Below are 57,671 nucleotides of genomic sequence, written 5' to 3' on the forward strand. Positions count from 1 at the left end.
ACAGGGACACGACCATACTTATAGCCGCGGACAAAATCTTCCTTTTGGCACATCGGGAAAGGTAGGCGGACCGATGTATGTGGTTTCAGTTGCCGGACCAAAAATGTACAAGGTTGATGTAAACCCCAAATGGATGGATGTTTTTGCTGAGGATACACAATTATTCCAGATCATTTCTGTTGATGGTGAAGACCTGAAGTATACGGCTTACAAAGCATCGGGAGAAGTTTTCGACGAGTTTAAACTCAAAAAGAAATCAAAAAACCAGGCGGCAGAATTTACCGATTTAAGAAAAAAGAAATAAATTAATTACGCTCCCGGGGCATCTGATACGGCTGGTTGGATGACCAATGTTTAGGGTGCCCCTTTTTTTTACTGCAGCAACATAAACTTAACATATAAATTTCCGTTTACGCTCTGCTAATTTTTATATTAGCAGGATATGTATTGGTACGAAGATGAGGTTAAGCAACTTGAAAACAGGCAACGTGGAAATAAGGCTGATCCGGGTATTATATTTTATGGCAGTTCTTCCATCCGCATGTGGGACAGCCTGAAATCTGATTTTCCCGATCGCAGGGTTACAAACTTTGGTTTCGGAGGTTCTACCCTCGCGGCCTGCGTGTGGTTTTTCGATCGCATATTCACGGAGTTCAATCCGCAGGCATTTGTATTTTATGCCGGCGACAATGACCTGGGTGATGGCCGTCATCCCGAAGAAGTCTTTATTTTCTTTAAACAGCTGATGGTAATGGCCACATTAAAATTCGGAGACATCCCCTGCTTTTTTGTTTCACTGAAACCCAGCCTGAGCCGCTGGCATCAGGCCGATCAGTTTCGGTATGCCAATAACCTGATTGAGAGCGAGATTATTAAACTGCAAAACAACTGGACCTTTATTGATGTGTTTACGAAAATGCTCAACAAGGCTGGAAACCCCGAACCCTCTTTTTTTGAGGACGACGGGCTTCACCTTACGCCATCCGGATATCAGTTGTGGAAAGAAATCATTACGCAGAAACTAAATAATTCATTACCAATTTATTAACACGCAGGTAATAAGTTGTCACTAATTTTCCCTCAAAAGCAATAGGCAAACATGAACAGGGAATACCATAAATGGTTCAGCCAAAATCTCCAACGCGATATGGAGCTCCTGATTTTTGGTCATGGAGGTAGCCCTGTATTACTTTTCCCTACCCGTATGGCCCGCTTTTACGATTATGAAAATTGGGGAATCATAGCTGCTTTAAGTCCAAAAATTGAAAGCGGGACTATTCAGGTATTCTGCGTAGACAGCATTGACCGCGAAAGTTTTTACAACGATGATGTTTTCCCCTCGGTAAGAATTGAGCGCCACCTGCAATATGAACAATACCTGCTCGGAGAAGTTATTCCACTTATTCAGCAGAAAAACAGCAATGCCGAAATGGCTACAGCGGGTTTCAGCATGGGCGCTTATCATGCGGTTAACCTGGCGCTTAAATACCCTGCCCTGTTTAATAAAACGGTAGGCATCAGCGGCCGCTACGACCTTACCCATACCCCCGGACATTATAAGGATTTGCTTAATGGTTTTCACAACGAGAAGGTATATTTCAATATGCCCACACAATATCTCGCCAATCTAAACGACAGCCTCCTGCTCAATCAGCTTAAACAAATGGAGATTATTCTGGCTGTTGGCGAAACAGATCCGTTTTTACCGGAAAATCATCAGCTGAGCGCGCTGCTTTGGGAAAAGGGAATCAGAAACGAGTGCCACACCGGGGAGAGTGATGCACACCGCCCTTATTTCTGGCGCAAAATGGCACCCGTTTACATCTGAGTTATTTTTGCCGCAGATCCTCAAATGTTATCAATTAAATCCGGGAATCTGCGGCATATCACTAAATCTTTTGATCAAAAATCTTTAGCGCTTCCTGATCGTCAAATTCGACAATCAGTTTTTTAAGTCTTGCTTTCAGATCAGCCGTTAACTTCTCCTGTCCTTTTTGTCCGTAGATATTGTTGACTTGTTTTGGATCTGATTGATTGTCAAACAACTCCCAGCTGTTTACCTCACCATAAAAACGTGCAATGGTATAACGGTCGCTGCGGATTCCAAAGTGCGGATGTACATGGTGAGGCTGTGGAAATTCATAGTAATGGTAATATGCATCTTTTCTCCAGTTAGTAACTGCCTTTTCATTTTTTAGCAAAGGAAGTAAAGATTTACCTTGCATATCGGCAGGCACTTTAATACCCGCTGCATCTAAAATGGTTGGAGCCCAGTCGTTATTCAGCACAATTTTATCAGTGGTGATACCTGCCTTGGTAAGTTTCGGGTAACGAATAATCATGGGTACATGGATGGATTCTTCATAAACGAAACGTTTGTCGAACCAGCCATGCTCTCCTATATAAAAACCATTATCAGAAGCATAAATCACAATCGTATTTTCACTTAATCCACTCTCATCCAAATAATCCAGAATCTTACCGATATTGCGGTCGAGCGAATTGGCTGTGGCAAGATAGTCTTTCATATACCGCTGAAACTTCCATTCTACCAAAGCTTTTCCCTCCAGTTGCAATGAATCAAACTCCCGTGTAACCTTGTCATAATAAGCTGCGTAAGCTTGACGCTGTTCATCGTTCAACCTGCCAAACTGCCTCGATCCGAATTGCTTCTGCAGTGCAGCTTTTTCTTCCGGTGTTTTGGCTGCCTGGAAAAGCTTATTCAATTCCTTTTGCGATGGCGCATTCGCTGCGGGTTTGTCGAAACTTGCATGGACTTTCAGATCACTGGTCAGGTTCATGGTTTTATCAATCGTCATATCCTGATCTTTTGCCGCTAAACGGGTTTCATAGCGATCATAAAAAGTAGAAGGTAGCGGAAACTTAATTTTATCATAGGCACCCAGATCCTGAAGATCAGGCTCCCACGAACGGTGAGTCGCTTTTTCACCAACCACCAAAAAGCGCCAACGGTTTGATAAGCATGATCATCAGAAAGGATAAAAATAATATTAGGCCTGTTCGGGATTTGCTGAGCCTTTAGTTGCTGAGCAGATCCACATACACTGATGAACCCAATCAGGGTGCTTAGAAAATTACGATAGTTTTCCATATTCCAAATGCCGCTATCATTATGCGCCAAATATATAAAAGAATTTTAAAAACTACCAAAATAGTAGACTTAACGTTAAAGATCTAGGATGAATATCCGTTGCTACAGATATTCATCCATTTATTGTCGACTGATCTGTAATTTACAGGTAGGTAACTTTTCCAGAATCCATCGCATATACTGCTCCCTTAATAATGATCTCCTTATTCTTTTCCATTTCGGCAAGCACAGGGCTCAGCTTCCGTATATGTGCTGTAATTTGCTTCACGTTTTCGATGCACACAGCATGTACATAGGCTTCATTTTTTGATGTCCTGTCACCTTCAGCCTTCGCCGCAACCACTGCAGGCTTTATTTTTGCCAGCAAACTGGTAATGTTTCCAAGTTTAACATCATCTATAGCCGATTTAACTGCACCACAATGTTCATGTCCTAAAACAAGAACCAGCTTTGATCCGGATACTTTACAGCTATATTCCATACTGGCCAGCTGATCGGTATTGAGCACATTTCCCGCAACCCGGCCAACAAAAACATCACCTATACCGCGGTGAAAAACATCCTCAACCGGCACCCTTGAATCAATACAGGAAAGGATAACAGCTTTTGGGTATTGCCCTAACGCAGCCTGACGAACACGCTCTGAAGTATTCCTCACCGTAAGCCGGTCTTCCACAAAATCCTCATTCCCCTCTTTCAATAAAGCAAGTACATCTTCCGGTTTAAGCATGGCCTGCTGCTCTTTACTAAGTACCTTATTTTCCAATACATCGCTACTATCGATCTCTATCGAATCATCTGAAGAAATTTCTTTTGCTGTTGCCTGAGACTTCTGATCAGGGGTATTATTACAGGCCCCAAATAAGAAAACCAGCATAATAAACACTGGAAAAGTGGAAAAAATCTTTTTCATGGTGATATTGATTAAGTTTATTAAACTAAAAATATAAAAAAATCTCCGTCAATTAAAACATAAACATATGGACTATAGACACATGCAATAAAGTTAATCCGTTATTTCTGATATTGAAGGTCCTCAAATGCCCGGGCAAGTATATCTACTGCCTGAGCAAGCTCCAGTGCATTCATACTTCCAAAGCCCAGCCTGGTAGCAGTAATATTTCTGGATTGATATAAAATAGTTTTAGGCATAAATAATCCCTGCTCCGCACATTTGTTTCGCAACTTAATCAGATTGACCCCATCAACCCACTGCACCCAGAGCGCCAGGCCCCGTGATGGCACTGTAAAATCAATATATTTACCGAGTTTATCACTCAGTAGTGCAGCTAAATGATCCCTCCGTATTCTGTATAAACGCTTATTTTTCTTCAAAAGCCGGTAAACGTCCCCTTCCTTAATCCAATCGATTAATGCGAGCATTTTAATGGTATCCAACTTTGGCTCCAGTAATCGCTGGTGCTTTTCAAGTTCGGAGATAAAGGTAGCAGGTCCGGACACAAAGCCACAGCCAAAACCAGCCGGTAGCGATCTGTCGAATGAACCAATATAAATTACCCGGGCTCCCGCATCCATAGTTGCCAAAGGCAGGATGGGATTGTTATCGAAATGAAAATCAAAATCATAATCATCTTCCACGATGACAAAACCATACAGGCTGGAAAGCTCCAGTATTTCGATACGCCTTTTGGCACTCAGCGATACAGTAGTTGGATAATGATAAACTGAGTTCAGGTAAACGACCCGCACCTTCTGGTTATCACAAATTTTTCGAAGATAGGTAGTATCAATCCCCTCCTCGTCAACAGGTATAGAAATGACGTCTGCTCCGCTGTCTGTTATGGTCATATTTGCCGAATAGTAGCCAGGCGAAGCCACGACCACAACATCTCCCGGAACAATCAGCAGTTTCATCACCAGAAAAAGACTGGTTGCATGATTGCTTGTGTGGATTAACTGTAAGCCGGAAATCCTTAATCCACGCGTAAGATTCAGGTAATTTGATACTTGCTTTTTAAGTGCCAGCTGAACTTCAGTTTCAACATAGCCCATCTGCAATTTTCTGTTATGGCTTTTAAGCTTCGAAACATAAAGCCGCGCAACAGCCCCATGATCGATTAGGCGCTGGTCGGGCCACCCATCATTAAACTGGAGAGGTAATTCACTGATTTCGATGGGGCTCTCCAGAATGGATGAGTGTGTGAATATAAAACCGGTTTCAGGTGTATTTCCATTCCCGGGCGTTCCTGAATGTTCTGGTTTAGGTAGCGCTTGTTTCTGATTCGATAGAATGAATGTCCCTTTATTGGGCAGAATTTCAATAAATCCCTGCGATTCTAAATCTCCGAAGGCTTTGATCAGCGTATTCCGGTTAACGGCTAATAACTTGCACAGTACTCTGGTTCCCGGCAGTTTCGTGCCCTCGGGCAATTGTCCCAGCTGGATGGCTTTAATGAAGCCAAAAACGATTTGTAGATAAATCGCAGTAGCGTCGTCTGCATTAAGTCGAATGAAACTTTTAAAAGGAATTTGAACCGGACTATCCATTTTATTGAAACTGGCATACTTTAGTGGTACGGCAAGGTAGTACTTTTGCAAAAAAATAACGAAATGAAAAAAATTTACCTGATTATAATTTTGAGTTGGGCCATCAGTGTTTACGCACAACAAAAGCGCGACACTGTAATCAATATGAACGATGTAGTGATTAATGAGAATGGATTTAAAACCCCCGTTTCCAAGCAAAACAGAAATGTTTATATCATCGATCAGGCTATGATTGCGAAATTACCGGCCCGTACATTGCAAGAGCTTCTACAATATGCAAACGGGATCGATTTAAGACAGCGCGGACCCTTCGGAGGACAGGCCGACATCAGTGTGGATGGTGGAAGTTTTGAGCAAACCGTTGTGTTGCTCAACGGCACTAAAATTATCGATTCGCAAACCGCACACAATATGCTCAATTTGCCTATCCCCGTTGAGGCCATCGAACGTATCGAAGTAGTGAGAGGTCCGGCAGCAAGAATCTATGGCATTAACAGCCTCACAGGAGCCATCAACATCATCACTAAAAAGCCCATAAAATCAGGTGTTCTGGTCGATACGCATGTCGGAACCAACTTTGAAAAAGATACAGAAGGAACAGGCAAAACCTTTTACAATGCCGGAATACAGCTTGGGGCGGTACTCAGCAAAAAGCAGCAACAACACTCTTTTTACGGGTCGCAGGATAAAAGCAACGGCTACCGTTTCAATACGCAATTCGACAATACCCGGTTATTTTATCAGGGAAACTTTCAGATAGATAGCCTGAATGAAATCAATGCATCATTTGGCTACACAAAAAATGAATTCGGAGCAAATGCTTTTTACGCTGCGCCAAGCGATAAAAATGCCCTTGAAACCGTACAAACTACTTTGGCAGCAATACAATCTTCACACCTCTTGTCTGCACGGTGGTCACTAAATTCACGTTTAAGTTATCGTTACAACTTCGACGATTATCGCTATTTTGGAAAAATAGATCCTGATGCAGGCGTGAGCAAACATAGCACCAATACCTTTGCGGCCGAAGTATCCAGCGCATACAAAACCAATACCGGTGAACTGGCCTTTGGAACAGAATTCAGGAATGAAGATATTAATTCCTCGAACATTGGTAAACACCGCCGCGAGAACCTGGGTTTTTACGCACAGTATAAAACCAATCTGCTGCAAAAACTAAATGTAAATGCAGGTACTTATATCAATTACAATTCTTCTTACAAATGGCAGGTATATCCGGGATTGGACGCAAGCTATGAACTAAGCAATATTTTGAAAATTGTGGGCGCCATCGGAACCAGTCAGCGGCTACCTTCCTTTACCGACCTTTACTTAAGCCAGCGCCCCGGAAATATCGGAAACCCCGATGTGAGGCCAGAAAATGCTTTTCAAAGTGAAATAGGATTCAAAATCCTGGAGAAAAAACTCACCATCAATTCCAACTTCTTTTACAGAAGAATAGATCAGTTTATCGACTGGATTCGCAGTACCGCCAGCGAACCATGGCAAGCGAACAACGTGGGCCTTATGGTTACAAAAGGCATAAACATCCGGACCAATTATGCCGAAGAAATCGGCGGCAGTTCGAGACTTAATATCGGATTGGCCTACTCCTACCTGGAATCGGAGTTTAAAGATATGCAGGCCGGTCAGGCCTATAAATATCAGCTGTCATCTTTAAAACACCAGCTTACCAATACGGTTGATTTTAAACACAAAGGCTCATCGGTTTTATTTGCCACCAGATTAAACCAGCGACTGTCGGGTGCATCCTACTGGATTAATGATTTCAGAATTAGTCAGGCAATAGATAAGTTTACCGTTTACGTAGATGCACAAAACATTTTCAACACCCGGTATTTCGAAATCGGAACTATACCCCTGCCATCGCGCTGGTGGAGTTTGGGTGTTAAGTTTAGTACTTTATAATTTAAGCCTTGCTTCCATGCCCGTTGTGATGAAGTAAAGTCATTAGTTGATGCAAAAAAAACATTTTTACGCATCAGGAATAAAAGTATCTTTGGAGCTGGATGTAATTATTACATCCGGCTTTTTTTAATACAAAATTAACCCTAAATGAGTTACCAGAATATTTTCAAGGCTTTCGAAGCACTGAGCGTAAATGAACTTTATCAGATTTTACGTTTAAGAAATGAGGTATTTGTAGTAGAACAAAACTGCAACTATCAGGATGCAGATGGTAAGGATCAGCATTGCCACCATTTGATGATGTTTAAAGATGAGATGCTGGTAGCATACGCACGTCTTGTACCTGCTGGCTTGTCTTTCGATGAAGTATCTATCGGCCGGGTAATTACCCACTCATCGGTAAGGGGAACTGGCGCAGGAAAACTGCTGATGCAGGCTGCGATGGATAAAAGTCGGGAAATTTATGGTGATGAAGTCATCAGAATAGGCGCTCAAACCTATGCAAAGGATTTTTACGCCCGCCTGGGCTTTGAAGAAACTGATATTGAGTTTATGGAAGATGAAATCCCCCATCTGGAAATGGTTTTCAGGCCTGCGCACTAATTTTAATCTACCAAGATACCTGCTTATTAAATTTTAACATTCCCAGACAGGCAGAGCCTGTTCAGGGGGTATATTTTTCTGCCATCCTTTAGCCTTGCGTCACTGTTCGGTCGGGCTTTAGTCGGGGATTGGTCGGGCTTGTGACAATTGTACCCGACCAAAGTGTGACCAAATCCGGAGCCAGCCCTGTACCGACATTGAGCAACTGATCAGGAATACCTGGCCCTCTTTGAGGCATCGATAGTTTCCAGTATGGTGAGAAAAAGCAAAGCCAGGGATATTGCGTCAACATGCTGACCGCAATAACCCTGGCTTCGTTCTTAAAATCTTAAATATGAATTATTTATTCCGAAGTGCTGCTGTAGACTGTCTGATGTTAAGTTTTGTACCTAGTTTAACCATTTGAGGTTCAGGCTTCCTGTCGGTAGACTGAATATTCATTTTTTTAATGAGCAGCTTAATAATATATTCAGCAATATCCTGAATAGGCTGTTCAACGGCAGTTATAGATGGACTTACGTACTCCAGTAACTCAAAATCATCAAATGAAAGGATAGCTTTATTATTCAACGGATTTCCCTCTTCATTTTTCGATAACTTCAATCCATCCATGGTGAGGTAGTTAGCCGCGAAAAGTAATGCCTTTAAATCGGGATTTTCTGCAATAAAGTTTTTGATCTGTTGTTGTGAAGATGCTGAGTTTTCATATTTCACCTTCAATACCCTGGGCTCATGGAAAGGCGCAATCATTTCTTCATAACCTGCCAATCGATCGAGCATCTGGCGCTGATCGGTATCGATGGTAATAAAGCCAATCTGATCAAATTTATTGTCCAGCAGATGCCTGGTCGCATTTTGGGTTGAGCTGAAATTATCCGTAAGCACATAGTCTACATTTAATTCAGGCAGATAGCGGTCAAAAAGTACCACAGGAGCTCCGGAATTGATCAGGTTGATCACTTCTGTCTCTATACCTTCAGCCAGCGCGATAATATAACCATCCACATGCCTGTCCTGAAATATTTTAAGAATTTCTGCTGCCCGGCTCTGGTCGTTTCCTGTACTGCTAAAAATAATTTTATAGCCGCTGGCCGAAGCTTTCTCATCTATAAATTTAGCAATTTCAGAAAAGAAAGGTTTCGATATATCATCTACCAGGAAACCGATAATTTTCGACTTGCCGGTTCTTAAACTTCTGGCCAATGAACTGGGCTGATAGCCAAGTTCAGCAACAACTTTCTTGATTTTTTCTGTCAAAGCCTTGCTGATGTTTTTCTCCGCTGCCTTTCCGTTCACCACAAAGGAAACTGTTGTTACTGAAGCGCCTACCTTTTCAGCAATGTCTTTGATTGATATTCTTTTACTCATTAACTCTTTATACTATTACTTATTCCGCTAATCAACACTGCAATATACCTCGATGAAGAAGTATAGCCCAATGTTAAACAGCGAATATCGCTAAAATAACTATTCTACACACACATGCAGAATAAAAAGGAAAAAACCTGACCAATAATTAGTTCAGTCATGAACAACTGTCACTTTTTTTATGGATGTACTGACATATTTTCGCTCCAGATCACAAGTTACCCACAAAGAATTCCTGACTTTTTTAGTCAAAATGTCAAACGAATATAATATTAAAATTTTCAGCTGCATTTGATGATTAATGGATAAGTTTTTGATTTATGATGGTTAATTACAGTGATTATGAAAATAAAAAAATTACTCCCCTATCTTTTTGCCGCTGCAATATCTGCAGTTGCACTCGTTTCTTCATTCAAACTGGCCGATCCTGAGTTGGGCATTTCCACAACTATTTTTGTATGGCTTGCCTGCATATGGAAACTTAGCGGCGATGAACGTACTCTCGCTTAAAAGCATATTTCTCTAAACATTTTCCTGCATGTTCTGTTAGAAGAATAAAAAGAAAGCAATTATGGGAAATTTACTTTATATCATCGCAGTAGTATTAGTAGTCATCTGGTTAATCAGTTTCCTTGGTGGATATTACACCGGAGGAATTATTCACTCTTTATTGGTTATTGCCGTTATCGCAGTGGTTTGGCGTTTGGTGGCAGGAAGGTAGTTCTTGAGAGGGCCGCCTAAGCATTCACAAGAAATATTAAGGCCCGTAGGATTTATCCTCAACATAATTTTGAAATGCCCCTCAATGGGGCATTTTTTTTGACCCATCTCACATACTGATCAGTATAAGTGAAGCGCGCTCTTAGCCAGCCTTGTCTGAAACCTATCCTTTCAACTCCTTTTGGTCTTCAAATATCGGGCGTTCGTCGATTAGTATATTAGGCTCGTATAATGCAGTATTTTTTGCTGCAACGTTTTACGCTTAGCGACGTCCTATCATCAGAACAATCAATAAAAACATTACAAAAATTCTAAAATTAAAAGCATATGAAAACTCTATTCAACACATTATTCGCCTCATCTTTAGCATTAGTATTATCTACTTCTGCAGTATTGTCAACCAGCGCAGCTGAAACCATTAAACCGGTTCATGCAACAAAATCGTTAAACTTCAAACGCATTAAAGTGAATGGCAACGTAGAAGTAACCATCGTTCAGGGAACACGCACAGGTGTAAGCTATAACGACGATAATAACGGCCGCGTTAAGGTAATGCAAAACGGTGACGCACTGGAAATTGTTTCTACCGATAATGCTCCGGCAAAAGTAACTGTATTTGTAAATGATATCTTCCGAATCCAGGCTGGCGACAATGCAAAGGTGAAAACTGAAGGAATGTTAAATACCAAATATCTTCAGGTTTTCTTAAGTGGAAATGCAGCTTTGGAGCTAAACTCACGCTCAGAAGGTTTATATACCGTGATCGAAGACAATGCTGATTTGATCTTAAGCGGATCAACAGGCGAACACAACCTGGTAATGGGTGCCAGCCAGAAACTAACAATGGACAAATTCACGGCAGCAAAAACAAAAACGAGCTTTAGTGCTGAAAATGCAGTGGCCTCTTTAAGTAAATAAGCCATAAAACATTACAGGTTATCAAATAAAAGGCGATCAGTGATCGCCTTTTTTGTTTACAAAATAATTTGGGGGATACCAGAAAAAATCGATTAAAAAGCTAGTTTTGAAACCGGATTGATCATCCTGAAATCTTTAAGCGAGCCACCTTGAAAAACCTCAAATACTATTTAGCTGCCATCCTTGCCTTCTCCATCTGGGGATTTTTTAGTCTCGTATTAAAACCATTGCATGCTTATGCATCATTAGATATCCTCTTCTACAGGGTGTTTAGCTGTGCCCTGATTATGCTGGTTATATCTCTGCTTTTTAAACGACAAAAGATCAGAGAAAATATTGCTTTGTTCCAGGCGCTGCCGCTAAAAAACAAGCGGAGAATGATCTGGTTAAATATTGGTGGCAGTATTTTACTCACCGCAAACTGGTTTTCTTTTATTTATGTGATGAATAACGTCAGTGTGAGGGCCACTTCAGTGGCTTACCTGGTTTGCCCTATACTCACCACCCTGCTGGCTTATTTCCTGTTGCACGACAAGCTGAACAGGTTGCAGTGGTTTTCTGTAGCCTTGAGTTGCGTCGGATGCGTTTTGCTTTCTTACACCAGTATCTCCAATATGTTTTTCAGTACGATAGTGGGTTTGAGTTATGCCTGCTACCTGATTAGTCAGCATCAGAATAAAGGCTTTGATAAATTTATCATCCTCAACTTTCACATTGTGCTGGCAGCCATCATCCTGATCCCTTTTTATCCTTCTTTTTCCGGGCCACTGCCTACTGATTTTGAATTCTATTTCTATGTTGAGATCATCGCAGTACTCTATACCATCATCCCCCTGTTTTTGAACTTATACGCCCTGAGTGGCATCAGCTCTTCCAGGGTGGGAATGATCCTGAATATCAATCCGATTATTGCTTTTGCGCTATCCGGACTGGTTTACCATGAGCCCTTAGGATTGCTGCAGATCTTCGCTTACGGGCTGATTTTTCTTGCGGTGATTGTTTTCAATATCAGGCAAAAGACCAGTTAAGTCAATTATTTAGCCTGTTTTGGCTAAGTAAAAATCAGATCCGGCTAACTAATCACCTGATTAATGCATCACTTTTGTACTGTTGATGATCATCTGAAAAAAATGATCACAACTCATATTTAATAACATCGTTTAACTATTGAAAAGAGAACATATGAAAGTTTTTGTAACCGGAGCAACAGGCTTTGTTGGCACTGCTGTAGTGAATGAATTAATCGGGGCTGGCCACAAGGTTTTAGGCCTTGCACGGAATGAAGAGGCAGCTAAACGTTTAAAGGCGGCGGGTGCTGAAGTTCACCACGGTGATTTAGAAAATCTGGATAGCCTGATTGCAGGTGCACAGGCTGCCGACGGCATCATTCACCTGGGATTTATCCATGATTTTACCCGTTTTGCTGAGGTTTGCGAAATAGACCGCATAGCTATTGAAGCCATTGGAAATGCCATACTTGGAACGGATAAAGCATTTCTGGTAACCTCAGGCACATTAGTAGCCGGACCAGGACAACTTGCCACTGAAGATACACTCCCCGACTATGAACATTCACATAACCCGCGGGTGGCATCGGAAAAAGCCGTTGATACACTTGCAGCAAAAGGAGTAAGGGTTTCTGTTGTCCGCTTATCTCCTTCGGTACATGGAGAAGGTGATTTGCATGGATTCGTACCCATGCTGATTGACATTGCCCGTAAAAAAGGTGAATCAGCTTATAATGGCTCCGGACTAAACCGGTGGACAGCCGTACACCGTTTAGATGCTGCTGTGCTGTACCGCCTGGCACTCGACAAAGCGCAGCCGGGATTGCGTTTCCACGCAGTGGCTGACGAGGCTGTTACCTTTAAATCAATTGCAGAAATTATAGGCTCGAAACTGAATATACCAGTTGTGTCTAAAGCCGGTGACGCAGCAGCTTCACACTTCGGATTTTTCGAACATTTTGCTTCGATAGATGGTCCCGCCTCAGCTCACGCTACCCGCGAAACCCTGGCCTGGAACCCTACTCATCCATCATTACCAGAAGATTTGTTAAATGGCATTTATTTTTAATATCTTAAGTAGATGGATAAGCTAAAATATCGATTCAAAACCATTTCCGAATACCACAAACTAGCGGGCTTGCCTAAACCGGCACACCCGCTGGTGAGCGTGGTCAATCTGGAAAATGTACATATGCCGATGAAAAACCGATCGGTAAGTATGATCTTCGATTTTTATACAGTTGCACTGAAAAGGGTTCCTGATGCCAAAATAAAATATGGGCAGCAAATGAGCGACTTTGAGGATGGGGTGTTATTCTTCATGGCACCCGGACAGGTGTTTACAGTGGAAGTATATGAAGACCGGACACATCGGCCAACAGGCTGGATGCTTCTGTTTCACGCCGATTTGTTATGGGGTACCCACCTGGCCAAAGCCATTAAACAGTGCGATTTTTTTGACTATTCACTTTATGAGGCGCTCCATGTTTCTGAAACGGAAGAGCTTACCTTAAATGCCATTGCAAACCAGATTAATCAGGAAGTAAATTCAAATACAGACCGCTTTACCCAGCAGGTCGTAATCGCCCAGCTGGAACTATTATTAAGTTACTCTGAACGTTTTTATCAGCGCCAGTTCATTACCAGAAAAGCAGCCCATCATGAAATCATCGACCGGCTGGAGCAGTTGATCAATGATTATTTCGCTAACGGACGATTAGCTGTAAATGGCTTGCCAGGCGTTGCACAGATCGCGGCAGACTTAAATATTTCGTCCGGATATCTTACCGGATTACTTAAATCGCTGATTGGATTGAATACCCAGCAATACCTCCATGAAAAACTCATTGAACTGGCTAAAGAAAAGCTCTCCACCAGTAATTTATCAGTTAGCGAGATTGCATACGAGTTAGGTTTTGAACACCTGCAATCATTCAGTAAACTATTTAAAACCAAAACCAGTTTATCGCCAATGGCGTTCAGACGCTCATTTAACTGATTATGCGAATTGGTATAAGCAAAACTGAGGATGTAAACTAAAGGACTACCATGCTTCCTTTAATCCTTTTTTGAGTGCATTATTATACTTTTCCTGATCAAAACTATAGAGGTTTGGTGTGCGGTGGGCGCCTCCCTTACGTCCTTCATCATGTTTAATAAAAATATCATAGGCCAGCATTTTTCGCTGAAAATTACCCCTGCTTAATGGCTTATTCAGCAAGGTTTCATAAAGACGTTGCAGCTCGGGCATGGTAAACTGTTCGGGAAGCAGGCTATAGCCAATCGGTTTGTAATTTAACTGAAACCGCATGGTATTCAGGGCTTCCTGATAAATTCTGGAATGGTCCATCATCATCTCAGGCAATTCATTCACATCTTTCCATTCACAGGCCACAGAGATCTCATCAACGACGGGTATAATCTGTTCATAATCTACCAAAGCATAATAGCCTACCGAAAGGAAACGCTGACGGAACCAGATATTTTCGGGCATATAATATAAATCACTTTCTGACCGGCCAAGTTCGCCAAAGGTTTTAAACTGCTCTAGAAAAACCTTTTCCGCCCCTGTGCGTTCCTGAAGAATGCTTTTCGCAGCTTCATCCAGATCCTGATCATGACTTAAATAACCGCCTGGCAGACCCCACTTATCCTGCCCTTTCATTTTGATCAGGAGCACCTTGAGTGTGTTGGCATGAAATCCAAATACCACACAATCAATTGATATGTGCGGCAGGTGTGTTCGGTAGAAGGTTTTACTTCTCTTTTCAAATACAGACAGTTCATCCATAGAACAAAAATATAATTTATTTTTCCAGCCACACCATTTGTGTAAACGCTCCATTGGTTGCGATGTCCCAGGCCTCTACCCTTACCCACTTTCTGTTTGCAAGATTGGCCGGCCAGTTAAAAGTTTGTTTACCAAATGCCTGGGTATGGTTCAGATCAATATGTTCACGGTATACCTTATCTCCATCACCTGAAACAATCTCAACGAAACTAAGCGGGAATGTCCAGCTCAGTTCCATTTTAACGATAGCTTTACCTGCATTCAGCTTTAATGTTTCTCCTGCCCCTTTGCCGTTAATGGTAAATGAGGGAATAAGTACTTCGCCGGTGGAAACAAAAAACTTCCCCTTTCTGATGGCATCAAGAACCGGCTGCCAACCATTTTTGTAGCTAGGTACCTTATCTAACTGCAGATAGTTGACGTTGAGGTGTGCATACATTTCATTTCGATGGGTAATGGTAAAAATATCCGCTTCGGAAATTACATGTTTTTTCAATCCCCAATTGGCCATATCATCCATCAGGTTGAGTACCCGTTTGCTTAGCGTAGGTAGAGATAAGTCAGCAGGTATTGCCTTCCAGGCCGCACCCATAAATGTTTCTGACTTAAAAAAACCTTCATCCTTATATTGATCAGGGTATCCTGTTGATGCTTTGGTACGCGCGTGAGCAGTCCATGCCAGTCCTTTTTCCATTTCCAGCAGCTTCAACATTTCGTCCTGAGTGCCTACATGGTATACTTTACCAAACCGGGGATCATTCATTAAAAAAGGCTGATTTTCCTTTCTCGACATCACCCAATAAACTGGTTTTGGAAAAAATGCCAGCCAGTGGCCCCCGTAAAAGTTATTGGCTTCTTCTCCTTGCAACAACAGAAAGTTTTGATCTGATAAACGCTCGGTTTGCCTGAACAAGGCGTCAAGTTCTTTTATACGGGTAGAATCCGGACCTTTAGGATGTCCCGGACCGTGAAACTCAGCCAGTTTAACAATATCTAGCCCTGCTTTCTTTAAAACATCCACAAATTCAGGCTTTTCGGGCACCGGTTTACCACTTAATACCACATCCGATATAAATTCATTATGGAAGTGACTGGCCATGGTTTTGTAGCCGGGCAAATGCTGGTAGGAATCATTATGGGTAAATTTCTTCACCTCAGCGAGTACAAACTCTGCCTTTTGCGTACTAAGCAGGCAGAAGAAGTTGAGGCGCTGCTTTGTTTTCGGCGGCGCATTAAACCAGGGCACATAACGCTTATCGCCCAGGGGATCCTGCCTGATTCCGATTCCATAGCCGGGGATTAAACCAAGATAATTCCTGCCTTTCCAGGTAAACTTCAGATTAAAAGCCTCATCAAGCGGATAAAAATACTGATGCGGCGCAGGAAACAAAGCCAGACTGCCGCCTGCATTTTCACCAATCACGGTGCGGTATTTTACTTCTAGGTTTATACTTTCATCCGATTTCGATATCGCCTCTCTCTGGAGCTGATTACCTACATCGCTCCAGGCCACGCTATTCCATACATCCGTTTTTGTCACCAGCCCTGCATCATATAAAATCGCTGTGGAGTCTTTTTCTGTCGACATTACCGCAGCAACATTAAACATAGGGCTACCGTTATAAAATGTAATTTCCAGGTTCCCTTTAAAAATCGAAGATTCGAGTGCTGAAATGGTCACAATCGTTTGGGCACCTTTAGTGCTCACCACCGCATTTTGCTTATTAAATGTAACGGCATTTGTGGAATAGGGTCTGGTTGGAACCCGGTCAAAGAAAACATCCCAACCCCCACTTGATGGACTGAGTGTTCTGCTCCCCACCCTCAATATGAATGCAGGATCAAGCTTAGCGGCTATTTGTTGATAGCTGCCACGGTTGCCAATAGCCAGGCTGGTGAACAGCGGATTGTTCTGGTTGAGGTCGAGGATTGCCCTCCCGGTTTTGCCATTCCCCGCTGGCCATGTCAAAGTTAGTACGCTCCCCTTTGCCACCGCTGTTGTACCATTTTTCTTAAACAATTTAAAATTGATGGATTGCTGTGCATAGGAAAAAGCACTACAAAAAATAAATACCAGGATCAGCAGTTTTCTCATAGGTGATTAAAATTGGTTAGAAATTAAGTAAAATGATTTAGTAAGCAGAACGAGCCTGTTCAATCGCCCTAATATAGGAGCTGTTCATTATTATTTTTTTTTGATTTCAAAATAAAGAATATTTACCTTGTAACATTATTGTGAATTAATCCTCAGATCATGCATCCTATACTCATTAGAAACAACGTCAAAATCCTTGGAGAAGGCACTCAGATAATTGTTTTTGCACACGGCTTTGGCTGTGCCCAAACGTCATGGAAATTCATGACGGATGCTTTTCTGGAAGAGTATCGGGTAATTTTATTCGATTATGTAGGTTCGGGTGAATCCGACATAACACAGTATGATTATTACAAATATGCTACACTTGATGGTTACGCCAGCGATGTGATAGAAATTATCGAAGCACTTAACCTGAAGGATGTGATTTTTGTTGGGCACTCAGTGAGCAGTATGATTGGCATGATTGCAGCGCTGCAGAAACCGGAAGCCTTTAAGAAGCTGGTATTCATCGGGCCCTCGCCAAAGTATCTGAATGATGGTGAATACATTGGAGGGTTCGAATCTGATGATATACAGACCATTTTCAATTCTATTGAAGAGGATTATGCGAGCTGGGCCAAAGGCATTGCACCTATCTTAATGGATAAGGCAGACCGGCCTGAGCTTTCTAACTTTTTACAGGAATGCTTTGAGGAAACTGACCCCAGCATCGCACTGGCATTTGCAATGGCTACATTTAAAACCGACTGCAGGGATAAATTTAAGGACCTGACGGTTCCAAGTTTAACGCTGCAAAGCAGTTCGGACATTATGGCTCCGCTTTCGGCAGGAGATTTTATTCATCAGAATACACCTGACAATTTCCTGGTGGTGATGCAGGCTACCGGCCACTTCCCGCATATCAGTGAACCAGAAGAAACCATCAGGGAAATAAAAGCATTTATAAAGAGTAACCGGCTGGCCTCAACCAGTAAACTTTCTGCATAAAAATTCTTTCCCAAAGTTTTATTCATTTTTTATCAAAGGGCTGTTCATTTTGTGAACAGCCCTTTGTTTTTTAAAAGAATTTCTTTTACAATAACTGCTATTTTACATGATAAACTTCTAACGTATTCGTTACTCAGAATACAAAGAGCGACATTCTAAACACAACGTAAATTGCGTATAGTCAAGGGTTTAGAGGCTGCTTAATCAAAGTATTGTCAAAAATAATTGAACACACAACCCATAAGAATATTCTCAGAGAATACAAAATGAACAAAATGAATAATTTCTACTTTTGTCGAAATCCAAGCAGAAATAAGCTTCGTATATATGCGCAAAAAATTGAAAAATAAGTCTTATTAGAAAGACATTTTACAACAGAATTGATAAATTATTTAACAAAAAGAAAACAAGTCACAATGAACACCATCAAAACACTTTTATTAACCTCTCTAAGCATCTTCACTATTGTTACCACAAATGCACAAAGCTTCAAAGAGCCTGTTGCATTCAAACTAAAAAATGGAATGAACATTATTGTTTCAGAAAACAACCGTTCACCAAAAGCATATGCAAGTTTCACTTTAGATGCTAAAGATTTCGAAGGTAAAAAAGCCGGTGTTGTTGAGTTATTGAATGCTGTTTTAAATGAGAACGTAGCCAAAAATTCAAATGTATCTTTTAAAGACAATAGTGGAAAGTTAGCTGTTGCCACAGCAGATTTAGATGAAGCGCTTTCAGGCATGGCTGCATTAATTCAACACGCAAGCATCAACCAACAAAACTTCAATACTGCAAAAGCAAAATTATTGACCAGCATAAAAGCTAAAGATTATGATTACGACCAGTCAGTAAATGAAGAATCGATCAGCGCTTTAAGCCTTTCAGATGTAAAAGCATTTTATGCTGAGGTTTCTCCAGAGAAAACATACCTGACAATTGCTGGTGATGTGGAGTTAAACAATGCTAAAGCTTCAGCTAAAAAAGCATTTGGCAACTGGGCAACCTATTCAAACCAAGAATCGTCTATCCTTACAAAATAAGTAAGGAAATTTTTAAATACCAGCCTCCTGATTAACCCGGGAGGCTTTTTTTATGCTTAAAAAGTTACAAACCTAATGAACTGCTTTCTACTTATTCAGGTATATTAGGGCATCAATTTCCCTTCCACATGAGAAAAACCTTATTTGTATTACTTGTCAGTTCATTTGCCGCAGTAAGTCTTCAGGCACAAACCATTATCAATCGTGATGCTGATATTGAAAAGATGGTCAAGTCTGTTCATCAGGATTCATTAAAATCATATATCTCGAAAATGGTAGCTTTTGGAACCAGAAGTACATTAAGTGATATCAAAAGTAAAAAGAAAGGAATAGGTGCCGCAAGGAATTGGGTAGTCGGCAAATTTAATCAGTTTGCAAAACAGAGCAACGGACGGTTAATTGCTTATCTGGACACCACTACATTTAAACCTGACGGAAAGCGCGTAGACCAGCCTACTCTACTGGGCAATGCCGTTGCCGTACTTAAAGGAAGCGACACAAACGACAAACGTGTTTATGCGGTTAGCGGCCACCTTGACAGCCGTGTAACGGATGTAATGAACAGAACCAGTGATGCACCGGGGGCCAATGACGATGGTAGTGGCGTTGCAGGGGTGATTGAAGCCGCGAGAATCATGAGTCAATACCAGTTTTCGGCAACCATCATTTTTGTTGCGGTGAGTGGTGAGGAGCAATCACTCCTGGGATCGGGATTTATGGCAGATAAAGCTAAAAAAGAAGGCTGGAACGTAGATGCCATGCTAAATAACGACATGATCGGAAGTAACAATAGCAGTGAAACCCAAATTATAGATAATACACGCCTTCGGGTTTTCAGCGAGGGCTTACCTGCTTATGAGCTGGATAAAAATGCGAAAACCATTCGCCAGTTTGGACTGGAGAATGACGGCAAAAGCCGCCAGCTGGCCCGCTACGTAAAAGAAACAGGTGAGAGATACGTAGATCAGCTTGAGGTAAAACTGATTTACAGAAACGACCGGTTCTTGCGCGGCGGAGATCATACACCCTTCGTTGAAAACGGATTTACTGCGGTGAGGATTACTGAAATGAACGAAAATTTCGAGCATCAGCACCAAGATCTGAGAACTGAAAAAGGTGTACGTTACGGCGACCTGCAGGAGTTTATGGATTTTGAATACCTGCGTAAAAATACTGCAGTAAATATTGCAGTACTGGCCAATCTGGCTAAAGCCCCGTCGGCACCTTCCGAAGTAAAAATTGACGTTAAAAACCTAAGCAATTCATCGTACTTATACTGGAAAGCACCTGTTAACGGTAACGCAAAGGGTTATTATGTTTTAATGCGCGAAACCAGCAGCCCTGTTTGGGAAAAAAAGTTTTACACCACAGGCACTGAATTAAGGATTCCGTACAGTAAGGATAACTATTTGTTTGCGGTACAAAGTGTTGGCAGCGAAGGCAATGAAAGTTTACCTGTTGTTCCAGGTATTGGCCGCTAAAACATTCGCTTTGCCAATTTTTAACAGGTAACATCTTCATAATAAATTAATTTAAGAATAAAAGCCCTATTTTTAAGGAGTGGTAACATTCAATAGATTTTTGCTGATCCTTTTCGTGCTGTGCTGTACCCGATTGCATGCGCAAAAGGTAGGTCTTGTGTTTAGCGGTGGTGGTGCCAAGGGGCTTGCCCACATCGGCACATTGAAGGCCCTCGAAGAAAACCACATTCCTATTGATTACATTACAGGGACCTCCATGGGTGGTATTGTGGGCGCCATGTATGCATCCGGTTACTCCCCTGCCGAAATTGAAAAAATAGCCTTAAGTAACGACTTTCAAAATTGGGTAAACGGTCGGTACACCAGTGACTATACCTTTTTCTTTCAGAAGAATGCGCCCAACGCCTCCATGCTTACTGCCAAGGTTGCCATTGATACGGGATTTCATTTTAGTTTCCGCTCTAATCTCATTAATGATATCCCGCTAAACTTTGCGTTCCTGGAATTGTTCTCCCAGGCATCAGCAGTTTCTAAGGGGAATTTCGACCATCTCTTTGTTCCTTATCGTTGCATGGTAGCTGATGTGCTGTCGCAAAAAAGCATTACAGTCAGTAAAGGTAATCTTGCAGAAGCCGTTCGCGCAACCATGACCGTGCCGATTATCTACCGCCCGATAAAGCTTGATGGAAAATACGTTTTCGATGGCGGTCTTTATAATAACTTCCCTGCAGATGTAATGGATAGAGACTTCAAGCCCGATTACATCATTGGGGCTAATGTATCATCCAAAACCTACAATGAATACCCTAAAAACATCGATGACCGCCTGATGAACCGGTTTCTGGTTTACATGTTCCTGTCCAAATCAGATTCTACCATGATTGGTAAAAACGGGGTTTATATCCAGCCTGATTTGGCTGATTATAGTGTAACCAATTTTGCCCCTGTGGCTGAGTTAATAAAAAAAGGCTACGATGCAGCCATGGCCGATATGCCGCGTATAAAAGCGCTGATCAAAAACCGTGTCGATCCCAAAGCACTTGAACTCAAACGTGCTGAGTTTAACCGCAAAAAGCCCGACCTGAAATTCAGCAACATTATAGTTTCAGGTGTAAATGATCAGCAGAAAAGATATGTAGAACGGCTGTTTAAGAGCGATAAAACCAGCTTCGATCTAGAAGACATTAAAAGGGCCTATTACAAGCTTGTGGCCGACCAGACTTTCGAAACTGTTTATCCTAAAATTACTTATCAGCCAATTACCGACAGTTACACTTTTGAAGTAGTGGCCCAACCAAAAAAGAGTTTTAAGCTTGAATTAGGGGGAAATATTTCAACAAGACCGGTAAGCAATGTATTCCTGGGCGCAGAGTACAATTATTTGAACCGTAAAGCTTACACATTTGGCACCAGCTTTTATTCCGGACGTTTCTATGAATCGGTGCAGGTAAATGGCCGGGTAGATTATCCAACCAGGCTCCCGATATTTCTGGCTGCCGAGCTCACCTACAATCACTGGAATTTTTATAACACCAGTCAGATTTTTATCGAGAATCCCCACCCGATGTATATCGAGCAATCGGACAGGAAAATTGACCTGATGGCAGGCTTCCCGTTAAATTATAATACCAAAGTTGTACTTCATTCTACCTTCATCAACAACATGGACCACTACAGCCCTAACAATACCTTTGGGGTTGGTGATGTACTTGATCAGACGGTATTCAATGGTTTCAGAGGTTCCGTTAACCTGGAGAAAAACTCACTCAACAGAAAGCAATATGCCTCTAACGGACAAAGCTTTTCACTAAGCTTCAATTATACTACAGGCCGTGAGAATTATGACCCGGGCAATATCTTCCGTTCTACGCCAGGCTATAAGAAAGCACCCGGTTTTAGCAGATTGCATCACTGGGGCAGTATTAAACTTAGTCAGGAAAATTATTTTTTCCACCTGAAAAAATACACCCTCGGTTATTTGATAGAAGGTGTAATTTCTAACCAGCCTTTGTTTGGAACATACTATGGTACGCTGTTAACAGCGCCGGCATTCTATCCGCTGCAAGATAGCCGTTCGTTATTCCTAGATAAATTCCGCGCAACCACCTATGCTGCCGGCGGGATAAAAAACATCTATAATATCAGAAAAAATTTCGACTTTAGACTGGAAGGTTATTTATTTTTACCTCACAAAGAATTTGAGTTAACAAATCTTCAGGAGGTAGATTATGCAAAGGCCATTACAAAACTCCGCTATGCAGCAACTGCGGGATTGGTTTACCATACACCTCTGGGACCTGTTAGTTTAAGTTACAACCTATATAATGATGCAGTTAAAAGAAATGGTGTATTATTGCATATTGGTTATTTGATTTATAATAAACGTTCACTGGAATGAGAAAGATATACCTCTTAGTTTCTTTTTGCTTAATTGTGTTTTCGGCGGGTGCGCAAAATGCAGCCATTAACAATTTTCTGGTTAAAGAAAACCTGTTAAAAAACAATAAACTGGCAATCATAGCGGCCGACTCACTTAATGTGCCTAATGAAAACATTAATGGCAGTTATACTTTCAGCGTAAGCGGATTTACGCAGATTTTGAAGTTTAATGACGGGATTGCGGTTTTACCCCTGCCGATAGATAAGTCGACTTTTGTGTATATTAAACACCAGAATGATTCGGGTACACACAGCAAACTGGTTTATGTGTACAAGAAAGATGCCGACCTCAGCCCATACGCCATCAACAGCTTATGGCTTTTCATCATTCCAATTGCACTGGTGGTTATCGCATTTGCCTTTAGAAAGCTCATCATATTTGTTGTAATTGCTTTTCTGGTATTTGTATACTTCAATCACAGCGCAGGGTTAAATCTGGGCACCTTTTTCGAAAGCATATTTGATGGTCTAAAAAGCCTGTTCTGACCGGCCGCCTAAAACGGCATGCCTATACCAAAATTATACTGCAAAAAGCGGTAGGTATCTGGTCCATGTGTAGCATTATAGGTATTTTTAAAGTCGCGGGCACCGCCTATAAACTTTCCGATTACCCACTGCTCTGATCCGCTAAACTGAGGATCCTTAAGCTTTAGTCCAACATCAAACCTGAATACAAAATACTGAACGTCGTACCTCAGTCCGAGACCTGTACCAATGGCCACCTGTTGAGCCAATTTACTCAGTTTGAACATCTTTTCTTCAGCATATAAATCACCGGCGTCTCTGGATAAATTCCATACATTCCCCATGTCCACAAATGCTGCTCCCTTTAGGCTTGCTCCAAAAAACTTGCTGGTGATTAAGTACCGGTATTCCAGGTTGGCCTCAAGCCGCAAGTCTCCTAACTGATCTAAACCAAAAACCGCTTTCCTTTCTTCATCCGAAGCTAAAACTGCCCTGTTATAATTCCCCGGACCAAGCGTTCTGGCCTGCCAGGCCCTTACGCCACTCGATCCGCCCGCAAAGAATTTCTTTTCGAATGGAATGGTTACCGAATTACCATATGCATAACCAATACCGGTATTTAAACGGGCAACAAACTGCCGGTTGCCACCCAGGTGTTTATACCAGCGTATATCAATCTCCGGACGTACATACTGATTGTAAGGCAGTCCGAAAATCGTTCCGTAATCCCGTTGAGTACTGTCGCCATTGATAAAGTTATTGGGATTATGGCGATTGCCTCCAATTCTTGAAATGGCCTGAAGCATATTACCAGCCATATCAATATTCCCCCTGAAATAAACAAAGCTTCTCAGTTGCTGAAGTTTATCTGCATTTAATGAGTAAGTATATTTAATGCCCAGTGTTAAATCCTTTCTACCAAGCAGGTCGATATAATACTGATTGTTTAAGAGGGTGTTTAAATCAATGTTCTCGGTTTGCAGGTTACCGAAACGGTACTCAAAATTCAACGGCGTTAAAGAATGTAACTTCGACTTCGTCTCCACCCAATCGTAAGTAATGGAATTGATTAATATACGACGGGTTAAAATATCTTTTTGCAGGGCATAGATGTAGCTGGAGGAGAAAGTAGTATGTGGCATACCATTTCCACCCAGAACGGGGTTATAAAAGGGAATCAGCAATCGCGGAACCGTGATACTGGCACTGACAGAGAAATCGCGCTGATAAATATCCTTAAAAGGCGATGTTCCACCACCTATACGCGATTGTAAGCCGCCCTTAACCTGGAGTTCGAAACGTTCGGCCCCTCTGAAAAAGTTGTTATTGGTATAGGTATTACTTAAGTTGAAACCTACCGTTCCGCCGTTGAATGGAACCTCTCCTTCTACCCGGTTGCTCATGACCTTTTGAGGGGTAAGCAGGATGATGGTATTGACTTTGTTTGAAGTACTGTCCCGTCTGTAGTAATCAATCTTTACATTCTTAAAGATATTGAGTTCATATAAACGATCGTAGGTTAAATTTTCATTTCGGATATCATATATTTCTCCCTGTTTCAGGAAGTCATATCTTACAATCGGGTTCCTGCGATAACGACGGGAAAAGTCAGTATAAATAATGCCATTAACGGTGTCCTTGCTTAACTTATAACGTGCTGAATCGGGCAAGCCATCAGGATTTGGCGCAATAAGTAAGTGCGTATAACCAATGTAAAACTGTTTGTGAGGGCCATTTGCCGGGTCGGTAACATTAAGGTTCAGATCAATTTTATTGGTTTTAGAGCTGGCCTCAGCACCATACACATCGAAATTAACATAAGGCCTTAGGAAATAAAAGTAACCGTTCTCCTTCATTAATTTATAAATCTGTTCGCGTTCATAAGATAGCGAATCCTCATCGTACTGTGCACCCACCCGTAAATGGGTTAAACCAGGTTTATTCGATTCGTAAAGTGCTTTGATATTTTTATTGGGAATAGAATCACTTAACTTTTCTATAAAATAAGCCGGTCCGGGTTTTGCACTGAACTTCACTTCTGCCTTTTTGTTGGCTACCTTAATATCGGAAGTTACCTGCGCCTGGAAATAACCCTTGCTCTTTAAGAATTTCTGAATCTGGGTTCTGGAAATCTCGACCAAAGTACTATCCAGAATGGCTGGAGGGGTACCGAATGGCTTAATATCACTCGTTTTATACCTGCCGTCTTTGGTATTAAACAGGTTATAAAGCGGCACATTGATACTGTAGTTCGATGCAGGACGGATATCTTTCTGAACATAGTTGTAAGCCTGTTCTTCAAACTTCTTATCCACACTATCTATCGTCACCTTTTTTACAATAGATTGGTAATCGGCAATGTATTTTGTTGATGAACAAGCCTGTATTAAAACAATAATAAATAGTAATATTGCAGTGCTTTTCAGTTTAATATTTATTAAGTAATGGTATGCTTTCAAAGTCTCAGATTAGTTTTATTAAGTCTTTACATCAAAAAAAGTATCGCAAAGAACATGGCTTATTCTTAGTTGAAGGTATTAAATCCATTAAAGAATTTATAAACTCCAGCTACCAGATTCATTCCATATTTTACAACAACGAACAATCCGGTTTGTTACCCAAATTGCCTGCAAATATAAACTTATTTGAAGTAAACAACGCTGAATTAGGCAAGATTAGTACATTACAAACCCCACAAGGATTTTTGGCACTGATTCATACTAAGGAAAACACAGAAATGAGCCTGCAGCAACTAAAAAACCGTTTTACTTTGGTTTTAGATGGGGTACAGGATCCCGGAAATATGGGAACGATTATCAGAACTGCAGATTGGTTTGGTTTTAAGAACATTGTTTGCTCAGAAGATTGTGTTGAAGTCTTCAATCCAAAAACGGTTCAGGCTACTATGGGCTCTTTGGCCAGGGTAGAAATTTATGTTGAAAGCCTCAGTAACTTTCTTGACCGCAGTCAGCTCCCTGTTTTCGGTGCTTTGTTAGATGGAGAATCCATCTATCAAATGGACTGGGGTACCGAAGGGCTTGTGATTTTAGGTAATGAAGGGAAAGGAATCTCGCCGGAAATCATAAAGAAAATAAACAAACCCGTTACGATTCCAAGATTTGGTGAAGCAGAGTCGTTAAATGTTGCAGTGAGCGCCGCAATCTTTTGCTCTGAATTAGTGCAAGTTAAAAATTAAACCAAGAATAATTGAGATATTATTTGCGGACTAAGTTATAATTGCTATTTTTGCAACCTTGAATTTCAAGGTCGAGTGGCCGAGTGGCTAGGCAGAGGTCTGCAAAACCTTCTACAGCGGTTCGAATCCGCTCTCGACCTCCATTTGTACAAAATAAAATAATAAAAGGTTATTACCATGGCAGTTACCAGATTAAAAAGAAAAGACAGAAGAAATAAAAATACAGCTCACCAAGAGGTAGCATTTTTAAAAAGAGCAACTAACATTGAGTTAGGAAGCCGTTCTGCACAACCTAAAAACGATCAATTAGCTAAAAACAATGCTGTTTTAGCTGGCTTGGCAAAATAGTTTTTAGATATTCTTCTAAAGAATTTAAAGCATCCTTCTGATCAAAGGATGCTTTTTTTATGCCTTGAATTTTCATAAATACTGTACAGCAAAAGATTAACTTGGCAGAATGTTATCCTGTCAGAACCTCTTTTTACTTCACCAAGGCTTTGCAGATCGATCTGATCAGGCCCGGACCTTCATAAATAAAACCCGTGTACAACTGAACCAGACTGGCCCCCGCATCTAATTTCTCCTGCGCATCTTTAGCAGAGTGAATCCCTCCTACTCCGATAATAGGAAAAGCTTTATTGGATTTATCGGAGAGATATTTAATTACTTCTGTAGAACGTTCCTTAACAGGCTTGCCACTTAAACCACCGGTTTCTGCAGCCAGGCTTTTCCCGGTTGCAAGATTATCCCTGCTGATGGTTGTATTGGTTGCAATAATGCCGGCAATTTTAGTCTCCGCAACAATTTCGATGATATCATCCAGTTGTGCATCGGTTAAATCGGGTGCTATTTTCAGTAAAATAGGCCGGGAAATGTCGTTTTTACGATTGCGTTGCTGTAAGGTGTTCAGAATTTTTTTGAGTGGTTCTTTTTCCTGGAGTTCGCGCAGACCCGGCGTATTTGGAGAACTTACATTTACCACAAAATAATCAACCACATCAAATAATCTGTCGAAGCATTTGATATAGTCGCTAACCGCATCTTCGTTTGGGGTAGCCTTATTTTTACCAATGTTACCACCTACAACAATATCCGGGTGTTTATCTTTAAGCAACCGTAAACGCTCTGCCATTACATCTACACCTTTATTGTTAAAACCCATCCTGTTGATTAAGGCCTCGTCATTAGGCAAGCGAAACATACGGGGCTTATCATTACCTGGCTGGGGCATCGGGGTAACTGTACCTACTTCAATAAAACCAAATCCAAGGTTATTCAAAGCTTCCACATACTCCCCGTTCTTATCAAAGCCTGCGGCCAACCCAACAGGGTTCCGAAACTTGATCCCGAAAACTTCTTTCTCCAGGCCTTTAATGTGAACATCAAAACTGCTCCGGATAATTGTTTTACCCAGTGGAAACTTGTCGTTAAACCATTTTAACCGCTTAACAACGAAATAGTGAACGTTTTCAGGGTCAAACTTAAAGAAGATTGGTTTAATGATGCGATACATGCAACGAAGATAGATAAAAAATAGAAAATGTGAAACGGATTACGCCCCAGCATCTCCATCTCACATTTTAAATTTTACCTGGCTTTAATAGGCAGCAGTAAACTGCTCCTGGTGGTGTGCGTTGTTTTCAAGTTCATCAGCAAGTACGATTGATAAATCTTCTGCTGATAAAACAGAGCGACCTTCCTCATTAAAAACAGGAGAAGTTTTACCCAGGCGGTATTTACCTGTCCGTCCGATGGTGATACCAGGATGCATTTCAATCGCAGGACTAAAAAATAACCAGTCCAGTTCTTTCTCTTGTTTTAAAGTATTGAAATAATCTCTTACCGCTGATGCACCCGGATAAATTTCTGCAGGAAACTCAGGACCATCAACCAGTTGCTTTCCGTCAATTTGTAAGGTACCGGCACCACCGATAAAAATATAACGTTTTACGCCCGATGCTTTAACCGCTTTCTGAATGGCTTCAGCACCCGCAATGGTATCATTATAAAGATTTGGATTTGTCCAGCCTGCGTTAAATGCACTGATTACCGCATCAGCTCCTTTTAAAGCTTCGGCCAGTCTCTCCGTATCCAGCACGTCTGCTGAAACTTTTTTCACTTTTTCATCACTGTTTTCAATCTTGTCAGTGTCGCGGGCAATGGCAATCACTTCAGTTCCACGGCTTACCAATTCGTTTAAAAGGGCTTTACCCACAAAGCCTGAGGCTCCGATTAATGCTACTTTCATGTTGTTTATTTTTGTTATTAAATGATTAAATTCTTATTGTAATGTATTTTGTTACAGTTTACCCTAAAAAAAATGCTACTTAAATTTTGCAGCAAAAGCTGCCAGTGTTTGTTTTGATAAACGATCAATCAAGGCCTGCTCTGCATCAATATACAGGTCATTCAGATGCTGATTAATTTGTCTCCCAACAGGGCACTTAGGATTCGGTTCATTTTTACTCTGTCCTAAAATATTAACATTCTTTACAGCCTTATACACCTCCCCAAGGTTAATATCAGCAGCGCTCTTAGCCAGAAACGACCCTCCGCCCTTTCCTTCTTTACTATCTACAAAGCCATGTTTACGCAAATTCATAATTTCTTTGCGAACCAGAACCGGATTGATGTTAATGCTGCCCGCTAAAAAATCAGAGCTCACCATCTCCCCTTTCGCATCTTCGAGCAAAGTAAGAATATGAAGGGACACCGGAAACCTGCTGCTGTTCATTCTGTAATTATTTTTATTACAGTACAAAAGTATACAATTTTTAATCAATTCAAAATAAAAAACCAAAAGCTTTTGCGCGTGATATAAAAACATCAAATAGCCCAGCCGTTTCTATTTCATTTCTAACCCAAAAAAAGGCTTTTAAATTCGTACTTTTGCAGCCGAAATGATTTCAATAAATAATTTAACATTCCTGATTGGCTCGAGAGCCTTGTACGATGAAGCAAACTGGCACATTAAACCGGGCGACAGAGCCGGATTAATCGGCGCTAACGGAACAGGAAAATCAACACTATTAAAATTAATTGTAGGTGAATATGCGCCAAGTTCGGGCACAATTTCCATGTCGAAAGACCTGAAAATCGGTTACCTGAACCAGGATTTACTTTCCTATGAATCGCACCATAGCATTCTGCATGTGGCCATGGAAGCTTTCGAGCGCCAGAATCAGCTGCATGATGAAATTGAAGAATTACTGAAGAAAATTGAAACCGACTACAGTGAGGAGGTTTTATATAAACTGAGCGACAAACAGCAGGAATTTGAAGCCCTGGATGGTTACAATATTGAATACCGCGCAAATGAAATTTTAGCAGGCCTGGGTTTTAGTACTGCAGATCAGCACCGCCCGCTAAATACCTTTTCAGGAGGTTGGAGAATGCGGGTAATGCTGGCAAAGATTCTGTTGCAAAATCCGGATATCCTGCTGCTGGATGAGCCTACCAACCACATGGATTTACCATCGATTAAATGGCTGGAAAATTACCTGGCTGGTTTTGAAGGGGCCATTGTCATCGTATCTCACGATAGATATTTCCTGGATAAAATTGTGAACCGTACAGTTGAATCGCGTAAAGGAAAACTTACCGTATATGCCGGAAACTATAGCTTCTATGTAGAAGAAAAAGCTTTGCGCGGCGAAATACAGAAGGGTGAATTTAAAAACCAGCAGGCTAAAATTAAGCAGGAAGAACGATTAATTGAGCGTTTCAAGGCGAAAGCATCAAAAGCAAAAATGGCACAGTCGCGTATGAAGGCGCTGGATAAAATGGAGCGTATTGATGATGTTGATGATGAAAACCCTACGGTTAATTTTAGCTTCAAGTTTACCAAACCTTCAGGCCGGCACGTAGTGCGTATAGAACATGCCACTAAGCACTACCCTAATGTACATATTCTGGAAGATGCTGAAGCGGTAATTGAAAAAGGCGATAAAATTGCGCTGATTGGAGCCAATGGTAAAGGTAAATCTACGCTGTTGAGAATGATTGCAGGAACAGAAAAATTCGACGGATTTTGCGAAACCGGCCATAACGTAACCACTACTTTCTTTGCGCAGCACCAGTTGGAATCTTTGCACCTGGGTAACTCCATCCTCGAAGAACTACAGGCATTTGCACCTAAACACAGCGACACTGAATTACGTAGTATTTTAGGATGCTTCCTGTTTACCGGCGATGATGTTTTCAAAAAAATCAAAGTACTTTCAGGTGGTGAAAAATCGCGTGTGGCTTTGGCAAAATCATTAACTACAGATTCAAACTTCCTGATTCTGGATGAGCCAACCAACCACCTTGATATTCAATCGGTAAATATTTTAATTCAGGCATTAGATCAGTTCGAGGGAACCTTTATTGCTGTATCTCACGACAGGTACTTCCTGGATAATGTGGCCAACAAAATCTGGTTTATCGAAGGCGAAAAAATCAAACAGTATCCCGGTACTTATGAAGAATACGAAGAATGGAACAGCAAACGTGAAATTCCTGTTTCAAAACCTATTCCGGTTAAATTGCCTGAAAAACCAAAAGAAAAAGAAGCCCCTAAGCCTACCAGCCCGAATACCGCTAATCAGTTAAAGAAATTAAATGATGAACTGAAAAAAGTGGAAACGGTGATTGCAGAGCAGGAAATAACTATTAAAGATATAGAACTGGAACTTGCCAACGAACAGGTTTACAGTGATGCTGCTAAACTGGCAGAAGCCAACAAGCGCTACCTTTCCGCAAAGAAGGATTTAGAAAGCAGTCAGGCGAAATGGGAAACATTAGCCACAGAAATTATGGATCTGGAAGGTTAATACATTAGCCTGGTATTCATATAAAATATTAGCCACAGAAATTCTGTGGCTTTTTTTATACCTTTTGATCTCTGGTTATTATCCTGTAATTTTAACCATGCAAAAACTAATCGCAGTACTTCTGATCTTTACCTCCACCTTTTGTTTTGCTCAAAGTGATAAAACCTTCACTAATGATAATAAGATATATCTCCCAAACATTAAAACCGTACTTTGCTATAATGCTGCGAAAGAACAGAGCATCCCGTTAATATTACTGAATTCAGCTGAAACGATTGCTTTCTCCTTCGACGATCTTCTTGGAGGAACTAAAAACTACTGGTACAGCATAGAACATTGCACATCGGACTGGCAAACCTCAAGGATTTCAACAATGGACTACCTTCAGGGATTCGACAGCGACCGCATTATCAATTATAAATACTCATCTAACACAACCGGGAAATACACCCATTATGAACTGAGTTTCCCAAATACGCAGTTACAACCCAAAATTGGAGGGAATTATATTTTAAAGGTATATCTGGATGGTGATAAGAATAAACCCGTTATCTCTCAAAGGTTTTTTGTTGTTGAAAGTCAGCTTGCGGTAGCAGCAGAGATTACCAATTCCATACAGGTGGCCGACCGGAATACAAAGCAAAAAATTAACTTTACAATTAACCATTCTATATCCATCCCTAATCCTTACCAGGATTTGAAAGCGATAGTAATGCAGAACTTCGATCCCTATACCGCACAGATCAATACAAAACCTGCGTTTGTAAGACCTAACCAATTGGTTTATAACGACGTGAATACCAATGATTTTTGGGGTAATAATGAATTTAGAAAATTTGATACCCGAAGCCTACGCTTTAAGGGGGCCAATGTCAAAGACATTTACCGTGACAATGAAACAGTAAATGTGATGCTTTTTCAGGATGCGCCATTAAATGGTGGTGCATTTGCGAACCAGTTCGACGAGAATGGAAATTTTTTCATCAGAAATACTGATGGCAGGGATGATAAAACTGAAGCGGAGTATATGGGTGTGCTTTTTACCCTGAATGCTACAGCGCCTGGTACAAATGGAGATGCGTATGTAATCGGCCGATTCAACAACTATACACTGAGCCCCGAAAACAAATTAATATATGATGCCGGCAGAAAACAGTTTTACGGCAACATCATGTTGAAACAAGGCTTATACGATTACCAGTATGCCTGGTTTAATAAGGATACGAAAACCCTGGAAATGCAACCTTTTGAGGGCTCGTTTTTCCAGACGGAAAATAGCTACCAGATATTTGTCTATTATAAAAAACCCGGTGCGCGTTGGGAAACTTTAGTGGGATATACCAATTTAAGCAACAAGGTAACTGATCAGCGATAAAACCTTTTAGCTGACTCAATTTAAATAAAACCTAGTGTTTTTGTTACATAAATTTTCTTGATTTAAGAATTGGTTAATTACTTTAGCATTCAGATAAAGTAACACAAAATGCTCTTCATCCGGCATTTCTAACCAATTATGATGTTTAAGAAATTTATTGCGCCAGCTTTAATACTCCTTTCTTTTGGGAAAAACTATGCCCAGGAATTTAAATCATATACACAAAATATTGATGGTACAAAATTGACTTTCGATATGCAGGCCATACCGGCGGGTACCTTTAAAATGGGTAGCAAAACCGGAAAAGCCGACGAACAGCCGGTTCATGATGTAAAACTTGATGCTTTCTGGATGGGTAAATACGAGGTAACCTGGAATATTTTTGAGCCCTTTCTTTATCGTGATTATGAGAAGCAGGCCAGTATCACTGCAGTTCCGGCTGAGGTTGACGCGGTGACAAGGCCAACTAAACCCTATCTGGATATGACCTTTGGCATGGGTAAAGAAAACCAGCCGGCAATAGCTATGACCCAGTACAATGCCATTCAGTTCTGCAAATGGCTTTACGTTCGTACAGGAGTTTTCTACCGACTCCCAACAGAAGCAGAATGGGAATATGCCTGTAAAGCGGGAACAGCAACCGCATATTCTTTCGGCAGTGACTCCAAAAAACTAGGGGAATATGCCTGGTTTAAAGATAATAGTGATAACAAAACACATCCTGTAGGACTAAAGCAACCTAATGCATGGGGCTTATATGACATGCATGGAAACGTTAGCGAATGGACTTACGATCAATACCTTGCTGATTTCTATAGTCAGGCTAATGGTAAGGTAGCCGTAAATCCAATTGCTACACCCGATAAACTGTATCCTCATTCGTTACGTGGTGGATCGTATGATGAAACGCCGGATCATTTAACCTCAACAGTCAGGCTGGCATCCGACCCTTCATGGAAACAGCTCGATCCTCAGATCCCGAAAAGTAACTGGTGGTTCCCAGAGGCGCCTTTTGTAGGGATAAGACTGGTTCGTCCAGCCAAAACACCTTCAAAAACTGAAATAGATGCCTATTATAATAAGCAACCAATCAAAGATCTTTAGCTAGTTAACACACAAAACCTACCAAACCCTAAATGAAAAAAGAACCAAACACACAAGAAAGACGCGACTTTCTAAAAGCTTCTGCCCTGCTGGCCGGAGGAACCATTTTAAGCAGCATTCCGCTTACAGGTGCATTTGCTTCAGGAACCGACACCATCCGGATCGCCCTGATTGGTTGTGGCGACCGCGGAACAGGAGCAGCATTCCAGGCACTCAGCACTAAATTTAATCTGAAACTCGTGGCCATGGCAGATGCATTTCAAGATCGCCTGGATAGCAGTTATCAATCATTAAGCTCAAAATTTGCAGCGAAGATGGATGTGCCCAAAGAACGTCAGTTTGTAGGCTTCGATGCTTACCTGAAAGCAATCCCGCTAGCCGACGTGGTACTTCTGGTTACTCCCCCGGGGTTCAGGCCCATTCATTTTGAAGAAGCAGTTAAGCAAGGTAAACACGTGTTTATGGAAAAGCCCGTTGCCGTAGATGCTCCTGGAATCAGAAAGGTGCTGGCAGCTGCTGAAGAAGCGAAAAAGAAAAAATTAAACGTGGTGGTAGGATTGCAGCGCCGCTACCAGAGCAACTACCGCGAGGCCATGAAACGGATACAGGATGGCGCAATTGGCGAAATCGTATCTGGACAGGTATATTGGAACAGCGGGGGTGTTTGGGTGCGCCCGCGTACAGTGAACCAGACTGAAATGGAATATCAGATGCGTAACTGGTATTATTTTAACTGGCTATGCGGCGACCATATTGTAGAACAGCATGTACATAACATTGATATTGCAAACTGGATTACAGGAGCGCATCCGGTTTCAGTAGAAGGCACCGGAAGCAGGGCCTGGCGCACAGGAAAGGATTATGGGGAAATCTACGATAACCACGCCAATGAGTTTACCTATGCCAACGGTGCTAAAATTTACAGTCAGTGCAGGCACTTCGAAGGAACCCGTAACCGTGTTGATGAGACTTTTCAGGGAACCAAAGGTAAAGTATATCTTTCCGCAGGCAATCAGGCCATCATATGGGATGCCAATGGAAAAGAAATTTATAACCACAATACCAAAGGCAATGCAAATCCTTACCAAACGGAACATGATGAGCTTTTTGAAGCAATCTCCAAAGGAGAGTATAAATTCCAGAATGCTGATTATGGTGCAACCACAACTTTCTCGGGCATTATTGGCCGTTATGCTACCTATTCAGGCCAGACCATAAAATGGGATGAAGCACTCGCTGCAAATAACAGTTTATTACCTGAGCGCTTTGCATGGGATGCTAATCCACAATTAATGCCTGATGCAAATGGACTTTACCCAGTTCCCATGCCTGGTAAAACTAAAGTACTATAGGTTATCATGTATAGATTTCTGTTCCTTTGCTTTCCTGTTTTGTTTGGCTTTTTTACCCGTAACGAAGTGCGGCAGTTCAAAATTACAGGTTATGCACAGGGAACAGATTATACCATAACCTATTATGCAACGGATAGTGTCGCGACAAAAAAAGGAATTGATAGTCTGCTCGACGACATTGATCAGTCCATGTCTTTATACAAGGCAAACTCGTTAATCAGCCGCTTTAATTCATCCACAAGTCAAATCAACACTGATCATTATCTGGATGCCGTTTTGAAGAGAAGTTTTGAAATCAATAAAGATACAAAGGGAATTTTCGACATAACGGTGGCGCCGCTTGTTCAGGCCTGGGGATTTGGCCCGCAAAAAGTGGATCAGAAACCTGACAGCGCAGAAATAAAATCTATTTTAGCTTGTGTAGGCATGGAAAACCTACATGTTGAAAATGGTTCGCTAACCAAAACCAAACCATGCGTACAAATTGATCTAAACGGAATAGCGCAGGGCTACAGCGTAGATTTAATTGCCGGTTACCTGGAAAAGAAAGGAATCAAAACCTACATCGCAGAATTGGGCGGCGAACTCAGAATTTCCGGTCCTAAACCCGATGGAATAGCAATGAAAATCGGCATTGAAGGACCAGATGAGCATGATGAACCCGCAATAAGGCATATTGCAATGGTAAACAGCGGAGCCATCACTACCTCTGGAAATTACCGGAAATTTCATCAGAGCGGAAAGAAAAAGATTTCTCACCTGATCAATGCCAGAACCGGATACCCCCTTGAAAATGAAATGATCAGTGTTACCGTTTATGCTAAAGACGCCATTACAGCCGATGGTTACGATAATGCCCTGATGGGGATGCACCTGAAAGATGCACTGCATTTTGTGGAACAAAGAAAAGACCTGGAAGCTTATTTCGTTTACCACCGCAAAGACGGATCTATTGCCGACACACTTTCTGCCGGCTTCAAAAAAATAATAAAAGAATAAGCCTTTACATTTAAAAACAAAAAAATGAAAAGAAGTGAATTTATACGAAACAGCCTGTTAACAGCCGGTGCGATTACCGCAGGAACCGGTTTCAGTAATGCTTTTGGGGGAGAACAGCAGGTTACTGCCGACCGGGTGTTCAACCTCGACTACGCGCCACACCAGGGGATGTTTGAAAACCATGCAGGAAAGAATTTTCTCGATCAGATTCAGTTTATGTATGATAAAGGCTTCCGTTCTATAGAGGATAACGGCTATCTGAACAGATCTGTAGAAGAACAGGATAAAATTGGAAACCTCCTGGCTAAGTTAGGTATGAGGATGGGCGTTTTTGTAGTGGATGGTGGCGACAACTGGAAAACTTCACTGACCACCGGAAAGAAAGAGTTTAAAGACAAATTTGTAGAAACCTGTAAAAAATCAGTTGAGGCCGCAAAACGTTGTAATGCCAAATGGGTAACCGTAGTACCCGGCTTTTACGAACGGAACCTGCCTTATGGTAACCAGTTTGCCAATGTAATAGATGCCATGCGGGCAGGAGCAGAAATTTTCGAGCCTCATGGTATAATTATGGTGCTGGAAACGCTGAGTGATACCCCGGAGCTTTTCCTCCAGAAAACCAATGAAACCTACGCGGTATGCAAAGCAGTAAAAAGTCCATCATGCAAAATCTTATATGATATTTACCACATGCAGCGCACTGAAGGCGATTTGATTAAAACTATAGACCGTTGCTGGGATGAAATCGCTTATATTCAAATTGGAGATAACCCGGGTAGAAAAGAACCGACCACTGGCGAAATCAACTATAAAAACCTGTTTAAGCACCTGCATCAAAAGGGCTATAAAGGTGTAATGGGGATGGAGCACGGCAATTTCAAAGGAGGGAAAGAAGGCGAACTGGCCGTAATTGCAGCTTATCGTAAAGAAGATAGTTTTATGTAACCAACAGAATGGGTATTGAATTGGTTAAGTGCTTAGTCAGCTAATCAATTCAACAATGACTATGAATGTACTGGCTTTGTAAGCTGGCGGCAGCCAAACGCCGGTTACTCCCATTTCTTTTAAACGGGCGGCTTCATTTGCTACTTTCAGCCATAAGTTCTGGTCTTCATTATAGTACCAGTGGAAAAATTGTATGAGTGTAAGGTTCCGCATTATTTTCAGCTTAAAACATGGGCTTCGATCAATAGTTTCAAAGTTCACATTCCTGATGTTGAAACAGGCCTGAATAATGTGTAATTAATCATTATTGACATTACGACGATAATTCCTTTACACAGAATACCAAATAAGCAATATTTTGCTGTACATTTTAATTACTTTTGCGCTCAGTTATGAGTTTGAAAAAGAAATTTGCCAAAGAGAGTTTTACGATAATGAATGAGCTGGTATTACCAAATGATACCAACACCTTAAACAATTTAATGGGCGGCCGTTTGTTACACTGGATGGATATCGCAGCAGCAATTTCAGCTCAAAAACATTGCAACCGCATTGTAGTAACCGCCTCGGTAGATAATGTTTCTTTCAAACAACCTATAAAACTGGGCGATGTAATCACAATTGAAGCTAAAGTGACCCGCGCGTTTAACACCTCTGTCGAGGTTCGTTTGGATGTTTGGTCTGAAAATATTCCGAGTGGCGCACGCCAGAAAAGCAATGAAGCTTACTATACTTTTGTGGCAGTTGATCAAAGCGCAAGAACCATACCTGTGGCAGAAGTAATACCGGAAACCCCAGAAGAAGTGGAATTGTATGATGGCGCTTTAAGACGCCGCCAGCTTCGCCTTGTTTTAGGCGGTAAAATGAGTCCTGACGATGCCAGCGAACTAAAAGCTTTATTCTTTAAAGCATAATTTTTACATAAACTTGCCCCTCGCTTAATTTGATTGTTTTATTTTAGCGGCTTACCCTAGGCTGAAAAATATGACAACCTATACCATTCTTATTATTTTAAGCGGATTAGTAATTTTCTCTTATCTGTTTGATTTAGTGTCTAGTAGAACAAAAATACCATCGGTTTTATTGCTCTTACTGCTTGGCATAGGCTTGAGGTTTCTGGTAGATTCTTTAAAAATCCAGACCTTTAATTTTCTATCTATCCTACCTACTCTTGGTACCGTAGGCCTGATTTTAATTGTATTTGAGGGCTCTCTGGAATTAAAATACGACCGGAATAAGAACAAACTTATTAGAAGTGCCTTTTTATCAGCGCTGACCATTTTGCTGGGAACAATTACCGTCATTACGCTAATCGTTTATCAGATCACTCATCACAATTTGTATACGTGCATTGCAAATGCAATTCCCTTTAGCGTTATCAGCTCGGCAATTGCCATACCATCAGCAGCGGCATTAAATAAATCTGATAAAGAGTTTGTCATTTACGAATCGTCTTTCTCCGATATTCTGGGCATCATCATCTTTAATTTCGCAATCACTAATCATTCCGTTACGCCCTCTGCATTTATTGGCCTCGGCTTAAGCACCTTTCTAATTATTTTGCTTTCGGCTATAGCTTGTGTAGTACTGCTATATATCATGGGAAAACTGGTTCATCACATCAAGTTTTTCCTGATCATCTCCATCCTGATATTGGTTTACGCCATTGGTCAATCCTATCATCTATCGTCGCTGGTACTGATATTGAGTACAGGATTGTTTTTGAACAATGCCGATACCATTCAAAATATGTGGTTCAGAAGTGTTTTTATTTATAAAAACTTATCAAACGATCTTTCACAGCTTTATCAGTTATCTGCAGAAAGTGCTTTCATTCTGCGCACATTTTTCTTTGTGATTTTTGGGTTTACCATGAATATCGGCGAGCTAAACAATAAACTGATCCTGGCAAATGGTTTTTTCATACTGATCAGCATCTATCTGATCCGGGTATTTTTCTTAAAAGTATTCAAGAACGGCGGCGTATCTCCAATTTTATTTATCGCACCCCGTGGTTTGATTAGCATTTTACTTTACTTTAACTTACCTGCATCGCTTAAGGTAATTGAAGTAGGTCCGTCATTTTTATTCCTCGTTGTATTGGGATCGAGCATTGTAATGACGCTCGGCATCACACTAAGCAAAAGAAAAACAGAAGAGATTACGGTTTAAACTGACTGGAAATCTCCCTCATCTTTCTCAATTCTGCCAAAACATCGGGGTTTGACTGGTAGTAAATCGAGTAATAATTCAACTCCTGCCACTTGATCTTTTCATTGGCATGATTTCCACTGAATCTGAACAACGCCTGGTTTGGGTTAATGGACTGAATTGGTAATGCCAGTCCATTTGCAATGGCTGTTCCAATCACAGAAAAGAATGTGGTCGCTAATTCTTGTTCGGGAGTAGGCATTTCATTTCCCCATTTATCAACCATTTTGCCGTTTGAGTTGAGCTTGTACTCTTGGGGATCCGAGCCTGTTTTTATCAAATCAATTACATGATAAGCTTTTTTACCTCCCCGTATGCGGATTGTCTTAATGGTTTTAGTCTCGATTTTCACAAAATTTCCCGCAGCATTTAATATCACATTTGAAGAGTCTACTTTATAGAGTATCCCTTTGTATTTATCAGACTGGGTTTTAACGATAGCTATATAAGGTTCAACGGTTTGCGCTGTAGTTCGCGAAATGATTAAACCCAGAATGAGCGTTAAATAGATAGTTTTCATTTCATTACGGTTTATGCTAGGAAAAGGAAACTGACCATCAGCTTCCCATTTCCAAAATCTTATCAAATTCTTCGGCTTTTAAAGACATCACAGAAAGGCGACCTTGTCTAACCAATGATATATCGCTAAGGCTGGGTTCAGCTTTGATCTGCTCCAGCGATACGGGATGCTTTAATGTCTCTACCGGAGCGAGATCTACAACAACCCAGTTGGCATCATCCGTAGTAGGATCCTGGTAAAACTCTTTAACCACTTTCGCAATACCAACTACATTTTTTCCTTCATTACTATGATAGAACAATACCAGATCACCCTGCTCCATTGCTTTCAGATTGTTTCTGGCCTGGTAATTACGGACACCATCCCAAAAGGTGCGCCCATCTTCATTAAATTTTTCCCAACTGTATTTAAAAGGTTCACTTTTTACTAACCAATGATTCATGTCTATCTCTATTAATGATTCAAAACTACCAAAACGAAGTGAATTTGAAAACAAACCAAAGCGTCAATTACATATTGTTTTGAGAAAATAAAGCAACATGAGATATTATATGATATTTTAGGGCACTGAAAATATACGTATGGAAAAAGATCTGAGTCAAAAAACATGTGCACTGGTTACAGGAGCCAGTAAAGGATTAGGCAAATCATTTGCTATAGAACTGGCAAAGAAAGGATATAACCTTGCTTTGGTTGCGAGGTCTGAAGCGGAACTTGCCGGAATTTGCAAAGAACTTTCCAGTCAATACGGCATAACAGCAACTTTTTTAGCGATTGATCTGGCTGAAGGCGCTTCACCTGAAACAGTATTAAACTGGGTATCAGAAAATGACTTGAAGATTTCGGTATTAATCAACAACGCGGGATATGGCTTGTGGGGCAATTTCTCTTCTTTAGACTTATCTGCTCAAATGGATATGTGCAAATTAAATATGGATACGGTAGTGAAACTATGTCACCTTTTTATACCCCGCTTGCTTTTAGAAAAAGAAACATATATCCTGAATGTTTCCAGTACCGCAGCCTATCAGGCTGTTCCAACACTTGCTATCTATTCAGCTACCAAATCATTTATTCTTTCCTTTACCAGAGCACTGCGCTTTGAACATAGGGAAAGTAACCTATCCATTACCTGCCTAAGCCCGGGACCTGTCGACACGGGGTTTGCCCACAGAGCTGGACTGGATGCTTTTAGCAAGATGGCTGAAAAGTTTAACATGAAACCCAATGAGGTTGCAAAAATAGGCCTAAACGGCTTGTTCGGCCGCAAATCAGAAGTCATTCCAGGCTTCACCAATCTAATTAGCGTGTACTCCAACAGAATCCTGCCTAAGTTCTTCATCGAAAAGATGGCGGCAGGAATTTATAAAACCTGATTTATTTCAAGAAAAAGCATTTTAAATTCTTTGGAATGTTAAAAAAAGATTACGTTTGTATTAAATACTACCAAATCGATAGATTATGTATAAGTATAGCTACTTATCTTACACTCAGACACAGAACCACTCGCGAATGCGAATGTGCTGCTGTTGTTCATAATATTCTATCAACCAATTCTACATTTCCTTAATTTAAACTTTTACTATATGGCATCCTCGTATCCAACCTTTACCCTATCAGAAAAACTAACCTCAGAACAGATTGATTTTTTCAATACGCACGGTTTCATCCATTTCAAAAACTTCATCGAGAAGTCTACAGTTGCCTCCATTAATCAGGCTTCAAAAGAAGTGCAAAGAGATTGGATTAACGCAGACATCCGTAAAATAAATGGTGTTCCTATTAAATATGGAACCGATTTAGATGGTTCCAGAATTGTTCAGCGTTTTGCATTCATCAACCAGCACCATAAAACCTTAAGTGGTTTATTACTTGATCCAAGAATTTCAGCTTTACTTCCCCTGGCCGGAGAAGATTCAAGATTAGGCACGGAAGAGAAAGACGGAATGGTCTTCAATCACTACGTGAATGGCCCCGATAGCAGTTTCACTAAAATGGGTTGGCACACCGATGGATTGAGAGATATTTTTTATGGTGGAAAACTGAATCCAATGCTAAATGTGGGAATCCACCTGACTACTCAGAACCCACGGAATGGTGGATTGAAAATTATACCAGGAACACATAAACAAAGTATTTACCAGATGCTTTTCCGTAAAAAATATTTTTTAGATAATAAACCAGACAGAGATGAGGTTTCCATCCTGCCAGAAGCAGGTGACCTAACTGTTCATGACGGAAGATTATGGCATAGAGTCGCAGAATCATCAATTCGTGGAGAAGAAAGCAGAAGAAAGGTCATTTATATTCCAATCATAGCTGGTAAATATGCACCTAAAAATGAAAATAGTCCAACAGTATTTTATCAGCGTTTTGCTGGAATAGTGAAATAGCAATATGATCTTTATCTTAATTTTTAGTTATCTCGCCAAAACCGGAAAACTTCGAAAACCCTTGCTGATCATAAAATCGTGTCAGAAAAAGATTTATAACATCTACAGACCAGAGGCAGCTGTAATTTCGGGCATTATTTTGTTAAGCTGCTGATGGCGGTAACCACTAAGGAGCAAATTACGGAGCGGAAGCAAATTTTTGCAGATCGTAAACGATCAAATTTGATGCGGAACGGTGAACAGTCTTTAATCCACTTTTTGCTTAAACATATTCCCGAATGGGTTTCACCAAATATCCTTACAGGTATTGGCATGCTCGGATCATTCATTGTATTCGGAGGGTTTACGCTTGCAGAGCACTATCATAAAAACTTTCTGCTGTTAGGTATAGTTGGACTGATCGTCAATTGGCTAGGCGATTCTCTTGATGGCAGATTGGCTTACTATCGAAATATTCCAAGAAAATGGTATGGCTTCGCTTTAGATATCATTATGGACTGGATGAGCATCATCCTCACAGGTTTAGGCTACTATTTTTACGCAAATGAGAGTGTTAAAGTTTTAGGTTTCCTTTTCGTAGTACTTTACGGATGGTCGATGATCATATCGCTGCTCAGATATAAGATAACAGATGTCTATCGGATCGATTCAGGTTGGTTCGGCCCCACTGAGCTCCGTGTACTAATCGCGCTGATTTTTATTGTAGAATGGCTATTTCCTCAAACCATTACATACTCTGCCGTGATCACCACGGCATCTTTATTCATCATCAATACGATTGACACCTATAAGTTACTGGAAGCTGGAAACGAGCGTGATCGGGAGGAAAAGTTAAAATGAAAAAGCGTAAATCAATAATAATATTCCTTAAGGCTCAGCTTTCAGCATTTTCAGGAGGAATGACCGATTATGCTTTGATGATATTTCTTACCGAGATTTTACACCTGCATTTCGTCTTTTCAATCCTGATTTCCGGAACCATTGGAGGAATTGTTAACTTTTCTTTAAACCGCCTTTGGGCGTTCAAAAATCAGTCAGGATACTCCGCAACACCTCAACAACAGTTAACAAGGTTTATCGGAGTAGTATTGGGTAGCATTTCATTGAAATCAGCCGGGACCTACCTGCTCCACCGGGCCATTAATTTGGATTATCGGATAGGTCGGTTACTAATCGACAGTATTGTTTCTTACGGGTTTAACTATCCACTGATGAAACACTGGGTTTTTAGATCCAGCAAAGCAGTCCAATCTCATTAATTGCCCCTAAAAGTACAGGATCTGCTTGACCATCCTGCACCGCAAAAATAAAATATCTACTTATTCTATAGAATATATATTAATTATGCTATATTTGCTTAGCAGTTCAGAATTTGAATGTCTAAAAAGATAACATTCATGGGAATTTGCACAACATAGTCATGTGGCCGAGTGGTTGAGGTACAGGTCTGCAAAACCTTTTACGGCGGTTCGAATCCGCCCATGACGTCAAAGAAATTGATAATTACAAAAATGCCATTACCTAACGACTGCCCGCTGGTCAGGGATTTTTTTAATATACCCGGAAATTGCGGTGCAACAAAAATTGATGATGAGGAAGATTACTTAATCGTCAATAGAAAAGAGGCGGAAGAGCCAAAGGAAACCGCGGGAGATACGGAAGACCCGCATCTCCATGAAGATGAAATCAATAAGGGTTTTAGCTTAATTTAAACGCAGGATTTTCGATTAAGCCGATAACATTTCCAAACGGATCGAAGATACTTCCAACCCAAACGTCTCCCCCAACATTATTCGGCTGCTCGTGAATATCAACATCCATACTGGCCAAACGATCAAAAGCCGATTTAATATTCTCAACACCCCAGTAGGTGATGGAATGGTTACCATTACTATAACCAGTATCATCCGGATTTAAACCCAGTTCGCAGCCACCAATATTATAACCAACATAATAGGCTTCGTCAAAATAGGGTTCAATCTCGAAAACCTTTTTATACCATTCTTTCGCAGCTTCTAATTCGCCAACGTAATACACAATCGTCCTAAGTCCCTGTAACATAGTTTATTTTTTAAATTAATGATTATCAATTGAGCAGTTAAATGGCTAAAAAACCATTCTTTTAACTTTTAATGAATGATTTTAAATACAAGTTCCTTAAGAAGTTCTCCATCATTTACATTCCCCGAACTGTCCAGCCCCTTACTCTTCAAATCATATTCCCGAAGCAGGCTGATGACCTGAAAAACTTTTCCTGCGTGATAATTTCGCGCTGCAACTTCATAATCCTTGATAAAAAAAGGGGGAACGCCTAATGCTGAAGCTGCATCAGCTTTATTAGGCACATAGTGATATTTCAGGAGCTTGGTAAAATATCCTCCTAAATTAGCCAGCACCATAACCATAGGATTTGCTTTGGGGTTGCTCGAGAAATAATTGATGATTCTGTTGCACTTCAATACGTCACGGATAGCAAGCGCTTTTTGGAGTTCGAAAACATTATACTCCTTGCTGATGCCGATATTTTTCTGAACCAGATCCGTATTTATCGTCATCTCTTTAGGCACATTGAGCATGAGTTTTTCAATCTCATTCGCAATCTTTGACAAATCAGTGCCGAGATATTCGGCCATTAACGCGGAAGCCTGCTGGTCTATCTTATAACCCTTTTCGCGTATAAATTCCTCAATCCACGGTACAAGTTTATAATCCCTAACCGCATCCGACTGAAAGATCAGTCCGCTTTTACTAATTGCCTTGTAAATTTTCTTCCGCTTATCAAAATTTGCATACTTAAATGCCAGTACTAAAATGGTGCTCGGTAAAGGCTTCTCGAAATAATTTAATACAAATTCAGCCTCCTTACTACCTGCGTCCTCCTTACCCCACTTTAAATCCTGCGCTTCTTTTACAATAACAACCTGGTATTCCGACATCATAGGGTAACGCTTGGCCGCGCCAAGAACAGTGCTCATATCAGTGTCCTTGCCATATAAAACCGTTTGATTAAAGCCTTTTTCTGCACTGTTTAACACGTTATCTTCTATGTAATCCGTTAGCTGGTCGATGTAATACGATTCCTCACCATGCAATAAATACACTGGCTTATACTTACGGGCTTTGATATCCTTGATAATTTCGGCGGCGGTCATAGCTGTAAAATTACAATTTAGCTTTTATGATTCTCGCAATTGTTTATAAACAATAGTAACTTTAGCCCGTCAGTTTTATTTGAATAACAGCACAAACCTGCAATCCACACCAGTGACTAAAAATGTTTAACCCTACCCCACTTAATCTTCCACCATACCCGTTTAAAATTACGAAGAAAGATGATGTGGTTTTTATTTTCGATGAACTAAGGAAAAAACATCTTGTTTTAACGCCCGAAGAGTGGGTACGCCAGCATTTTATACAGGATTTGATCGCCAGCAAAAAATTTCCTAAAACCCTGATTCAAATTGAAGGAGGCCTGGTATTAAATCAATTGCAAAAGCGTAGTGACATCCTGGTTTACAATACTGCCGGGGAAAAGCTGATGCTTATTGAATGTAAAGCGCCAAAAGTTAAAATTACCCAGGCCGTATTTGAGCAGGCTTCCCGATATAATTCTATTCACCAGGCCAGATGGATTGTTTTAACCAATGGCCTGCAGCATGTATATGCCAAAATGGATCTTAAAAATGGGAGTTTTGCTTTTACGCCTCAAATGCCAGAATATGCGGATCTATAACCCGCAATCGTTTAACCTTGTAATACCTGTCACAAGCCATATCCCTTTTTCCAAACCTGCTTGGTACCCGAATAGATTGCTTCATTACACATGGCTACGCAAATGGCAGCCTGGGTACCCGTGTTGATTCCAGATACAGGCTCCGAGCCGGTTATAACCGATTTATAAAATTCATCCAAAGCATAAATGGTCCCCTCTTTAGTCGGCTTGTCTAATATAGGAATGCCACCATCTTGATTCACAACAATCTTGGTAGCGCCACTTACCCCGTCAACAATTCCAAGTTCTTTTTTGGCGACCTCCTCAGGGTAAAAAACTCCTGTATCTGTTAATAATGACACAGTCCCTTTTGTCCCTTTAATTTTAAAAAGATAACCGTCATGCTTATTTCCACAAGTAGCGCCGAAGTTACCAATCATGCCTTTTTCTTTGTAACGAAGTATAGCCTGAATATTATCATAGGTTTCCCTGCCATCTTTGAAAACATCAATCCCCCCCGAACCTATAATTTCATCAGGTTGCGTTTCAAATGCCCAATTGATGAAATCGATCTGATGTGACAATAGTTCAGCAGCAAGCCCGCCAGAATACTCTTTATACATACGCCAGTTGATTTTACGCTCCAGAGACGGATCGGGCACAGGCCTGCGCCAGTTGGCATTCCGGTCCCAGCGACAATCAATTTGCGATACCTTGCCCAGGTATCCACTCTGAATCATATCCTTCACCTTGAAGTAAAGTGGCGAGTAACGGTATTGATAGCCAACCTGAAAAGTTCGTTGTTTTGAAAGATTTACCAGTTTTTTCAATTCAAGCGCCTGTTCAATACTGTAGGTCATTGTTTTTTCTACATACACATGCTTACCCGCAAGTACTGCATCTTTTGCAATTTTGAAATGCTCACTTAAGGGCGTTGCAATAAAAACAGCATCTATATTTTTATCGTTCAAAACCTGTTGATAATTCCTGATAGCCCTGGCCTCAGCAGGGACATGTTTTTCTGCTTCTTTCAATCTGAAATCCAGCACATCACAGTAAGCGGCCGTTCTGAATTTTGAAGGCATCGACTTTATTACCGACAGCACACCTTTGCCCCTGTCACCACAGCCAATCATTGCAATATTAATCACCCGATCTGCTTTTACACCAGCAAAGACTTCATTCCCCAATAACAAACCAGAACCTAGCAAAGCTGAATCCCTGATAAACGATCTACGATGCATTTTTACGCTATTTATTTAAAACAAAAGCCTATAACGACTTTATTTTTATTGTTCTGAAATCAACCTTGTTACCATGATCCTGCAATAAGATGTGTCCTTTAGGAGCTTCCCCGAAATTTTTCCAGTCTTTATATTTACTGATGGCCACAAGTTTTCTAAATTCTTCCGAACCACGCACATATTCCAGCACCTTAACCCCGTTTAAATAATGCTCTACCCTGTTATCAGGATAAACCACTACCCTTCCATTATTCCAGGATCCGATTGGACGCAGGTAACGGGGCTCCTTTTTAGATGTCATCAAATCATATAGCGATGCCAGCGTACGGTTTCCGTCTCTACCTAGTTTAGCATCAGGGTGAAGTACATCATCCAGAACCTGATACTCCAGACCAATTGCCGATCCCGTATTATTTTCACTCAGGGTAACAAAGTATTTAACTCCGCTGTTAGCACCGGGGGTAAGCTTAAACTCAAAAGACAAATCAAATGCGGAGAATTCTTCTTTGGTTACAATATCACCGCCATTGGTAGATTCTGCGCCCCCCGATGGCTCAACACTAATTACACCACTGGCAATTTTCCATCCCTTCTCCGGAAAAGCTGGTTTATAGGCGCCCTTCCAGCCTGCGTTACTTTTTCCATCAAACAGCAGTTTGTAGCCATTAGCTTTCTCGTATGCAGAAAGCGTATTTGGCGTTAAATTTACAGTATAAACGCCTTTCGGAAAAGTTTTTGCTTTTAAGCCTTCGGTCTGGATATTGATGTTTTTGAAATAAACTTTCTTTCCATCATTACCCAGTTCGTTTCCAATGCCATGTACCTGTAAACCAATGAAACCCGATTGATCTAATGTATCGATTACGTAGGCAACAGGTATTCCGTTAACCCAGGTTTTTAATTCATTACCAATGTTTTCGATCTTGTAATGGTTGAATTCATTCTTTTTATAAACCGATTTCGCCGGGGAATTAAGTTCAAGCGGATAAAGCCACAGTCGCCTGGCCTCATCATAAATCCCCCCTGTCCAGGCCCGCCCTGTAGGATCTATTTCAACCTGCCTGCCAAACACCAGCCCCTTGCCATTGTTGCCCTCTGCCTTGATATGACTACGGGTCTGAATCCCTGAGTTGGTCGTCTCACCTTCAAGCTTAACATCCAGTTCCAGAACAAAATCCCCATATTCCTGCTCAGTAATCAGAAATGAGTTTGGTGTGCCCTTTGTCATGGTCCCCACAATCATCCCGTCTTCCACCTTATATGGTGCAGCACCTGCAACAGCTTTCCAGCCTGTTAGCGTCTTGCCATCAAAAAGTGGCGTTGTTTTTTGCGCTGCCGAAGTTAAACTGGCAAATGTTAGCGCTAAAAATGTGTATCTCCTAATGTTTAACATTTATTTATGGTTTACAACCCTTTACATCTAAGTGCATCTTCGTTATTCAAACTTTTTGAACTTAGTTATCTTAGGTGGTGATAAATGATTTAATATTTAAAAACTTTGCCATTTGCAATCACTTCTTGCCTGCCCTCATCGAAAATGGATTTAGCACCTGTTCTAACCGCAGCATTGGTCATAATATTAGCAATAGAATGAGAATAACCAGCTTCAACCGGTGCATTAGGTGTTTTGCGGCTGCGCACGCATTCCATCCAGTTTCGCATGTGACCCGACGTTAGCGCATCCCCACCCATATTTGCCCCGGTGGCCGCTTTTATTTCAGTTTTACTCAGGTCGAATTCAGGTAAAAGATTAGCTTTTAAACCCATCGCAGCAGCCTCTCTTTCTTTCAATCCGCCTTTTGGCGAAACTTTATTGGTAATGAGGTTCAGTTCGCCGCCATTCGAATAGTACACTTCTCCTACATCGCCCACACTGTTTTGCATCCTTGAGGTGAAAGTTACCTGAAAACCATCCGTAGTATCTGGCTGACCATAATCGAAAACAGCAACCATAGAATCCCAGTTCCTGCGTCCGTCTTTCCAGGTATAAATGCCGCCGTTAGCAACAACACTCCTCGGGTGCTTTAATCCTGTAAACCAATGAACCGTATCAATCTGATGCGACATCCACTGTCCGGGCATACCTGAAGAGTAAGGCCAGAATAACCGGTACTCCAGATACTTACGTGGATCGAAACTCTCGGAAGGCCTGTTTAATAAAAACCTTTTCCAGTCAATATCTTCTTCTTTCAGTTCAGCAACAAGATCAGGTCTTCGCCACCGTCCCGGCTGGTTTACATTCCATACCAGATCAACAGCGGTAATGGGCCCAAACTTCCCTTGCTGTATAAATTTGGCCGCATTTACATAGTTTTCACCGCTTCTGCGCTGCGAGCCAATCTGCACAATCCGATCTGTCGCCTTTACCGCTTTAAGCGCTGCCTTAGCATCATCCATAGTTTCAGCAAAAGGTTTTTCTACATAGGCATCACAGTTGGCTTTCACCGCTTCTATCGTATGTAAAGCATGCTGAAAATCAGCCGTACTGATAATGACAGCATCCAGATCTTTGGTCGCATAAAGCTCCTCATTGTTCCGGCAAGCTTTGATATCATGTCCAAATTTATCTTTTAAATGAGCGATACCTAAATCCCGCCGGTAGTTCCACAAATCAGATAATCCCACAATATCAAAATTGAGCTCCTTATTGTGGTTTAAAAAACAGGGTAGTAGGGTATCCTTAAACCGGTCCGAAAAGCCAACAACGCCCACACGGACACGATCGTTGGCACCGATAATCCGGCCGTAGCTTTTGGCACTCATCCCCATTGTTCCGGCATAGGTAGCTGCAGCAAAAATGGCCGATTGCTTAATAAATTTTCTCCTTGGGTTTTCCATGGTTAATATAAGGTTAGATAAATAAAACGCTTACAAGTAAACCGATTTATTTATCCTAAAATATGGTTAATAAAACCAAACCCTGAATTCTCCTAGGTAATATTTTTGAAACCTTTAGATAGCGAATGAAGTCAACTGATTTTTTTCTTTGAAAAAATGATCAGAAACAGCATTTATTGAAAGCCGTATGATTTCATCAGGAACAAGGAAAACGTTTGAAATAAATATTTGATCCTTTTTAATGTGCCTTCAGTAAATCGCTAAACAGCAAAAAGTCCTTTCGAATTACGTTCAAAAGGACTTCCTTATCTAAAAAACTTAAGATCTTTCAGACTGATATTTTCAACAATGGTTCCTATCCCAAAGCAGCTAACCCCTCCTCAATGATCCTGATCTTGGCTTCAGCATCTGCTTTCTTATTTCGTTCATTGGCAATAATTTCAGGTTTTGCATTTTGTACAAACCGTTCATTACCCAACTTGGCATCTACCGATTTAAGGAAGCCCTGCAGGTAAACCAGGTCGGCATTTAAACGGCTACGTTCAGCGTCAACATCAACATTTTCTGTTAGTGGAATAAAGAATTCATCTTTGCCTGCCATGAAAGCTGTAGCACCTGCTATTTTCTCATTTACAATTTCTGCTTCAGAAACATTGGCCAGTTTGAAAACAACATTTAACCATTTCTCATAATCAATATCAGAATTAACTTTTAAGCTTAACGGTAAAGTTTCTTTTGGCGAAATTTGCTTCTGGTTACGAACATTCCTGATCTCTGCAACCACAGTTTTAATGACTTCTGCATCTTTTAACAATTTCTCGTCAATTGCCCCCGCCTTTGGAAAATCAGCAACAATGCAACAATCCAGTTCTTCACGTGTACCGAATAATTCATCATGCCACAATTCTTCTGTTAAGAAAGGCATATTAGGATGCAATAATTTAATGATATTTTCAAAAAAGCCAATTGTGGCCTGATAGCTCTCCGCATCAATAGGTTGTTGGTAAGCAGGCTTAACCATCTCTAAGTACCAGGCGCAGAAATCATCCCAAACCAATTTATAGGTGGTCATTAAGGCTTCCGATAAACGGTATTGCTTAAAGTTATCTTCAATTTCTATCAGAGCAGCACTGAAACGGTTTTCAAACCAGGAAATGGCTTGCTTATTCGGATTTTCCACACGCTCATCAACTTCCCAACCCTTAACCAAACGGAAAGCATTCCAGATCTTCGACGCAAAGTTACGGCCCTGTTCACAATAACTTTCATCAAACATTAAGTCGTTACCTGCAGGTGATGACATCAGCATCCCTACACGAACGGCATCTGCACCATATTTCTCAATCAAGCCAATCGGATCCGGAGAATTGCCCAGCGATTTAGACATCTTACGCCCTAATTTGTCGCGAACAATACCGGTTAAATAAACATTGGTAAATGGCTTCTTGCCCATAAACTCATGTCCTGCCATAATCATCCGTGCCACCCAGAAAAATAAAATCTCTGGTGCTGTTACCAGATCATTGGTCGGGTAGTAATAGTTAATATCCGCATTATCCGGATTTTTAAAACCATTAAAAACAGAAATCGGCCACAACCATGATGAAAACCAGGTATCCATAACATCCTCATCCTGTTTCACAAAAGGCTCTAACTGATGCTTGAAACCAGCTTTTTCAGCCTCCGAACAGCTATCATCCAGGTGCTTTTTCTTCCAGAATTCCTCTAAAGCCTCGTCTTTGGTTTTTGCCACTACCCAGTTTCCCTTGTCATCATACCATGCCGGAATTTGCTGTCCCCACCATAGCTGACGCGAAATATTCCAGTCGCGCACATTCTCCATCCAGTGGCGGTAAGTATTTTCAAATTTATTCGGAATCAGATTGACTTCTCCATTCAAAACATCATCCAGCGCAGGCTGTGCCAGCTCCTTCATTTTCACAAACCATTGCATGGAAAGCTTTGGTTCAATAGCCGCATCGGTACGTTCTGAGAAACCAACCTGCGATTTATAATCTTCAACTTTTTCTAAATGACCTGCCTCATCCAATAACTTAGCAATCTTTTTTCTGGCAACAAACCTGTCTTCGCCAACCAGAATAACAGCCAGCTCATTTAAAGTCCCATCGTCATTCAGGATATCGGTAACCGGCAAATGGTGTTTAACACCCAACTCGTAGTCGTTCAAATCATGTGCAGGGGTAACTTTTAAACAACCTGTACCAAACTCGATATCAACATAGTCATCTTCAATAACCGGAATCTCATGATTTACCAGCGGAACAAACACCTTTTTACCTTTCAGGTGCATAAAACGCTCATCATTCGGATTGATACAAATTGCAGCATCTGCCATAATCGTTTCCGGGCGGGTTGTTGCAATGGTCAGGAATTGATCATCAGTACCGGAAATGAGATATTTAATGTAATATAGCTTTTGGTTTACTTCCTTACGGATAACTTCCTCATCAGAAACGGCCGTTTTACCAGCAGGGTCCCAGTTAACCATACGGATGCCCCGATAAATCCAGCCTTTTTTATACAGGTGAATAAACGAATCAATAACGGCTTCAGAAAGGTCCTCCTCCATTGTAAAACGGGTACGGTCCCAGTCGCAGCTTGCACCTAATTTTTTTAACTGTTCTAAAATAATACCGCCATATTTCTCTTTCCACTCCCAGGCATATTTTAAAAACTCTTCACGAGAAAGATCCTTTTTATTGATGCCCTGTTCCTTCAACATGGCTACAACTTTAGCTTCCGTTGCAATTGAAGCATGATCGGTGCCCGGAACCCAACAGGCATTTTTGCCCTGCATCCGTGCTTTACGAATCAAAACATCCTGAATGGTATTGTTAAGCATGTGGCCCATGTGCAGCACTCCGGTAACGTTTGGCGGTGGAATGACAATGGTGTAAGGCTCGCGATCATCTGGTTCCGAGTGAAAAAACTTTTTTGATAGCCAATAGCTATACCATTTATCTTCTGTTTCTGCAGGATTGTACTTCGTGGAAATGCTCATGAATTATATTAAAAGCCCAAAAATAGCTAATTAAGCTGAAAGACCAAAGCATACCTGTTTTCAGTAATAGCCCTATTTTCAATCCAGATCATCTGATACATCATTCAATAACAGTTCAAATCCTGGCCGAACCTTATCTTAGAACTTCATTTTCTGAATCCTCACCGCATTCAATATAGCCAGTAACGCTACACCAACATCAGCAAAAACAGCCTCCCACATAGTTGCTAAGCCACCTGCTCCTAAAATTAAAACCAATGCTTTAACCGCAAAAGCGAGTACAATATTCTGTATCACCACACTCTTGGTAGCTTTGCCAATCTTAATGGCAGTGGCAATTCTCGAAGGCTGATCGGTTTGGATAACCACATCTGCCGTTTCAATGGCAGCATCACTCCCCATAGCACCCATTGCCATGCCGATATCGCTGATGGCCAGAACCGGCGTATCATTAATACCATCCCCGACAAAGGCCACAACCCGAGTTTTATCTTTTTTAATTTCTTCAAGTCTGGCGACTTTATCCTCCGGCAGTAAATCCCCGAAATAGGAATCGATGCCCAAAACACCGGCAACCTTCTTTACAATTGATGTTTTATCCCCGCTTAACATCACCACTTGTTTTACGCCATTGTCGTGCAATTGCCTGATGGCATCGCCGGCATCTTCTTTAATCTCATCAGCAATTAAAATATATCCGGCATAAGTACCATCTAATGCAACAACCACAATACTCTCTTCAATATCCTTTACTTTAGCATCAAAATCAACATTGAATTTTTCCAGGAGCTTCACATTTCCAGCTAAAATATCCTTCCCACCCACATTTCCTTTCAAACCCATACCTGCAATTTCCTCGATGTTTTCTGCAGCATGAATGTCCGTCTTGCCAACATGTTCAACTATGGCTTTGGCAATAGGATGGTTTGATTTTGCCTCAAGTCCAACCACCAGATCCAGAAACTCTTTCTCATCTATCTTGCTTTCCACTTTCTGAACCTTAAAAACACCTTTGGTAAGTGTTCCCGTCTTATCCATTACTACCACATTCAGCTTCGTAATTAAATCTAAAAAGTTAGATCCCTTGAATAAAATTCCATGGGAGGATGCAGCACCAATGCCACCGAAATAACCCAGGGGTATAGAGATCACCAATGCGCATGGACACGAAATAACCAGAAAAACCAATGAACGATACAGCCAGGCATGAAAATCATACCCACTGCCTAAAACCAATATTGGTATGGTCAGGAGCGCAACAGCCATAAAGAATACAATTGGTGTGTAAACTTTCGCAAACTTGCGGATAAACAATTCAGTTTTAGCCTTACGTGTTGTAGCATTCTGAACCATCTCCAGAATACGGGATAACGCACTGTCGGCAAATACTTTCGTTACCTTAAATTCAGTTACCTGGTCCAGGTTCAACATTCCTGCTAAAACAGGCTCGCCCCTGGTAATGCTTCTGGGCTTGCTTTCTCCAGTTAGTGCGGCCGTATTGAAACTGCCTTTCTCTGATAGCATCTCACCATCTAACGCGATCTTCTCCCCTGCCTTAACCTGTATGGTTTCGCCTATGTCTACCTGCTCCGGATTGACATCTTCATATTTCCCGTTTCGTAAAACGTGCGCTACTTCAGCCCGAACATCAAGCAGTGCAGTGATATTTCGCTTAGCCCTGTTTACCGCTGCCATTTGGAATAGTTCTCCAATCGTATAGAAAAGCATTACGGTTACACCCTCAGGGTATTCCCCGATGCCGAAGGCTCCGATGGTAGCAATAGACATTAAGGAAAATTCTGTAAAAAAATCTTTAGACTTAAAAGTTTCCCAAACTTCCTTCAAAACCGGAATCCCAACCGGAAGGTAAGCCACAATGTACCAATAAGGACGAATTATTTTAAATGCCGAGATATCAAAAAAATTATCGAATGCAATACCGGTTAAAAGCATCACCAAAGTCACCAGAGCAGGCAAATACGTTTTAAACGCTGAAGGGTCGCCCCCATGATCATGGTCGTGTTCATCGCCATCTTCATGAATATGGTTATGGCTCTGATTTCCCCGATGGACTTTACTGCTGCAACAGCTATCTTCTGTGTGGTGCGAATGGCTCATTGTTAGTGATATATTGTAGACTTAATCATGCCTGATCTCAAATTTAGTGCTTTATTTCTAATCGTTCTTAATAACGAAAATTTTTACACTTACACAATAAAGAATGTTAAAAAATGTTAATAGTGTATAAAGATTGATAAACTATGAAATCTGTTAAAATTCATTTTTCTGCATCCGAAATTATCAGACGCTTAGGTCTGGCTAAAATCTATTACTGGTTTAACAAGTAATATTTCTAATATATTGTTTCAGTATTAATTAGTATTTCATAAATTTCGCTGTTATAACTAACTTATTAAGCGAATGAAATACCAAAATTTGAAAAGATATTTTGCAGCACTCGGTATAGTCGCTGCTGGCTTTTCTGCTAATGCACAAACCGTTAAAAAATTCATCGACCCGGCAAACATGGATTTGTCCGTTAGACCAGGAGATGATTTCTACACCTACGCCAGCGGTGCCTGGGTAAAAAACAACCCTGTTCCGGCTAAAGAAACCCGCTGGGGATCCTTTAATGAGCTTCGCGATTTCAATATCAATGCTGTAAAATCGCTTGTGGAAGAAGCAGCCGCAGATAAATCTGCACCCGCAGGCTCAGTAAAACGTCGTGTGGGCGATTTCTATACGGCCGCAATGGACAGTGCAACCATCGAAAAATTAGGCTACACACCAATCAAGGCAGACCTGTCTAAAATTCAGCAAATTAAAAACATTCAGGAAGTACTTGATCAGGTCGCCTATATGCGTACCAATGGCTTAGGCGGTGGAATGTTTGGTATTGGTGTTGGACAAGACCGTAAAAATGTAAATAAATACATGGTAAACATCGGTCAGGGTGGAACTACATTGCCAGACCGTGATTATTATCTTAAAGATGATAACCGTAGCATAAAAATCCGCGAAGCCTACAATACCTATATGACTACGCTTTTTACACTAACCGGAAGCACACCTGAGGTGGCTAAACAAAAAGCAGAAACCGTATTCAAAATTGAAAAGCAATTTGCAGAAGCCCAGATGAGTCGTTTAGAAATGCGCGACCCATATGCAACCTACAATAAACTTACAGTTGCTGAACTGAATAAAAAAACACCAGACATCAACTGGAACACGTATTTACCGAAATTTAAAATTAAAGGACAAGACACAGTACTGGTATCATCGCCTAAATTTATGGTGAGCTTGGATGGTATGCTGAAATCAGTTTCTGTAGCCGACTGGAAAACATATTTAGAGTGGAACCTGATTAAAAGCTCGGCCTCCAGCCTGAGTTCTCCTTTTGTGAAAGCAAGCTTTGCCTTTACACAAGCACAAACAGGTCAAAAAGTACAAACCCCACGCTGGCAGCGTATGTCATCTTTAACTGATGGCACCATTGGCGAACTATTAGGTCAGCTATACGTGGCCAAATATTTCAAACCAGAAGCAAAAGCCCGCATGAATCAGATGATTGTCAACCTGCGTAAAGCTTTTGAAATCAGAATTAATGGTTTAGAGTGGATGAGTGCTGAAACGAAACAAAAAGCCCTTGCAAAGCTTCATGCTTTTACACCAAAAGTAGGTTATCCCGACAAATGGAAAACTTACGATGGTCTGGTGATCAATAAAGGTACTTATTTCCAGAACCTTCGCAATGCAAGCGTTTGGGGATATAACGAATCCATCGGACAGTTAGGTAAACCGGTAGACCGTACCCGTTTCGGCATGACACCTCCAACGGTTAATGCTTATTATTCACCAACCTTAAATGAAATCGTTTTCCCTGCCGGAATTTTACAATTCCCTTTCTTTGATCCAAATGCTGATGATGCCGTAAACTATGGCGGCATAGGCGCCGTAATCGGTCACGAGATGAGCCACGGTTTTGACGACAGCGGTAGTCAGTACGATGCAGCAGGTAACTTGAAAAACTGGTGGACTGCAGAAGACAAAGCTAAGTTTGATGCTAAAACAAAAGCTTTAGGTGAGCAATTCGACGCTTACACCGTTTTGGATACCGTACACGTGATTGGTAAACTCACCATGGGTGAAAACATTGGCGATTTAGGTGGTTTAAATGCCGCTTACACAGCTTTTAAAATGACTAAACAAGGCCAAAGCAACGAGAAAATAGATGGCTTCACACCCGATCAGCGTTTCTTCCTGGCATGGGCACAGGTTTGGAGAGGTAATATCCTGCCGGAAAGTGCTGCTCAGTTAATCAAAACGGATCCACACTCCCCTGGTCCGTTCCGTACAATTGGTGCACCTGTGAACATGGATGCCTGGTACAATGCTTTTGATGTGAAACCTGGCGATAAATTATACAAAAAACCAGAAGACAGAATCAGAATGTGGTAGTTTAAACCCTAAACATTTTCAT

Annotated in this window: 54 protein-coding genes and 2 tRNA genes (1 of these 56 only partly in view); 35 read left to right on the forward strand and 21 right to left on the reverse strand. The window is 41.1% G+C overall.

The genetic code is table 11. The features are described from left to right. From R2Q80_RS19790 to R2Q80_RS19800, 3 genes are all read left to right on the forward strand, one after another. Positions 1-304: the final stretch of a metallophosphoesterase family protein gene (locus tag R2Q80_RS19790; RefSeq protein WP_316801269.1), read on the forward strand. 974 nt of this gene lie to the left of the window's left edge; the window shows 304 of its 1,278 coding nt (coding positions 975-1,278); its start codon lies beyond the left edge, outside the window; its stop codon occupies positions 302-304. Positions 305-442: 138 nt separating this feature from the next. Beyond that, on the forward strand, positions 443-1,048 hold the full coding sequence (locus R2Q80_RS19795; protein ID WP_316801270.1) for a GDSL-type esterase/lipase family protein: 606 nt from the start codon (positions 443-445) through the stop codon (positions 1,046-1,048). 51 nt (positions 1,049-1,099) lie between these two features. Continuing rightward, positions 1,100-1,828 carry an esterase family protein gene (locus tag R2Q80_RS19800; protein ID WP_316801271.1) on the forward strand — a complete coding sequence of 243 codons (729 nt, stop codon included), beginning with the start codon at positions 1,100-1,102 and terminating at the stop codon, positions 1,826-1,828. A 61-nt stretch (positions 1,829-1,889) separates the two neighbouring features. On the opposite strand, the gene R2Q80_RS19805 is transcribed toward R2Q80_RS19800, so the two are convergent. The 3 genes from R2Q80_RS19805 to R2Q80_RS19815 all read right to left on the reverse strand — a co-directional run bounded on the left by R2Q80_RS19805 (position 1,890) and on the right by R2Q80_RS19815 (position 5,671). Then, the gene (locus R2Q80_RS19805; RefSeq protein WP_316801377.1) at positions 1,890-2,957 is read right to left on the reverse strand and encodes a sulfatase/phosphatase domain-containing protein; all 1,068 of its coding nucleotides are present in this window, start codon (positions 2,955-2,957) and stop codon (positions 1,890-1,892) included. A gap of 297 nt (positions 2,958-3,254) precedes the next feature. After that, positions 3,255-4,025, reverse strand: coding sequence for a carbonic anhydrase family protein (locus tag R2Q80_RS19810; protein WP_316801272.1), 771 nt, complete (start codon positions 4,023-4,025; stop codon positions 3,255-3,257). 101 nt (positions 4,026-4,126) lie between these two features. Beyond that, positions 4,127-5,671, reverse strand: a complete 1,545-nt coding sequence (locus tag R2Q80_RS19815) for a PLP-dependent aminotransferase family protein (RefSeq protein WP_316801273.1) — start codon at positions 5,669-5,671, stop codon at positions 4,127-4,129. A gap of 12 nt (positions 5,672-5,683) precedes the next feature. Between R2Q80_RS19815 and R2Q80_RS19820 the strand changes: the two genes are divergently transcribed. Together R2Q80_RS19820 and R2Q80_RS19825 are read left to right on the forward strand one after the other, a co-directional pair. Beyond that, positions 5,684-7,549 carry a TonB-dependent receptor plug domain-containing protein gene (locus R2Q80_RS19820; protein WP_316801274.1) on the forward strand — a complete coding sequence of 622 codons (1,866 nt, stop codon included), beginning with the start codon at positions 5,684-5,686 and terminating at the stop codon, positions 7,547-7,549. Positions 7,550-7,696: 147 nt separating this feature from the next. Further along, positions 7,697-8,152: a GNAT family N-acetyltransferase gene (locus tag R2Q80_RS19825; protein ID WP_316801275.1), complete on the forward strand. Its 456-nt coding sequence runs from the start codon at positions 7,697-7,699 to the stop codon at positions 8,150-8,152. A gap of 88 nt (positions 8,153-8,240) precedes the next feature. On the opposite strand, the gene R2Q80_RS19830 is transcribed toward R2Q80_RS19825, so the two are convergent. Together R2Q80_RS19830 and R2Q80_RS19835 are read right to left on the reverse strand one after the other, a co-directional pair. Continuing rightward, positions 8,241-8,444, reverse strand: coding sequence for a hypothetical protein (locus R2Q80_RS19830; RefSeq protein WP_316801276.1), 204 nt, complete (start codon positions 8,442-8,444; stop codon positions 8,241-8,243). A gap of 47 nt (positions 8,445-8,491) precedes the next feature. Further along, positions 8,492-9,520, reverse strand: coding sequence for a LacI family DNA-binding transcriptional regulator (locus R2Q80_RS19835; RefSeq protein WP_316801277.1), 1,029 nt, complete (start codon positions 9,518-9,520; stop codon positions 8,492-8,494). A gap of 342 nt (positions 9,521-9,862) precedes the next feature. Between R2Q80_RS19835 and R2Q80_RS19840 the strand changes: the two genes are divergently transcribed. From R2Q80_RS19840 to R2Q80_RS19865, 6 genes are all read left to right on the forward strand, one after another. Next, positions 9,863-10,030 (forward strand): hypothetical protein, encoded by a 168-nt coding sequence (locus R2Q80_RS19840; RefSeq protein ID WP_316801278.1) that lies wholly within the window; start codon positions 9,863-9,865, stop codon positions 10,028-10,030. Positions 10,031-10,091: 61 nt separating this feature from the next. After that, complete coding sequence (locus R2Q80_RS19845; protein ID WP_316801279.1) at positions 10,092-10,241, forward strand: lmo0937 family membrane protein; 150 nt, start codon at positions 10,092-10,094, stop codon at positions 10,239-10,241. Positions 10,242-10,567: 326 nt separating this feature from the next. Further along, positions 10,568-11,158, forward strand: a complete 591-nt coding sequence (locus tag R2Q80_RS19850; protein WP_316801280.1) for a GIN domain-containing protein — start codon at positions 10,568-10,570, stop codon at positions 11,156-11,158. 149 nt (positions 11,159-11,307) lie between these two features. Beyond that, complete coding sequence (locus R2Q80_RS19855; RefSeq protein WP_316801281.1) at positions 11,308-12,186, forward strand: EamA family transporter; 879 nt, start codon at positions 11,308-11,310, stop codon at positions 12,184-12,186. A gap of 139 nt (positions 12,187-12,325) precedes the next feature. Continuing rightward, complete coding sequence (locus R2Q80_RS19860; protein WP_316801282.1) at positions 12,326-13,234, forward strand: SDR family oxidoreductase; 909 nt, start codon at positions 12,326-12,328, stop codon at positions 13,232-13,234. A gap of 12 nt (positions 13,235-13,246) precedes the next feature. Further along, positions 13,247-14,164, forward strand: coding sequence for an AraC family transcriptional regulator (locus tag R2Q80_RS19865; RefSeq protein ID WP_316801283.1), 918 nt, complete (start codon positions 13,247-13,249; stop codon positions 14,162-14,164). Positions 14,165-14,209: 45 nt separating this feature from the next. Here R2Q80_RS19865 and R2Q80_RS19870 read toward each other — a convergent pair whose 3' ends face one another. Both R2Q80_RS19870 and R2Q80_RS19875 read right to left on the reverse strand, forming a co-directional pair. Further along, on the reverse strand, positions 14,210-14,956 hold the full coding sequence (locus R2Q80_RS19870) for an NUDIX hydrolase (RefSeq protein ID WP_316801284.1): 747 nt from the start codon (positions 14,954-14,956) through the stop codon (positions 14,210-14,212). Between the two features lie 16 nt (positions 14,957-14,972). After that, on the reverse strand, positions 14,973-17,051 hold the full coding sequence (locus R2Q80_RS19875) for a hypothetical protein (RefSeq protein WP_316801285.1): 2,079 nt from the start codon (positions 17,049-17,051) through the stop codon (positions 14,973-14,975). Between the two features lie 159 nt (positions 17,052-17,210). On the opposite strand from R2Q80_RS19875, the gene R2Q80_RS19880 reads away from it, so the two are divergent. The 5 genes from R2Q80_RS19880 (at position 17,211) to R2Q80_RS19900 (ending at position 23,487) form a co-directional block, all read left to right on the forward strand. Then, positions 17,211-18,041 carry an alpha/beta hydrolase gene (locus R2Q80_RS19880; RefSeq protein ID WP_316801286.1) on the forward strand — a complete coding sequence of 277 codons (831 nt, stop codon included), beginning with the start codon at positions 17,211-17,213 and terminating at the stop codon, positions 18,039-18,041. A gap of 416 nt (positions 18,042-18,457) precedes the next feature. Continuing rightward, positions 18,458-19,081, forward strand: a complete 624-nt coding sequence (locus R2Q80_RS19885) for a hypothetical protein (RefSeq protein WP_316801287.1) — start codon at positions 18,458-18,460, stop codon at positions 19,079-19,081. Between the two features lie 128 nt (positions 19,082-19,209). Beyond that, entirely contained in the window at positions 19,210-20,562 is a 1,353-nt protein-coding gene (locus R2Q80_RS19890; protein ID WP_316801288.1) for a M28 family metallopeptidase, read from the forward strand. A gap of 79 nt (positions 20,563-20,641) precedes the next feature. After that, positions 20,642-22,960 carry a patatin-like phospholipase family protein gene (locus R2Q80_RS19895; protein WP_316801289.1) on the forward strand — a complete coding sequence of 773 codons (2,319 nt, stop codon included), beginning with the start codon at positions 20,642-20,644 and terminating at the stop codon, positions 22,958-22,960. Beyond that, positions 22,957-23,487 (forward strand): hypothetical protein, encoded by a 531-nt coding sequence (locus tag R2Q80_RS19900; protein WP_316801290.1) that lies wholly within the window; start codon positions 22,957-22,959, stop codon positions 23,485-23,487. The genes R2Q80_RS19895 and R2Q80_RS19900 overlap by 4 nt, the downstream gene beginning before the upstream one ends. Positions 23,488-23,495: 8 nt before the next feature. On the opposite strand, the gene R2Q80_RS19905 is transcribed toward R2Q80_RS19900, so the two are convergent. Continuing rightward, positions 23,496-25,925, reverse strand: a complete 2,430-nt coding sequence (locus R2Q80_RS19905; protein ID WP_316801291.1) for a BamA/TamA family outer membrane protein — start codon at positions 25,923-25,925, stop codon at positions 23,496-23,498. On the opposite strand from R2Q80_RS19905, the gene R2Q80_RS19910 reads away from it, so the two are divergent. The 3 genes from R2Q80_RS19910 to R2Q80_RS19920 all read left to right on the forward strand — a co-directional run bounded on the left by R2Q80_RS19910 (position 25,916) and on the right by R2Q80_RS19920 (position 27,010). Then, on the forward strand, positions 25,916-26,662 hold the full coding sequence (locus R2Q80_RS19910; protein ID WP_316801292.1) for an RNA methyltransferase: 747 nt from the start codon (positions 25,916-25,918) through the stop codon (positions 26,660-26,662). The two genes, R2Q80_RS19905 and R2Q80_RS19910, sit on opposite strands and share 10 nt — an antisense overlap. 69 nt (positions 26,663-26,731) lie before the next feature. Then, positions 26,732-26,805 (forward strand) — tRNA-Cys (locus tag R2Q80_RS19915). Between the two features lie 34 nt (positions 26,806-26,839). Next, positions 26,840-27,010, forward strand: a complete 171-nt coding sequence (locus tag R2Q80_RS19920; RefSeq protein WP_010602219.1) for a hypothetical protein — start codon at positions 26,840-26,842, stop codon at positions 27,008-27,010. A 133-nt stretch (positions 27,011-27,143) separates the two neighbouring features. On the opposite strand, the gene R2Q80_RS19925 is transcribed toward R2Q80_RS19920, so the two are convergent. The 3 genes from R2Q80_RS19925 to R2Q80_RS19935 all read right to left on the reverse strand — a co-directional run bounded on the left by R2Q80_RS19925 (position 27,144) and on the right by R2Q80_RS19935 (position 29,396). Beyond that, positions 27,144-28,175 carry a quinone-dependent dihydroorotate dehydrogenase gene (locus tag R2Q80_RS19925; protein ID WP_316801293.1) on the reverse strand — a complete coding sequence of 344 codons (1,032 nt, stop codon included), beginning with the start codon at positions 28,173-28,175 and terminating at the stop codon, positions 27,144-27,146. 84 nt (positions 28,176-28,259) lie between these two features. Beyond that, on the reverse strand, positions 28,260-28,928 hold the full coding sequence (locus R2Q80_RS19930) for an NAD(P)-dependent oxidoreductase (RefSeq protein ID WP_316801378.1): 669 nt from the start codon (positions 28,926-28,928) through the stop codon (positions 28,260-28,262). Between the two features lie 57 nt (positions 28,929-28,985). Then, complete coding sequence (locus tag R2Q80_RS19935; RefSeq protein WP_316801294.1) at positions 28,986-29,396, reverse strand: Rrf2 family transcriptional regulator; 411 nt, start codon at positions 29,394-29,396, stop codon at positions 28,986-28,988. A gap of 166 nt (positions 29,397-29,562) precedes the next feature. Between R2Q80_RS19935 and R2Q80_RS19940 the strand changes: the two genes are divergently transcribed. From R2Q80_RS19940 to R2Q80_RS19965, 6 genes are all read left to right on the forward strand, one after another. Then, positions 29,563-31,476, forward strand: a complete 1,914-nt coding sequence (locus tag R2Q80_RS19940) for an ABC-F family ATP-binding cassette domain-containing protein (RefSeq protein WP_316801295.1) — start codon at positions 29,563-29,565, stop codon at positions 31,474-31,476. 97 nt (positions 31,477-31,573) lie between these two features. Further along, on the forward strand, positions 31,574-32,851 hold the full coding sequence (locus R2Q80_RS19945; protein ID WP_316801296.1) for a DUF5103 domain-containing protein: 1,278 nt from the start codon (positions 31,574-31,576) through the stop codon (positions 32,849-32,851). A 138-nt stretch (positions 32,852-32,989) separates the two neighbouring features. Then, entirely contained in the window at positions 32,990-33,955 is a 966-nt protein-coding gene (locus R2Q80_RS19950) for a formylglycine-generating enzyme family protein (protein WP_410478770.1), read from the forward strand. 32 nt (positions 33,956-33,987) lie between these two features. Further along, on the forward strand, positions 33,988-35,307 hold the full coding sequence (locus R2Q80_RS19955) for a Gfo/Idh/MocA family oxidoreductase (protein WP_316801297.1): 1,320 nt from the start codon (positions 33,988-33,990) through the stop codon (positions 35,305-35,307). A 6-nt stretch (positions 35,308-35,313) separates the two neighbouring features. Next, the gene (locus tag R2Q80_RS19960; RefSeq protein WP_316801298.1) at positions 35,314-36,306 is read left to right on the forward strand and encodes an FAD:protein FMN transferase; all 993 of its coding nucleotides are present in this window, start codon (positions 35,314-35,316) and stop codon (positions 36,304-36,306) included. 24 nt (positions 36,307-36,330) lie between these two features. Then, complete coding sequence (locus R2Q80_RS19965; protein ID WP_316801299.1) at positions 36,331-37,251, forward strand: hydroxypyruvate isomerase family protein; 921 nt, start codon at positions 36,331-36,333, stop codon at positions 37,249-37,251. A 36-nt stretch (positions 37,252-37,287) separates the two neighbouring features. Here R2Q80_RS19965 and R2Q80_RS19970 read toward each other — a convergent pair whose 3' ends face one another. After that, positions 37,288-37,464 carry a hypothetical protein gene (locus tag R2Q80_RS19970; protein WP_316801300.1) on the reverse strand — a complete coding sequence of 59 codons (177 nt, stop codon included), beginning with the start codon at positions 37,462-37,464 and terminating at the stop codon, positions 37,288-37,290. 179 nt (positions 37,465-37,643) lie between these two features. Here R2Q80_RS19970 and R2Q80_RS19975 point away from each other — a divergent pair, with 179 nt between their 5' ends. Then, a complete protein-coding gene (locus R2Q80_RS19975; protein ID WP_047799459.1) occupies positions 37,644-38,165 on the forward strand; it encodes an acyl-CoA thioesterase in 522 nt (173 codons plus the stop codon). Positions 38,166-38,235: 70 nt separating this feature from the next. Then, positions 38,236-39,423 carry a sodium:proton antiporter gene (locus R2Q80_RS19980; protein WP_316801301.1) on the forward strand — a complete coding sequence of 396 codons (1,188 nt, stop codon included), beginning with the start codon at positions 38,236-38,238 and terminating at the stop codon, positions 39,421-39,423. On the opposite strand, the gene R2Q80_RS19985 is transcribed toward R2Q80_RS19980, so the two are convergent. Both R2Q80_RS19985 and R2Q80_RS19990 read right to left on the reverse strand, forming a co-directional pair. After that, positions 39,413-39,982: a hypothetical protein gene (locus tag R2Q80_RS19985; protein ID WP_316801302.1), complete on the reverse strand. Its 570-nt coding sequence runs from the start codon at positions 39,980-39,982 to the stop codon at positions 39,413-39,415. The genes R2Q80_RS19980 and R2Q80_RS19985 overlap by 11 nt on opposite strands. 37 nt (positions 39,983-40,019) lie before the next feature. Continuing rightward, a complete protein-coding gene (locus R2Q80_RS19990; protein WP_316801303.1) occupies positions 40,020-40,424 on the reverse strand; it encodes an EVE domain-containing protein in 405 nt (134 codons plus the stop codon). Between the two features lie 139 nt (positions 40,425-40,563). On the opposite strand from R2Q80_RS19990, the gene R2Q80_RS19995 reads away from it, so the two are divergent. The 6 genes from R2Q80_RS19995 to R2Q80_RS20020 all read left to right on the forward strand — a co-directional run bounded on the left by R2Q80_RS19995 (position 40,564) and on the right by R2Q80_RS20020 (position 44,087). After that, positions 40,564-41,358 carry an SDR family oxidoreductase gene (locus R2Q80_RS19995; RefSeq protein ID WP_316801304.1) on the forward strand — a complete coding sequence of 265 codons (795 nt, stop codon included), beginning with the start codon at positions 40,564-40,566 and terminating at the stop codon, positions 41,356-41,358. Between the two features lie 210 nt (positions 41,359-41,568). Then, complete coding sequence (locus tag R2Q80_RS20000; RefSeq protein WP_316801305.1) at positions 41,569-42,375, forward strand: phytanoyl-CoA dioxygenase family protein; 807 nt, start codon at positions 41,569-41,571, stop codon at positions 42,373-42,375. A gap of 153 nt (positions 42,376-42,528) precedes the next feature. Then, a complete protein-coding gene (locus tag R2Q80_RS20005) occupies positions 42,529-43,215 on the forward strand; it encodes a CDP-alcohol phosphatidyltransferase family protein (protein ID WP_316801306.1) in 687 nt (228 codons plus the stop codon). Further along, a complete protein-coding gene (locus R2Q80_RS20010) occupies positions 43,212-43,634 on the forward strand; it encodes a GtrA family protein (RefSeq protein WP_316801307.1) in 423 nt (140 codons plus the stop codon). The genes R2Q80_RS20005 and R2Q80_RS20010 overlap by 4 nt, the downstream gene beginning before the upstream one ends. 157 nt (positions 43,635-43,791) lie before the next feature. Beyond that, positions 43,792-43,863, forward strand: a tRNA-Cys gene (locus tag R2Q80_RS20015). Positions 43,864-43,886: 23 nt separating this feature from the next. Beyond that, complete coding sequence (locus R2Q80_RS20020) at positions 43,887-44,087, forward strand: hypothetical protein (protein WP_316801308.1); 201 nt, start codon at positions 43,887-43,889, stop codon at positions 44,085-44,087. On the opposite strand, the gene R2Q80_RS20025 is transcribed toward R2Q80_RS20020, so the two are convergent. Further along, the gene (locus tag R2Q80_RS20025; protein ID WP_316801309.1) at positions 44,074-44,436 is read right to left on the reverse strand and encodes a VOC family protein; all 363 of its coding nucleotides are present in this window, start codon (positions 44,434-44,436) and stop codon (positions 44,074-44,076) included. The genes R2Q80_RS20020 and R2Q80_RS20025 overlap by 14 nt on opposite strands. A gap of 68 nt (positions 44,437-44,504) precedes the next feature. Beyond that, positions 44,505-45,527 (reverse strand): DNA polymerase III subunit delta, encoded by a 1,023-nt coding sequence (gene holA, locus R2Q80_RS20030; protein WP_316801310.1) that lies wholly within the window; start codon positions 45,525-45,527, stop codon positions 44,505-44,507. 122 nt (positions 45,528-45,649) lie between these two features. Here holA and R2Q80_RS20035 point away from each other — a divergent pair, with 122 nt between their 5' ends. Then, positions 45,650-46,108: a type I restriction enzyme HsdR N-terminal domain-containing protein gene (locus tag R2Q80_RS20035; protein ID WP_316801311.1), complete on the forward strand. Its 459-nt coding sequence runs from the start codon at positions 45,650-45,652 to the stop codon at positions 46,106-46,108. A gap of 29 nt (positions 46,109-46,137) precedes the next feature. Here R2Q80_RS20035 and R2Q80_RS20040 read toward each other — a convergent pair whose 3' ends face one another. The 5 genes from R2Q80_RS20040 to R2Q80_RS20060 all read right to left on the reverse strand — a co-directional run bounded on the left by R2Q80_RS20040 (position 46,138) and on the right by R2Q80_RS20060 (position 55,309). Then, complete coding sequence (locus tag R2Q80_RS20040; RefSeq protein ID WP_316801312.1) at positions 46,138-47,331, reverse strand: Gfo/Idh/MocA family oxidoreductase; 1,194 nt, start codon at positions 47,329-47,331, stop codon at positions 46,138-46,140. A 28-nt stretch (positions 47,332-47,359) separates the two neighbouring features. After that, positions 47,360-48,724 (reverse strand): DUF1080 domain-containing protein, encoded by a 1,365-nt coding sequence (locus tag R2Q80_RS20045; RefSeq protein WP_316801313.1) that lies wholly within the window; start codon positions 48,722-48,724, stop codon positions 47,360-47,362. An 89-nt stretch (positions 48,725-48,813) separates the two neighbouring features. Beyond that, complete coding sequence (locus R2Q80_RS20050) at positions 48,814-50,169, reverse strand: Gfo/Idh/MocA family protein (RefSeq protein WP_316801314.1); 1,356 nt, start codon at positions 50,167-50,169, stop codon at positions 48,814-48,816. 355 nt (positions 50,170-50,524) lie between these two features. Beyond that, on the reverse strand, positions 50,525-53,191 hold the full coding sequence (locus R2Q80_RS20055) for a valine--tRNA ligase (RefSeq protein WP_316801315.1): 2,667 nt from the start codon (positions 53,189-53,191) through the stop codon (positions 50,525-50,527). Between the two features lie 138 nt (positions 53,192-53,329). After that, positions 53,330-55,309: a heavy metal translocating P-type ATPase gene (locus tag R2Q80_RS20060; protein WP_410478771.1), complete on the reverse strand. Its 1,980-nt coding sequence runs from the start codon at positions 55,307-55,309 to the stop codon at positions 53,330-53,332. Between the two features lie 303 nt (positions 55,310-55,612). Between R2Q80_RS20060 and R2Q80_RS20065 the strand changes: the two genes are divergently transcribed. Beyond that, on the forward strand, positions 55,613-57,649 hold the full coding sequence (locus R2Q80_RS20065) for a M13 family metallopeptidase (RefSeq protein ID WP_316801316.1): 2,037 nt from the start codon (positions 55,613-55,615) through the stop codon (positions 57,647-57,649). Positions 57,650-57,671 lie beyond the last annotated feature (22 nt).

It is taken from the genome of Pedobacter frigidisoli (assembly GCF_032678525.1).
GTDB classification, from domain to species: Bacteria; Bacteroidota; Bacteroidia; order Sphingobacteriales; family Sphingobacteriaceae; genus Pedobacter; species Pedobacter frigidisoli_A.

Coding starts and splice junctions, on each gene's coding strand:
- R2Q80_RS19795 (WP_316801270.1), top strand. CDS start 443: ATGTATTGGTACGAAGATGAGGTTAAGCAACTTGAAAACAGGCAACGT.
- R2Q80_RS19800 (WP_316801271.1), top strand. CDS start 1,100: ATGAACAGGGAATACCATAAATGGTTCAGCCAAAATCTCCAACGCGAT.
- R2Q80_RS19810 (WP_316801272.1), bottom strand. CDS start 4,025: ATGAAAAAGATTTTTTCCACTTTTCCAGTGTTTATTATGCTGGTTTTC.
- R2Q80_RS19820 (WP_316801274.1), top strand. CDS start 5,684: ATGAAAAAAATTTACCTGATTATAATTTTGAGTTGGGCCATCAGTGTT.
- R2Q80_RS19825 (WP_316801275.1), top strand. CDS start 7,697: ATGAGTTACCAGAATATTTTCAAGGCTTTCGAAGCACTGAGCGTAAAT.
- R2Q80_RS19830 (WP_316801276.1), bottom strand. CDS start 8,444: ATGTTGACGCAATATCCCTGGCTTTGCTTTTTCTCACCATACTGGAAA.
- R2Q80_RS19835 (WP_316801277.1), bottom strand. CDS start 9,520: ATGAGTAAAAGAATATCAATCAAAGACATTGCTGAAAAGGTAGGCGCT.
- R2Q80_RS19840 (WP_316801278.1), top strand. CDS start 9,863: ATGAAAATAAAAAAATTACTCCCCTATCTTTTTGCCGCTGCAATATCT.
- R2Q80_RS19845 (WP_316801279.1), top strand. CDS start 10,092: ATGGGAAATTTACTTTATATCATCGCAGTAGTATTAGTAGTCATCTGG.
- R2Q80_RS19850 (WP_316801280.1), top strand. CDS start 10,568: ATGAAAACTCTATTCAACACATTATTCGCCTCATCTTTAGCATTAGTA.
- R2Q80_RS19865 (WP_316801283.1), top strand. CDS start 13,247: ATGGATAAGCTAAAATATCGATTCAAAACCATTTCCGAATACCACAAA.
- R2Q80_RS19870 (WP_316801284.1), bottom strand. CDS start 14,956: ATGGATGAACTGTCTGTATTTGAAAAGAGAAGTAAAACCTTCTACCGA.
- R2Q80_RS19875 (WP_316801285.1), bottom strand. CDS start 17,051: ATGAGAAAACTGCTGATCCTGGTATTTATTTTTTGTAGTGCTTTTTCC.
- R2Q80_RS19880 (WP_316801286.1), top strand. CDS start 17,211: ATGCATCCTATACTCATTAGAAACAACGTCAAAATCCTTGGAGAAGGC.
- R2Q80_RS19885 (WP_316801287.1), top strand. CDS start 18,458: ATGAACACCATCAAAACACTTTTATTAACCTCTCTAAGCATCTTCACT.
- R2Q80_RS19890 (WP_316801288.1), top strand. CDS start 19,210: ATGAGAAAAACCTTATTTGTATTACTTGTCAGTTCATTTGCCGCAGTA.
- R2Q80_RS19900 (WP_316801290.1), top strand. CDS start 22,957: ATGAGAAAGATATACCTCTTAGTTTCTTTTTGCTTAATTGTGTTTTCG.
- R2Q80_RS19910 (WP_316801292.1), top strand. CDS start 25,916: ATGCTTTCAAAGTCTCAGATTAGTTTTATTAAGTCTTTACATCAAAAA.
- R2Q80_RS19920 (WP_010602219.1), top strand. CDS start 26,840: ATGGCAGTTACCAGATTAAAAAGAAAAGACAGAAGAAATAAAAATACA.
- R2Q80_RS19925 (WP_316801293.1), bottom strand. CDS start 28,175: ATGTATCGCATCATTAAACCAATCTTCTTTAAGTTTGACCCTGAAAAC.
- R2Q80_RS19935 (WP_316801294.1), bottom strand. CDS start 29,396: ATGAACAGCAGCAGGTTTCCGGTGTCCCTTCATATTCTTACTTTGCTC.
- R2Q80_RS19940 (WP_316801295.1), top strand. CDS start 29,563: ATGATTTCAATAAATAATTTAACATTCCTGATTGGCTCGAGAGCCTTG.
- R2Q80_RS19945 (WP_316801296.1), top strand. CDS start 31,574: ATGCAAAAACTAATCGCAGTACTTCTGATCTTTACCTCCACCTTTTGT.
- R2Q80_RS19950 (WP_410478770.1), top strand. CDS start 32,990: ATGATGTTTAAGAAATTTATTGCGCCAGCTTTAATACTCCTTTCTTTT.
- R2Q80_RS19955 (WP_316801297.1), top strand. CDS start 33,988: ATGAAAAAAGAACCAAACACACAAGAAAGACGCGACTTTCTAAAAGCT.
- R2Q80_RS19960 (WP_316801298.1), top strand. CDS start 35,314: ATGTATAGATTTCTGTTCCTTTGCTTTCCTGTTTTGTTTGGCTTTTTT.
- R2Q80_RS19965 (WP_316801299.1), top strand. CDS start 36,331: ATGAAAAGAAGTGAATTTATACGAAACAGCCTGTTAACAGCCGGTGCG.
- R2Q80_RS19970 (WP_316801300.1), bottom strand. CDS start 37,464: ATGCGGAACCTTACACTCATACAATTTTTCCACTGGTACTATAATGAA.
- R2Q80_RS19975 (WP_047799459.1), top strand. CDS start 37,644: ATGAGTTTGAAAAAGAAATTTGCCAAAGAGAGTTTTACGATAATGAAT.
- R2Q80_RS19980 (WP_316801301.1), top strand. CDS start 38,236: ATGACAACCTATACCATTCTTATTATTTTAAGCGGATTAGTAATTTTC.
- R2Q80_RS19985 (WP_316801302.1), bottom strand. CDS start 39,982: ATGAAAACTATCTATTTAACGCTCATTCTGGGTTTAATCATTTCGCGA.
- R2Q80_RS19990 (WP_316801303.1), bottom strand. CDS start 40,424: ATGAATCATTGGTTAGTAAAAAGTGAACCTTTTAAATACAGTTGGGAA.
- R2Q80_RS19995 (WP_316801304.1), top strand. CDS start 40,564: ATGGAAAAAGATCTGAGTCAAAAAACATGTGCACTGGTTACAGGAGCC.
- R2Q80_RS20000 (WP_316801305.1), top strand. CDS start 41,569: ATGGCATCCTCGTATCCAACCTTTACCCTATCAGAAAAACTAACCTCA.
- R2Q80_RS20005 (WP_316801306.1), top strand. CDS start 42,529: ATGGCGGTAACCACTAAGGAGCAAATTACGGAGCGGAAGCAAATTTTT.
- R2Q80_RS20010 (WP_316801307.1), top strand. CDS start 43,212: ATGAAAAAGCGTAAATCAATAATAATATTCCTTAAGGCTCAGCTTTCA.
- R2Q80_RS20020 (WP_316801308.1), top strand. CDS start 43,887: ATGCCATTACCTAACGACTGCCCGCTGGTCAGGGATTTTTTTAATATA.
- R2Q80_RS20025 (WP_316801309.1), bottom strand. CDS start 44,436: ATGTTACAGGGACTTAGGACGATTGTGTATTACGTTGGCGAATTAGAA.
- holA (WP_316801310.1), bottom strand. CDS start 45,527: ATGACCGCCGCCGAAATTATCAAGGATATCAAAGCCCGTAAGTATAAG.
- R2Q80_RS20035 (WP_316801311.1), top strand. CDS start 45,650: ATGTTTAACCCTACCCCACTTAATCTTCCACCATACCCGTTTAAAATT.
- R2Q80_RS20040 (WP_316801312.1), bottom strand. CDS start 47,331: ATGCATCGTAGATCGTTTATCAGGGATTCAGCTTTGCTAGGTTCTGGT.
- R2Q80_RS20045 (WP_316801313.1), bottom strand. CDS start 48,724: ATGTTAAACATTAGGAGATACACATTTTTAGCGCTAACATTTGCCAGT.
- R2Q80_RS20050 (WP_316801314.1), bottom strand. CDS start 50,169: ATGGAAAACCCAAGGAGAAAATTTATTAAGCAATCGGCCATTTTTGCT.
- R2Q80_RS20055 (WP_316801315.1), bottom strand. CDS start 53,191: ATGAGCATTTCCACGAAGTACAATCCTGCAGAAACAGAAGATAAATGG.
- R2Q80_RS20060 (WP_410478771.1), bottom strand. CDS start 55,309: ATGAGCCATTCGCACCACACAGAAGATAGCTGTTGCAGCAGTAAAGTC.
- R2Q80_RS20065 (WP_316801316.1), top strand. CDS start 55,613: ATGAAATACCAAAATTTGAAAAGATATTTTGCAGCACTCGGTATAGTC.